At 59.9% G+C, this 57,235-nt stretch carries 52 protein-coding genes; 22 read left to right on the top strand and 30 right to left on the bottom strand.

Annotated elements, in window-relative coordinates; genetic code table 11:
- Positions 1 to 68: 68 nt before the first annotated feature.
- The 8 genes from PMI01S_RS11430 to PMI01S_RS11465 all read left to right on the top strand — a co-directional run bounded on the left by PMI01S_RS11430 (position 69) and on the right by PMI01S_RS11465 (position 6,273).
- Positions 69 to 1,133 carry an NAD(P)H-dependent flavin oxidoreductase gene (locus tag PMI01S_RS11430; protein ID WP_084319973.1) on the top strand — a complete coding sequence of 355 codons (1,065 nt, stop codon included), beginning with the start codon at positions 69 to 71 and terminating at the stop codon, positions 1,131 to 1,133.
- Between the two features lie 277 nt (positions 1,134 to 1,410).
- Positions 1,411 to 2,178, top strand: coding sequence for a molybdate ABC transporter substrate-binding protein (gene modA, locus PMI01S_RS11435; protein ID WP_084319975.1), 768 nt, complete (start codon positions 1,411 to 1,413; stop codon positions 2,176 to 2,178).
- A gap of 1 nt (position 2,179) precedes the next feature.
- On the top strand, positions 2,180 to 2,860 hold the full coding sequence (gene modB / locus PMI01S_RS11440; protein WP_084319977.1) for a molybdate ABC transporter permease subunit: 681 nt from the start codon (positions 2,180 to 2,182) through the stop codon (positions 2,858 to 2,860).
- 3 nt (positions 2,861 to 2,863) lie between these two features.
- Complete coding sequence (gene modC / locus PMI01S_RS11445; RefSeq protein WP_084319979.1) at positions 2,864 to 3,943, top strand: molybdenum ABC transporter ATP-binding protein; 1,080 nt, start codon at positions 2,864 to 2,866, stop codon at positions 3,941 to 3,943.
- A gap of 75 nt (positions 3,944 to 4,018) precedes the next feature.
- Positions 4,019 to 5,059: a DNA topoisomerase IB gene (locus PMI01S_RS11450; RefSeq protein WP_084319981.1), complete on the top strand. Its 1,041-nt coding sequence runs from the start codon at positions 4,019 to 4,021 to the stop codon at positions 5,057 to 5,059.
- Positions 5,060 to 5,130: 71 nt separating this feature from the next.
- On the top strand, positions 5,131 to 5,352 hold the full coding sequence (locus tag PMI01S_RS11455; RefSeq protein WP_084319983.1) for a hypothetical protein: 222 nt from the start codon (positions 5,131 to 5,133) through the stop codon (positions 5,350 to 5,352).
- Positions 5,353 to 5,466: 114 nt separating this feature from the next.
- Positions 5,467 to 5,697 (top strand): hypothetical protein, encoded by a 231-nt coding sequence (locus PMI01S_RS11460; RefSeq protein ID WP_084319985.1) that lies wholly within the window; start codon positions 5,467 to 5,469, stop codon positions 5,695 to 5,697.
- A gap of 291 nt (positions 5,698 to 5,988) precedes the next feature.
- A complete protein-coding gene (locus PMI01S_RS11465; protein WP_084319987.1) occupies positions 5,989 to 6,273 on the top strand; it encodes a hypothetical protein in 285 nt (94 codons plus the stop codon).
- Here the strand turns inward: PMI01S_RS11465 and PMI01S_RS11470 are convergent.
- Positions 6,270 to 6,953: a TetR/AcrR family transcriptional regulator gene (locus tag PMI01S_RS11470; RefSeq protein WP_235864428.1), complete on the bottom strand. Its 684-nt coding sequence runs from the start codon at positions 6,951 to 6,953 to the stop codon at positions 6,270 to 6,272. The two genes, PMI01S_RS11465 and PMI01S_RS11470, sit on opposite strands and share 4 nt — an antisense overlap.
- 156 nt (positions 6,954 to 7,109) lie before the next feature.
- Between PMI01S_RS11470 and PMI01S_RS11475 the strand changes: the two genes are divergently transcribed.
- Entirely contained in the window at positions 7,110 to 7,946 is an 837-nt protein-coding gene (locus tag PMI01S_RS11475) for an NAD(P)H-binding protein (protein WP_084319991.1), read from the top strand.
- 208 nt (positions 7,947 to 8,154) lie between these two features.
- Positions 8,155 to 8,337 (top strand): hypothetical protein, encoded by a 183-nt coding sequence (locus PMI01S_RS11480; RefSeq protein ID WP_084319992.1) that lies wholly within the window; start codon positions 8,155 to 8,157, stop codon positions 8,335 to 8,337.
- 56 nt (positions 8,338 to 8,393) lie between these two features.
- On the opposite strand, the gene PMI01S_RS11485 is transcribed toward PMI01S_RS11480, so the two are convergent.
- From PMI01S_RS11485 to PMI01S_RS11515, 7 genes are read right to left on the bottom strand one after another with little or no spacing between them, the layout of a single operon-like run.
- Positions 8,394 to 9,761: a sensor histidine kinase gene (locus PMI01S_RS11485; protein WP_084319993.1), complete on the bottom strand. Its 1,368-nt coding sequence runs from the start codon at positions 9,759 to 9,761 to the stop codon at positions 8,394 to 8,396.
- Positions 9,758 to 10,420, bottom strand: a complete 663-nt coding sequence (locus PMI01S_RS11490; RefSeq protein ID WP_084319995.1) for a response regulator — start codon at positions 10,418 to 10,420, stop codon at positions 9,758 to 9,760. The genes PMI01S_RS11485 and PMI01S_RS11490 overlap by 4 nt, the downstream gene beginning before the upstream one ends.
- Before the next feature lie 11 nt (positions 10,421 to 10,431).
- Positions 10,432 to 11,076: a tetratricopeptide repeat protein gene (locus PMI01S_RS11495; protein WP_084319997.1), complete on the bottom strand. Its 645-nt coding sequence runs from the start codon at positions 11,074 to 11,076 to the stop codon at positions 10,432 to 10,434.
- Complete coding sequence (locus PMI01S_RS11500) at positions 11,073 to 11,882, bottom strand: SDR family oxidoreductase (RefSeq protein WP_084319999.1); 810 nt, start codon at positions 11,880 to 11,882, stop codon at positions 11,073 to 11,075. The genes PMI01S_RS11495 and PMI01S_RS11500 overlap by 4 nt, the downstream gene beginning before the upstream one ends.
- Positions 11,869 to 12,543 carry an iron-containing redox enzyme family protein gene (locus tag PMI01S_RS11505; protein WP_084320001.1) on the bottom strand — a complete coding sequence of 225 codons (675 nt, stop codon included), beginning with the start codon at positions 12,541 to 12,543 and terminating at the stop codon, positions 11,869 to 11,871. Before PMI01S_RS11505 ends, PMI01S_RS11500 begins: the two co-directional genes overlap by 14 nt.
- Positions 12,540 to 14,021, bottom strand: coding sequence for an AMP-binding protein (locus PMI01S_RS11510; protein ID WP_084320003.1), 1,482 nt, complete (start codon positions 14,019 to 14,021; stop codon positions 12,540 to 12,542). Before PMI01S_RS11510 ends, PMI01S_RS11505 begins: the two co-directional genes overlap by 4 nt.
- Entirely contained in the window at positions 14,011 to 14,688 is a 678-nt protein-coding gene (locus PMI01S_RS11515) for a thermostable hemolysin (protein WP_084320005.1), read from the bottom strand. Before PMI01S_RS11515 ends, PMI01S_RS11510 begins: the two co-directional genes overlap by 11 nt.
- A gap of 173 nt (positions 14,689 to 14,861) precedes the next feature.
- On the opposite strand from PMI01S_RS11515, the gene PMI01S_RS11520 reads away from it, so the two are divergent.
- Positions 14,862 to 15,464, top strand: coding sequence for a cytochrome b (locus tag PMI01S_RS11520; RefSeq protein ID WP_084320007.1), 603 nt, complete (start codon positions 14,862 to 14,864; stop codon positions 15,462 to 15,464).
- A gap of 191 nt (positions 15,465 to 15,655) precedes the next feature.
- Entirely contained in the window at positions 15,656 to 16,198 is a 543-nt protein-coding gene (locus PMI01S_RS11525) for an Hsp20/alpha crystallin family protein (RefSeq protein ID WP_084320191.1), read from the top strand.
- A 76-nt stretch (positions 16,199 to 16,274) separates the two neighbouring features.
- Here PMI01S_RS11525 and PMI01S_RS11530 read toward each other — a convergent pair whose 3' ends face one another.
- The 3 genes from PMI01S_RS11530 to PMI01S_RS11540 form a co-directional block, all read right to left on the bottom strand.
- On the bottom strand, positions 16,275 to 17,636 hold the full coding sequence (locus PMI01S_RS11530; RefSeq protein ID WP_084320010.1) for an MBL fold metallo-hydrolase RNA specificity domain-containing protein: 1,362 nt from the start codon (positions 17,634 to 17,636) through the stop codon (positions 16,275 to 16,277).
- A gap of 97 nt (positions 17,637 to 17,733) precedes the next feature.
- Complete coding sequence (locus PMI01S_RS11535; protein ID WP_084320012.1) at positions 17,734 to 18,654, bottom strand: universal stress protein; 921 nt, start codon at positions 18,652 to 18,654, stop codon at positions 17,734 to 17,736.
- 77 nt (positions 18,655 to 18,731) lie between these two features.
- On the bottom strand, positions 18,732 to 18,986 hold the full coding sequence (locus PMI01S_RS11540) for an Lpp/OprI family alanine-zipper lipoprotein (protein WP_084320014.1): 255 nt from the start codon (positions 18,984 to 18,986) through the stop codon (positions 18,732 to 18,734).
- 354 nt (positions 18,987 to 19,340) lie between these two features.
- Between PMI01S_RS11540 and PMI01S_RS11545 the strand changes: the two genes are divergently transcribed.
- Complete coding sequence (locus PMI01S_RS11545) at positions 19,341 to 19,766, top strand: potassium channel family protein (protein WP_084320016.1); 426 nt, start codon at positions 19,341 to 19,343, stop codon at positions 19,764 to 19,766.
- Positions 19,767 to 19,796: 30 nt separating this feature from the next.
- Here PMI01S_RS11545 and PMI01S_RS11550 read toward each other — a convergent pair whose 3' ends face one another.
- Together PMI01S_RS11550 and PMI01S_RS11555 are read right to left on the bottom strand one after the other, a co-directional pair.
- On the bottom strand, positions 19,797 to 20,681 hold the full coding sequence (locus PMI01S_RS11550) for a universal stress protein (protein WP_084320018.1): 885 nt from the start codon (positions 20,679 to 20,681) through the stop codon (positions 19,797 to 19,799).
- A gap of 71 nt (positions 20,682 to 20,752) precedes the next feature.
- Entirely contained in the window at positions 20,753 to 23,119 is a 2,367-nt protein-coding gene (locus PMI01S_RS11555; protein WP_084320020.1) for a phosphoketolase family protein, read from the bottom strand.
- 239 nt (positions 23,120 to 23,358) lie between these two features.
- On the opposite strand from PMI01S_RS11555, the gene fnr reads away from it, so the two are divergent.
- Together fnr and PMI01S_RS11565 are read left to right on the top strand one after the other, a co-directional pair.
- Positions 23,359 to 24,105, top strand: a complete 747-nt coding sequence (fnr, locus tag PMI01S_RS11560; RefSeq protein WP_084320022.1) for a fumarate/nitrate reduction transcriptional regulator Fnr — start codon at positions 23,359 to 23,361, stop codon at positions 24,103 to 24,105.
- A gap of 25 nt (positions 24,106 to 24,130) precedes the next feature.
- Positions 24,131 to 25,114, top strand: a complete 984-nt coding sequence (locus PMI01S_RS11565) for a zinc-dependent alcohol dehydrogenase family protein (protein WP_084320024.1) — start codon at positions 24,131 to 24,133, stop codon at positions 25,112 to 25,114.
- Here the strand turns inward: PMI01S_RS11565 and PMI01S_RS11570 are convergent.
- Positions 25,104 to 26,012: a universal stress protein gene (locus tag PMI01S_RS11570; protein ID WP_084320026.1), complete on the bottom strand. Its 909-nt coding sequence runs from the start codon at positions 26,010 to 26,012 to the stop codon at positions 25,104 to 25,106. The genes PMI01S_RS11565 and PMI01S_RS11570 overlap by 11 nt on opposite strands.
- A gap of 228 nt (positions 26,013 to 26,240) precedes the next feature.
- Between PMI01S_RS11570 and PMI01S_RS11575 the strand changes: the two genes are divergently transcribed.
- Positions 26,241 to 26,804, top strand: a complete 564-nt coding sequence (locus PMI01S_RS11575; protein ID WP_084320028.1) for a GNAT family N-acetyltransferase — start codon at positions 26,241 to 26,243, stop codon at positions 26,802 to 26,804.
- 52 nt (positions 26,805 to 26,856) lie between these two features.
- Here PMI01S_RS11575 and PMI01S_RS11580 read toward each other — a convergent pair whose 3' ends face one another.
- From PMI01S_RS11580 to PMI01S_RS11590, 3 genes are all read right to left on the bottom strand, one after another.
- The gene (locus tag PMI01S_RS11580) at positions 26,857 to 27,780 is read right to left on the bottom strand and encodes a universal stress protein (protein ID WP_084320030.1); all 924 of its coding nucleotides are present in this window, start codon (positions 27,778 to 27,780) and stop codon (positions 26,857 to 26,859) included.
- A gap of 101 nt (positions 27,781 to 27,881) precedes the next feature.
- Positions 27,882 to 29,120, bottom strand: a complete 1,239-nt coding sequence (locus PMI01S_RS11585; RefSeq protein ID WP_084320032.1) for an MgtC/SapB family protein — start codon at positions 29,118 to 29,120, stop codon at positions 27,882 to 27,884.
- A gap of 54 nt (positions 29,121 to 29,174) precedes the next feature.
- Positions 29,175 to 30,248: an NAD(P)-dependent alcohol dehydrogenase gene (locus tag PMI01S_RS11590; RefSeq protein ID WP_084320034.1), complete on the bottom strand. Its 1,074-nt coding sequence runs from the start codon at positions 30,246 to 30,248 to the stop codon at positions 29,175 to 29,177.
- Between the two features lie 276 nt (positions 30,249 to 30,524).
- On the opposite strand from PMI01S_RS11590, the gene PMI01S_RS11595 reads away from it, so the two are divergent.
- A complete protein-coding gene (locus PMI01S_RS11595; RefSeq protein ID WP_084320036.1) occupies positions 30,525 to 31,454 on the top strand; it encodes a universal stress protein in 930 nt (309 codons plus the stop codon).
- A gap of 384 nt (positions 31,455 to 31,838) precedes the next feature.
- On the opposite strand, the gene PMI01S_RS11600 is transcribed toward PMI01S_RS11595, so the two are convergent.
- The 6 genes from PMI01S_RS11600 to PMI01S_RS11625 form a co-directional block, all read right to left on the bottom strand.
- A complete protein-coding gene (locus tag PMI01S_RS11600; RefSeq protein WP_084320038.1) occupies positions 31,839 to 34,262 on the bottom strand; it encodes an efflux RND transporter permease subunit in 2,424 nt (807 codons plus the stop codon).
- 52 nt (positions 34,263 to 34,314) lie between these two features.
- A complete protein-coding gene (locus tag PMI01S_RS11605) occupies positions 34,315 to 35,418 on the bottom strand; it encodes a WD40/YVTN/BNR-like repeat-containing protein (RefSeq protein WP_084320040.1) in 1,104 nt (367 codons plus the stop codon).
- Positions 35,419 to 35,487: 69 nt separating this feature from the next.
- Positions 35,488 to 36,849 carry a DUF1329 domain-containing protein gene (locus PMI01S_RS11610; RefSeq protein ID WP_084320042.1) on the bottom strand — a complete coding sequence of 454 codons (1,362 nt, stop codon included), beginning with the start codon at positions 36,847 to 36,849 and terminating at the stop codon, positions 35,488 to 35,490.
- A gap of 15 nt (positions 36,850 to 36,864) precedes the next feature.
- Positions 36,865 to 38,514: a DUF1302 domain-containing protein gene (locus PMI01S_RS11615; protein ID WP_084320044.1), complete on the bottom strand. Its 1,650-nt coding sequence runs from the start codon at positions 38,512 to 38,514 to the stop codon at positions 36,865 to 36,867.
- A gap of 101 nt (positions 38,515 to 38,615) precedes the next feature.
- Positions 38,616 to 39,383: a coniferyl-alcohol dehydrogenase gene (locus PMI01S_RS11620; RefSeq protein ID WP_084320045.1), complete on the bottom strand. Its 768-nt coding sequence runs from the start codon at positions 39,381 to 39,383 to the stop codon at positions 38,616 to 38,618.
- Between the two features lie 67 nt (positions 39,384 to 39,450).
- Positions 39,451 to 40,926: a benzaldehyde dehydrogenase gene (locus PMI01S_RS11625; RefSeq protein WP_084320047.1), complete on the bottom strand. Its 1,476-nt coding sequence runs from the start codon at positions 40,924 to 40,926 to the stop codon at positions 39,451 to 39,453.
- A gap of 292 nt (positions 40,927 to 41,218) precedes the next feature.
- Here PMI01S_RS11625 and PMI01S_RS11630 point away from each other — a divergent pair, with 292 nt between their 5' ends.
- The 3 genes from PMI01S_RS11630 (at position 41,219) to PMI01S_RS11640 (ending at position 45,353) form a co-directional block, all read left to right on the top strand.
- Positions 41,219 to 43,003, top strand: coding sequence for a sigma-54-dependent Fis family transcriptional regulator (locus tag PMI01S_RS11630; RefSeq protein ID WP_084320049.1), 1,785 nt, complete (start codon positions 41,219 to 41,221; stop codon positions 43,001 to 43,003).
- Positions 43,004 to 43,244: 241 nt separating this feature from the next.
- Positions 43,245 to 44,303 (top strand): Rieske 2Fe-2S domain-containing protein, encoded by a 1,059-nt coding sequence (locus PMI01S_RS11635; RefSeq protein WP_084320050.1) that lies wholly within the window; start codon positions 43,245 to 43,247, stop codon positions 44,301 to 44,303.
- Between the two features lie 99 nt (positions 44,304 to 44,402).
- Positions 44,403 to 45,353, top strand: a complete 951-nt coding sequence (locus tag PMI01S_RS11640) for a PDR/VanB family oxidoreductase (protein ID WP_084320052.1) — start codon at positions 44,403 to 44,405, stop codon at positions 45,351 to 45,353.
- Positions 45,354 to 45,365: 12 nt separating this feature from the next.
- Here the strand turns inward: PMI01S_RS11640 and PMI01S_RS11645 are convergent, their stop codons facing one another.
- From PMI01S_RS11645 to PMI01S_RS11665, 5 genes are all read right to left on the bottom strand, one after another.
- Positions 45,366 to 46,079, bottom strand: coding sequence for a GntR family transcriptional regulator (locus tag PMI01S_RS11645; RefSeq protein WP_084320054.1), 714 nt, complete (start codon positions 46,077 to 46,079; stop codon positions 45,366 to 45,368).
- A gap of 138 nt (positions 46,080 to 46,217) precedes the next feature.
- Positions 46,218 to 47,459 (bottom strand): thiolase family protein, encoded by a 1,242-nt coding sequence (locus tag PMI01S_RS11650; RefSeq protein ID WP_084320193.1) that lies wholly within the window; start codon positions 47,457 to 47,459, stop codon positions 46,218 to 46,220.
- On the bottom strand, positions 47,456 to 49,339 hold the full coding sequence (locus PMI01S_RS11655) for a feruloyl-CoA synthase (protein WP_084320195.1): 1,884 nt from the start codon (positions 49,337 to 49,339) through the stop codon (positions 47,456 to 47,458). Before PMI01S_RS11655 ends, PMI01S_RS11650 begins: the two co-directional genes overlap by 4 nt.
- 154 nt (positions 49,340 to 49,493) lie before the next feature.
- Positions 49,494 to 50,942, bottom strand: coding sequence for an aldehyde dehydrogenase (locus tag PMI01S_RS11660; RefSeq protein WP_084320056.1), 1,449 nt, complete (start codon positions 50,940 to 50,942; stop codon positions 49,494 to 49,496).
- Between the two features lie 129 nt (positions 50,943 to 51,071).
- Entirely contained in the window at positions 51,072 to 51,902 is an 831-nt protein-coding gene (locus PMI01S_RS11665) for a p-hydroxycinnamoyl CoA hydratase/lyase (RefSeq protein ID WP_007940331.1), read from the bottom strand.
- A 212-nt stretch (positions 51,903 to 52,114) separates the two neighbouring features.
- Between PMI01S_RS11665 and PMI01S_RS11670 the strand changes: the two genes are divergently transcribed.
- The gene (locus PMI01S_RS11670; protein ID WP_084320057.1) at positions 52,115 to 52,603 is read left to right on the top strand and encodes a MarR family winged helix-turn-helix transcriptional regulator; all 489 of its coding nucleotides are present in this window, start codon (positions 52,115 to 52,117) and stop codon (positions 52,601 to 52,603) included.
- A 57-nt stretch (positions 52,604 to 52,660) separates the two neighbouring features.
- Here the strand turns inward: PMI01S_RS11670 and PMI01S_RS11675 are convergent, their stop codons facing one another.
- Entirely contained in the window at positions 52,661 to 53,959 is a 1,299-nt protein-coding gene (locus PMI01S_RS11675; protein ID WP_084320058.1) for an OprD family porin, read from the bottom strand.
- Positions 53,960 to 54,293: 334 nt separating this feature from the next.
- On the opposite strand from PMI01S_RS11675, the gene mhpT reads away from it, so the two are divergent.
- Positions 54,294 to 55,529, top strand: a complete 1,236-nt coding sequence (gene mhpT, locus PMI01S_RS11680) for a 3-(3-hydroxy-phenyl)propionate transporter MhpT (RefSeq protein ID WP_084320060.1) — start codon at positions 54,294 to 54,296, stop codon at positions 55,527 to 55,529.
- A gap of 65 nt (positions 55,530 to 55,594) precedes the next feature.
- Here the strand turns inward: mhpT and PMI01S_RS11685 are convergent, their stop codons facing one another.
- Positions 55,595 to 57,205 (bottom strand): gamma-glutamyltransferase family protein, encoded by a 1,611-nt coding sequence (locus PMI01S_RS11685; protein ID WP_084320062.1) that lies wholly within the window; start codon positions 57,203 to 57,205, stop codon positions 55,595 to 55,597.
- Positions 57,206 to 57,235 lie beyond the last annotated feature (30 nt).

Below are 57,235 nucleotides of genomic sequence, written 5' to 3' on the forward strand. Positions count from 1 at the left end.
CGATTGGTCCTGCGCCCGCCATTACTGGTACAAAACCCGTTCCTGTTGTGACGCCGGAGAACCTTGCAATGAGCCAATGGCCAGACACCCGAATTCTTGATCTGCTGGGGATCGAACTGCCCATCATCCAGGCCCCGATGGCTGGCGCCACCGGTTCGGCCATGGTGATTGCGGCGAGCAATGCCGGTGGCCTGGGCTCGATGCCTGCGGCGCTGCTCAGCACCGAGCAGTTGCGCGAAGAATTGAAGACGATCCGCCAACACACTCAGCGCCCGTTCAACGTCAATTTCTTCTGTCACCAGCCGCCGGCAGCCGATGAGCAACGGGCTCGGGACTGGAAGAATCTGCTGGAGCCCTACTACCGGGAACTGGGCGTGGATTTCGACGCGCCGACACCGGTGTCCAATCGCGCGCCGTTCGATAACGCGACCTGCGAAGTGATCGAAGAATGTCGCCCCGAAGTGGTGAGCTTTCACTTTGGCCTGCCGGAAAAATCATTGCTGGATCGGGTCAAGGCCACCGGCGCAAAAGTGCTGTCTTCGGCAACGACCGTCGAAGAAGCGATCTGGCTTGAGCAACACGGGTGCGACGCGATCATCGCCATGGGTTACGAAGCCGGAGGCCATCGGGGCATGTTCCTCAGCGACGATCTGAGCAGCCAGGTGGGGCTCTTCGCGCTGGTGCCGCAAATCGTCGACGCAGTGAAAGTACCGGTGATCGCTGCCGGCGGCATTGCCGATGCACGCGGCGTCGCGGCGGCATTTCTGTTGGGCGCTTCAGCGGTGCAAGTGGGTACGGCGTATCTCTTCACGCCGCAGGCCAAGGTCAGCGCCTCCCATCACAAGGCATTGCGCACGGCCAAGGAAAGCGAGACCGCAGTCACTAATATTTTCACCGGCCGCCCGGCGCGGGGAATTCTGAATCGGGTCATGCGTGAACTCGGGCCGATGAGCGACAAGGCGCCGGCCTTTCCATTGGCGGGTGGAGCGTTGATGCCGTTGCGGGCGAAGGCGGAAGCGGATTTCAGCAACCTTTGGGCCGGCCAGGCATTTACGTTGGGGGTTGAGATGACGACGGCGGAGTTGACGCGACGTTTGGCGGAGGAAGGGTTGGCTAAACTGCTGCGCCGTTAGGCACACAACCTGTGGCGAGGGGATTTATCGGAAGGCCGCACCACCCCGCTCGGCTGCGCAGCAGCCGCCAAGCGGTTGGAGGCAGGGCGAAAGTGCGGGGCCGCTGCGCGACCCAACGGGGATAAATCCCCTCGCCACAACAAGCTTCATCTCCACACAAATCCCGGCATCAGATGCAATCCAGTTCCCACACATTCCGTTTGCAGGCAATACGCTATATATTTATCTATACAGCGATTACACCCCTCGCCGTACTTGCCTACCACGGAGCCGCTTCATGAACATTCGTGCCTCACGTTTTGCCCCAGCCTGCCTGGCGAGCCTGCTCGCGGTGTTCGCCTTTGGCGCGGCCCAGGCCGATGAAGTCCAGGTCGCTGTCGCGGCCAACTTCACCGCGCCGATCCAGGCCATCGCTGCCGATTTCGAGAAAGACACCGGGCATAAACTGGTCACCTCCTTTGGTGCAACCGGCCAGTTCTACACGCAAATCAAGAATGGCGCGCCGTTCGAGGTGCTCCTCTCGGCGGACGACACCACCCCGCAAAAACTCGAAACCGAAGGCGACACCGTCAAAGGCTCGCGCTTCACCTACGCCGTCGGCACCCTCGCGCTCTGGTCGGCCAAAGAAGGCTACGTCGATGCCAAAGGCAACGTGTTGAGCGACAACCAGTACCGGCATCTGTCGATCGCCAACCCGAAAGCCGCACCTTATGGCCTCGCCGCCACCCAGGTACTGGCCAAGCTGGGCCTGACCGACAAGGTCAAGGATAAAATCGTTGAAGGCCAGAACATCACTCAGGCTTACCAGTTCGTATCCACCGGCAACGCAGAACTGGGCTTCGTCGCCTTGTCGCAGATCTACAAAGACGGCAAAGTGACCAGCGGTTCGGCGTGGATCGTTCCAGCCGACCTGCACGACCCGATCAAACAAGATGCGGTGATCCTCAACAAAGGCAAGGACAACCCGGCCGCCAAGGCACTGGTTGACTTCCTCAAGGGGCCGAAAGCCGCTGCTGTCATCAAGTCCTACGGTTACCAACTCTAAAATGACTCTATCGAGTGCCGACTTTTCCGCGATCTGGCTGACCCTGAAACTCGCGTCCCTGACGACGGTTATCCTGCTGATCATCGGCACTCCGATTGCGTTATGGCTGTCGCGCACCCAGTCCTGGTTGCGCGGCCCGGTCGGGGCGATCGTCGCCCTGCCCTTGGTGTTGCCGCCTACGGTGATTGGCTTTTATCTGTTGCTGGCGCTCGGCCCTAATGGCTTTGTCGGCCACTTCACCCAGTCATTGGGGCTCGGCACCCTGACCTTCAGTTTTGCGGGGTTGGTGATCGGTTCGGTGCTCTATTCGATGCCGTTCGTGGTCCAGCCGCTGCAGAACGCTTTTTCTGCCATCGGCACCCGCCCGCTGGAAGTGGCCGCGACCTTGCGCGCCAATCCCTGGGACACTTTTTTCAGTGTGATCCTGCCGCTGGCCCGACCGGGTTTCATCACCGCTGCGATTCTCGGTTTCGCCCACACCGTCGGCGAGTTCGGTGTGGTGTTGATGATCGGCGGCAATATTCCCGACAAGACCCGCGTGGTCTCGGTACAAATCTACGATCACGTCGAAGCCATGGAATATGCCCAGGCCCATTGGCTGTCCGGGGCGATGCTGGTGTTCTCGTTTGCCGTGTTGCTGGCGCTCTACTCCAGCCGCAAAACCAAAGCGGGCTGGAGCTGATTGATGATTCATACCCGTCTGAAACTGAACTACCCGGGGTTCGTCCTGGATGTGGATTTGCAACTGCCGGGCCGTGGCGTCACCGCGCTTTACGGCCACTCAGGCTCGGGCAAGACCACCTGCCTGCGCTGCATCGCTGGCCTTGAACGAGCGGAAAACGGATTTATCCAGGTCAACGATGAAGTCTGGCAAGACAGCGACAGGAAGATTTTCGTCGCGCCGCACAAACGCGCGCTCGGTTATGTCTTTCAGGAAGCCAGTCTGTTTCCACATCTGTCGGTACTGGCGAATCTGCAATTCGGTCTCAGGCGAATCCCGAAACAACAACGCCGGGTCGACATGGCTCACGCGACTGAACTGCTGGGCATCGGCCATCTGCTGGATCGTCACCCACAAAACCTTTCCGGCGGCGAACGGCAGCGCATCGGCATCGCCCGAGCCCTGCTGACCAGCCCGAAGCTGTTACTGATGGACGAACCGCTGGCCGCACTGGATTCGCAACGCAAAAGCGAAATCCTGCCGTACCTGCAACGGTTGCACGACGACCTGGACATTCCGGTGTTGTACGTCAGTCACTCCCAGGATGAAGTGGCGCGACTGGCCGACCACATCGTCCTGCTCAGCCACGGCAAGGCACTGGCCAGCGGCTCTATCGGTGAAACCCTGGCCCGCCTCGACTTGCCATTGGCGCTGGGCGATGACGCTGGCGTCGTGATCGAGGGCCATGTCAGTACTTATGACGCGGACTATCAATTACTGACCCTGCAATTACCCGGCACCGCACTGAACATTCGCGTGGCACACACCCCGATGGACGCCGGCCAGGCGCTTCGCTGCAAGGTTCAGGCGCGTGATGTCAGCCTGAGCCTGCAAAGCGTCGAACACAGCAGCATCCTCAACCGTCTGCCGGTGACGGTGGTCAGCGAAATGGGCGCGGACAATGCCGCCCACGTGCTGATTCGACTGGACGCGGCCGGTACGCCGCTGCTGGCACGGATCACCCGCTACTCCCGGGATCAATTGAACGTGCACCCCGGCCAGCAACTCTGGGCGCAGATCAAAGCGGTGGCGGTGCTGGCGTAAATCCGCCGGCACGTCTGCAAAGGCGTGCGGTCAATGGCTGTAACGGCCCCTGATTCGTTGCCAAGGATTACCGCCATGCCCGATTCCGCATTGCCCGACGTGCTGCCGCCCGACCTGCACTACGTCGACGATACCCAGCCCGGCATCACTCGCAAGAAACTGCGCGGCAAGTTTTGCTACTTCGAACCCACGGGTCAGCGCATCACCGATCCGGATGAAATCAAGCGCATCAACGCCCTCGCCGTGCCCCCGGCCTACACCGACGTATGGATCTGCGCCGACCCGCGCGGGCATCTGCAAGCCACCGGCCGCGATGCCCGGGGGCGCAAACAATACCGTTATCACCCGCGCTGGCGCGAAGTGCGTGATGCCGATAAATACTCGCGCCTGCGGGACTTCGGGCAGGCCCTGCCGAAGCTGCGCAAACAGCTTGAGACGCTGTTGGAGGCGCCGGGTTTCAGCCGCGACAAAGTCATGGCCACAGTCATTACCCTGCTGGATGCGACGCTGATCCGGGTCGGCAATACGCAGTACGCGCGGGACAACCGTTCCTATGGGTTGACCACCCTGCGCAACCGTCACGTCGAGGTCAACGGCAGTGCGATCCGGTTCCAGTTCCGTGGCAAGAGCGGTGTCGAACACCAGATCACCGTGAAAGACCGGCGCCTGGCGCGGATCATCAAACGCTGCCAGGAAATTCCCGGGCAAAATCTGTTTCAGTACCTGGATGAGAACGGTGAACGGCACACCGTCAGCTCCTCCGACGTGAATGCCTACCTGCAAACCCTGACCGGCGCTGATTTCACCGCCAAGGATTACCGTACCTGGGCCGGCAGCGCACTGGCGTTGGCGGTGCTGCGCGAATTGCAGTGGGAACCGGAGTCGGATGCCAAGCGTCATGTGGTGGAGATGGTCAAGAACGTTGCCAGGCAACTGGGCAACACCCCGGCAGTCTGTCGCAAATGCTACATCCACCCGGCAGTGCTCGAAGGTTTTCTACTGGGGGCATTGGCCGAGTTGCCGCGCCCGAGACCCCGCAAAGGCCTCAGGGCCGAAGAAGTCGGGCTGGCGATGTACCTGGAACGGATGATCGAAGCGTCTCAACCGACGAACTGACCTGTCCATTTTTTGCACGATCGCGAATGGCTTCTATAGTTGATGTGACAGAAATTAGCTTCGGTGACGCCATGGAAGACATTTTCGTTGTGCAGCGCTGCAACAAGATCATCATTCATGGTCGCCGAGCCGGGGAAGCCGGTCATCCACCACCCGACGCTAAAGTCTGGTATCGCATCGCCGATACCCGCACCCGTGGTTTCATCGGCGACGGCTATGAAGCTGAAGAAGATGCCCAACGCGTCTGCCGTCAACTCAACGCCCGATCGCAGGTGACGGCCCGACAAGGCTGAAGTCCGGGTCTATACTGAAATGGCTGAGGGACCAGCGACCCCATCGGCAGAAAGCTCGCTCCCAGCGGGCTTTTTGTTACCAATTACCAGGTTTCTTGAACGGAGGTGTTTGCCATGTCCGAAAAAGAGTCCATCACCACCCTGCTCACCCTGCTTGATTCCCGCCAGGCTCGTTTGGCCGCGGCGTGCAAGGAAATCGCCGACTGGGTCGATCATCAAGGCGGCCACCCGACCGCCCTCAGAATTCGTGATCGCCTGAACGACATCGAGAAGGATGCACCACTGATTCGCAGCACGTTGTCCTCGCTCAAGCCTGTCGACCCGCCGCTGCCAAGGTTCAGATGAGATTCGATCTGGACCCCGGATACGCGAACACGGTCTGATGGGCGCATGAACGGCGACGTTTTCGTCACCGTGCGTGTACTTGCCTGATCATTACTGCTGAAACCCACCCGACCTGGCGTCGGGATTTTTTTGCCCGGCCATTTCACACAGCGTTCACAAATCAAGCCGTACAGTGAACCCACTCCTTTTGATGAACCCCTTGGCCCGCCCGCATGCGGGCCATTTTTTTGCCCGCCGAACGTCACTGCTTGCGGAGGGTCCAACGATTACACGTCACCAAGGAGGCGTCTGATGGTTACTCACTTCAAAGTTGGCGGGCATCTGGCCTGCGGTCACAAAGGAAGCAAGCTCACCTCAACCACTGAACTGACCCGGGTGAAATGCAGAAGCTGCCGTAACACCGATGCGTTCAAGGATGCGCGCAAAGACCAGCGAAACGCTGCACGCCGCGCCGCACGCAAAGCCAAAGTCACTCACACTGCCAATGACTGGCGCGCTGCGTGGGTCCAGCGGCTGACCGCGATGCACGGGCTGCAACGATTGCCCCGTGGCTTTACCGGTCAACCTTTCGTTTAACGCACAGGCCTGGCGGTTGCGACGCCCTTCGTCCCAGCCGCCAACCCCGCTATTTCGCGCAAAGACATTCGCTTGAACGCCTCGACCAGTGCGCGTCCTTCTTCGGGTGCACAAGAAATGGCCAGGCGCACGGTCGCTTCGCCCAGGTGCCAGATCAAAAATGCCGAGGCCTGAACCTGCCCCGCGTCACTGCCTGGATACACCCGCAGAATCACGTCAGCCAATAGCCCGCCGGCAATCCGGCTTTCCTGCAGCTCCAGCGCCATGAGTTGTTTGTCTGCCTGCATGCCCGACCAGATGTCGCGCATTGCCGGTGTCGCCCGCACGATCTCGTAATACTCGTCCAGCAACGCTGAAAAGGCCGCCTGCAGCCCTTGCGCGTCTTCAACCGCCACCAGCGCGGCTTCGATACAGCGACGGCTTTCGGCGTTGTAGCGCTCTGCCAAGGTCTGTATGACCGAACTTTTGTCGGGAAAGTACTGATAGAGCGAGCCGATCGAAATACCGCAGCACTCTGCGATTTCACTCATTTTTAGCTGATCGCTGCCTTTGCTCGCAGTCAATTGCGTCGCCGCCGTCAGGATTCGCTCCTGACGCTCGCGACTGCGCTGCTGTGTGGGATTGCGCCGGGCCGGCTCGGAGACCGGCAGTTCGACGACTTCGGTGGTTTTTTTGGGCACTTGACGCGCTCTCCCAATCAATAACATGACATAGGCTCACCTTAGCACTGCCCGTACGTCAGTTTCATCGATTCTACCGGTTGACGTTAAAACATGAGGATTTATCATGTTTAAAACATGAGCATTACTCACATCAAGTCAATGGAGATGAACACGATGAAAACCACCCAGGAAACGATCCTGATTCTCGGCGCAACGGGCAAAACCGGCAGGCGAATTGCTCAGCGATTGCAAGCGAACGGAGTGCCTGTGCGCCTGGGCTCTCGAGGAGCAAATCCGGCTTTCGACTGGGAGGATCGAAGCACGTGGGCAGCCGCGCTCGATGGCGTTCGCGCTGCCTACATCTCGTTTCAGCCAGACCTCGCAGTACCCGGCGCCGTTGAGACCGTGCAGGCATTCACCGATCAGGCGGTCAAGAGTGGCGTCCGCAAACTGGTGCTACTGTCGGGGCGCGGCGAAGTTGAAGCGGAACAAGCCGAACGCGTCGTTCAGAACAGCGGGGCCGACTGGACCATCCTGCGGGCCAGCTGGTTCTTCCAGAACTTCAGCGAGGCCCACTTTCTCGAACCGATTCTGCTGGGTGAACTCGCCCTCCCCGTCGGCAACATCGCCGAACCCTTTGTCGACGTGGAAGACATTGCCGAGATCGCGGTTGAAGCGCTGACCAAACCGGGACACGCAGGCCAACTGTATGAACTGACGGGGCCGCGAGCATTGACCTTCGCGGAGGCCGTCGCTGAAATTGCCCGTGAGACGCAAAGGGACATTGCGTTCGTTGCAGTACCGCCGGACGCCTATCGTCAGGCGCTGGAACAGGCACAGCTACCCGCCGAATTGACCGACTTGGTGCTTTATCTTTTCAGCACCTTACTCGACGGCCGCAATACGCCGGTGGCCGATGGCGTACAACGTGCTCTGGGTCGCCCGGCGCGGGACTTCAGCGACTATGTTCGACGCACTGCCGCCACGGGTGTATGGGCACGCGAAGATTAATATTGAAGCGCACTGAGCAGTCATGAAGCCATTCGGTGTGCATCAGCCTTCACTCAACTGATGCACACTGGATTCGTCAGTGACAAGCGGACGCCGAGCTTTAAGACGACATAGGTCTTTTTGGCGACAAACCGATTCCTCGACTAGGATTTCTAACGCACCGGAAACGCGCCAAACCTTAGTTTGGAGACTGATCAAGGAGAGATGAATGTCAGCGATTCGTATGGCGGAGAAAACCTACCGCACCTATTCCAGCCCGATCTTGCTGGAGCTTAAGGAGAGAGAGCATCAGCTGGAGCCGACAGATCGCCAGGCACTGCAAAATATTCTGGTGGAGAGACGGCTCGTTGACATCGGCAGCCCTACCGGCGTCGAACGGCGCGGGAAATAGAAAGCGATCAGCCTTGGAACAAGGGAGAGCTTGTAGGGCAACAATGATCGGCAGCGTCAAAAACCATGGAATTCCAACGTAGCGCACAATCCCTTCGAGGTGCGATTTTCTAACCGAATCTGTCCTCCCAGGCGAGCGGCGATCGCCTGGACGATGTTCAAACCCAAACCCGCCCCCTGATCATTGCCACGGCTGTAGAAACGCTCGAAAAGCCGATCACGGTCCCCCTCGTTAATCCCCGGTCCTTCGTCCTCGACAGACAGTTCGTAGTGATCGGCTTTTTTACTCAGCCTTACCGTGATCAAGCCGTTCTTCGGAGAAAAAGTTGCTGCGTTGGTCACCAGATTGTTCAAGGCGATATCGATGGCTGCGGAATCGACTCTGACAGGGCCGATATCGTCGCTGACATCGAAAGCCAGCTCGAGCCCCTTGTTCAACAACCAGGGTGTCAACTGAACCAGGCTAGCGCGCACGGAGGCAACCAGATCGATGGTGGGGGGCGTATGCATCGCTGATTGCGGTTCTAGTCGAGCCATGGTCAGCAATTGGTTGACCAATCGGCTGGCACGGTCGACGCCAGCGATCAAATGTTCGAGGGACTCGCGGCGATCGTCTTCACTTCCCGCCTCCATCAGATTCTGTGCATGGACCCTGAGCACCGCTAATGGCGTACGCATTTCATGGGCGGCGTCAGCGATAAAGCGCCGCTCACGTCCCATCACTTCCTGAATCTGCGCGAGCATGCGGTTGAGGGCCGCTTGCATGGGCTCAAGCTCAGTGGGCAACGGCGTCAGTTGCAAGGGTTCGAGTGAACCTGGATGCCGAGCCCGCAATGTCGCGGCCATATCGACCAACGGTTTCAAACCCCAGCCGATCGCCAGCCAGATCATGCACGCCAACAACAAACTGCCCAGGATATTGGGCCCCAGCGTATGGCGTACGATGCGGTCCACCAGGTCCGAACGCACGTCGTCTCGCTCGCCAACCCAGATGCGCAGGCCATTCTGTTTGTCTTCGAGCATGAACGCACGCCAATGACGGTTGTTCAGATCCACCACATCGCTGAATCCAGGCGTCCCCGGGGGCGTGCCGAAAGACGGCGCGCTGGCTGTATGCACCAGCACTTCACCCTTGGGACTCCAAACCTGGAAGGCAATCTTGGTTTCATAGGGGTGACCGTCGACTCTCGGCTCCGCTTCACTCAAGGCCTTGTTGAAGGCCTGATACAGATCGGCGTGTTCCTTGCTGGCCATGGGCATACGCATGACCCCCTGCAGCAATCGAGCGTTCTGAGCCAGCTGAGCATCATAGACTTCGGCGATTTCGTGATTGCTGTCGTGCAGGTTGAGCACGCTCATCATCGCAATACCGGCGAGCAACAGGCCGATGATCAGCGTCAGGGTGCGACGCCTGATCGAAGTCATCGGCGCTCCTCTACCAGATAGCCGACTCCACGGATGGTGCGAATCAAGTCGGTGGAGAATTTCTTGCGCAAGTGATGGATATGCACTTCCAGGGTATTGCTCTCGGCCTCCTCGCTCCAGCCATAGAGCAATTGCATCAAGTGATCGCGGGTCATGACTCGCCCCGGTGGCGAGAGCAATTCATGGAGCAACTGATACTCCTTGGGCGTCAGCGCCACCGGCTCCCCCCGATAGCTGACTTGCTGAGTACCGGGATTAAGGCTGATGCCGGCGTGTTCGATCAACACCTGGGCGCGCCCGGCGCTGCGCCGCAGCAACGCTCGCAGGCGAGCCTTGAGCTCAGCCAGATCGAAGGGTTTGATCAGGTAATCGTCAGCGCCGGCATCCAGTCCGGCGATACGGTCTTCGGTGGCATCCCGCGCGGTGAGGATCAGCACCGGCACGTTCGAGCCGCTGTCACGCAAACGCCGCAGCACCTCAAGGCCGTCCATGCGCGGCAAACCTAGGTCGAGCACCGCAAGATCGAAGTTTTCACTGAGCAGCGAGTGCAAGGCACTGCTGCCGTCTTCCACCCAGTCAACGGTATAACCTTCTCGACCCAGGGCCTGATGGATGCCTTCACCCAAAGCCACGTCATCCTCGATCAGTAATAAGCGCACACGAACTCCTGTCAGTCGAGTTTCTTGTTCACGTCCACCAGCAACGCTTCGATCTCTTTGCGGCGACCGGCATCGGCGGTTTCCCGGCCAGGTCTGGGGGCCGCTTGCAGGGCTTTTTGCAAGGCCACCTTCGCGTCACCATAGCGCTTTTGACGGTAAAGGTGATCACCCCAGAAGTACAGGCTATCGATGCCATTGGGGTTCATTTGCAAGGCGACCTTGAGCAGTTGCTCTGCCTTGTCCGAGTCACCGAAACCGATCGGCCAGCCCGGCACACGATCATACAATGCCCCCAGACTGGTGTAGGCCGAGCCTTGCAGGGCCTTGGGGTCCAGGGCCATGGCTTTCTCCAGATCGGCTTTTGCATCCTTGACCTTGCTCAGCGCACCGAGCCCGCCCTGCGCTCCGGCCCAACTGCTGGTGACGATACCGGACCAGATCCAGGCTTCAGCTACCGACTGACGTTCGTGCGTGAACGCCGAGGTCTGGGCAGCAAGCTTTTCAAACGCCGCGGTGCGTTGGTCCTCAGGCACTTCGTATTGTATGTGAGCCCAGCTTTGCTGGATGCCAGCGAGACGTTGTTGATCGGCGGCGTCCAGCGCCCAGACACTTTGGCTCAAGGCACCGAAGAACAAGCAGGCAAATAGTTTTTTCATGGTTTGAGGTTCTCGTTTTCAGGCTTCTGACTCAGGCGACGGATCAGTGGCAACTGCTTGCGCAGACCGCGATCCACCAGGTTTGGCAACAGGCTGTTCAAACGCACGAAAAAGCGTTCCGGCCAGCCCAGGTACAAGTCGCGGCGGTCACCGGCAATGGCGTGAATCACCGCCGAAGCGACTTGTTGCGGGTCGTCGACACGGGATTTGAGGACGTCATTCAAGGCCTGCGCTGCCGGGCTGTTCATGTTGGTGCGGGTGGCACGGGGCGCGACGTACAACACGCCGACCCGGGTGTCGGCCAGTTCCCGACGCAGGGCTTCGGAAAAACCCCGCAGGGCAAACTTGGTGGCGCAATAGCTGGCGTAACCGGGGTAGCCGATGGAGCCGTAGGTCGAACCGACGTTCACCACCATCGCGCTTTGAGCTTGCTTGAGCAGCGGCAGCAATAACTTGGTCAGGCAGATCGGCGCGTCGATATTCACCGCCAGCATCGCGTGGATATCGCTGTCCTCCAGTTGTTCGAGCATGGCGAAGTGATTGACCCCGGCGGCGTTGATCAGCAGATTGATGCCGCCAATGGCTTCCGCCGCGGTTAGCACCTTGCGCCGGTCGGACAGAACGGTCAGGTCTGCGCCAACCCAGCACAGGTGTTGCGGATAGCGTTCAAGCAACGGCATCAGGGGTTGCTGATGCCGAGCCACCGCGAGCACCCGGGCGCCACTGGCACACAGGGCGCTGGCGATCGCCAGACCGATGCCACCGCTGGCACCCGTCAATACCACGCGAGCCTCAGACAGGCGCATGCAGGTTCTCCCCGTCACGCGGCAAGCCGCGGAACATGTCGGTGTACAGCGCGTACACCACTTTGGAGGCGTGAATCACGGCAGCCTGATCGGCCGGATCGTCGAGGGTATTCATCAGTCGGCGATAGGTCTGCATGTGTTCGATGTCCAGAGAACCATGGGAACTGAGGTAGCTGAAGGCGCTTTCCGGCAAGTCCAGTCGCTGGCGAATGCTGCCGGCAGCGTGGGTGGCCAGGGCGATACTGGTGCCTTCCAGCACGTTGACCATGCCGAACAGGCCGACCGGGTTGTCGCGAGCAATCAGGTCGTAAAGAAAGCTGACCATCAGTTCGATAGGCAATGACGGACGACCATCGCGTACCGCGTTCCTGTCACCGCCGCAGGCTTCGATATCGTCCAAGACCCATTGTTCATGACCGTATTCGTCTTCGATGTACTCGCACACCGCTTTACGCAGCCACTCCAGGCGCGTCGGCAGACGGGCGCCGCAGGCCATCATCAACGGCACTGTGTGGCGCACGTGGTAATAGGCTTGCGCGAGGAACGCCCGGTAACTTTCCAGGCTGACCTTGCCCTCAAGGGCATCGCGGATGATCGGCAGATTGAACAACGTTTGGCGTTCTTGTTGCGTGGCTTCTTGCAGCGTGTCGAAAAAACTCATGATGCGGATACCTCGGGAAATGCTGATTCAGTAAGTTGCGCCCGGTAACGCTCGACAATGGCGTCACGGCGCGGTCGGCCGTTGGCGGTGAGAAGGCCATTGGCGGGCGTGAAGGGTTGATCCAGACGGCTCCAGTGATGGACCTGGGCGTAATCGGGCAAGGCCTCGTTAGCCTGTGCGACGGCGGCGGCCAGCTCTTCGTCGGTGCAATCCGGGCGATGGGGCCAGAGCAACGCATGGTTGCCTGGCATGGCTTCGCCGTAGACGAAGGCCTGGGCGATATGGCGGCGCTGGGTCAATTCGGCCTCGACCCATTCAGGGTTGACGTTGCGCCCGAAACTGGTGACGAACTGATGTTTCTTGCGCCCTTTCAAGTAGAGAAAACCCTCAGGGTCGAATTCGCCGAGATCGCCGGTCGGCCACCATTCATCGGTGTGTGGCGCCTCCCCCAGATAACCGAGCAGGGTCGTGCCCTTGACCAGTACTTCGCCGTCCTGGGCGAGGCGAACCTCCACGTGGGGAAGTGGCTGGCCGACACTGCCGGGGCGCCGGGCTTCGGGGCGATTGAGGCAGACCACCGAGGCGCACTCCGACAATCCGTAGCCTTCGTACACCGGCAGACCGATCCGTTGCGCACGGTGCAGCAAGTCTTCGCTGACTCGCGCGCCACCCACCGCGGCAAAACGCAGCGTATAGGGGGAGAAGGCTTTCTGTTCGGCGGCGCTGACCAGCATCAACAGCAGTTGCGGCACCAGGATCAGACTTTCGGGGGCACGGGTGGCCAGGCAACCGAGCAGGCGTGGTACATCAACACCGCTGGCGCCCTGAATGCCCAAGGTTTTCTGGCTCGGCACGCTCAAGGTGGCACCGGCATACAACGCGGCATAGCAACCGAGGTTTTCCAGGAGGATCGCCAAGGGCAACAGGGCCATGTGATGTTGCGGGTCAGTGGGTTTGCTGGCCTGATCCAGTTGGCGTGCGACCGTTAAAAGGCTCTCGGCGCTGAGGCACACGCCTTTGGGTGTGCCGGTGGTGCCGGAGGTGAACGTCAGTTTGGCGGTGCCTTCCGGCATCCGGTTCGGGCCGCTGAAAGTGCGGCGCCAGAACTCCCCGTTTTTTTCATACCCGGCGCTTTGCAGTTCGTCCTCAAGCTCAGGCTCGGCAATCACCAGCCCGGCCTGGCTCTGTTCCAGGCAATGGAGGCGTTGCGCCGGACTGAAAAAAGGCGGCAACGTCAGGCAGGTCAAGCCTTCGAACAGGGCGGCCAGATCCCAGAGCATGGCTTCGACGCCATTGTCCAGCGCCAGGGCCACTACCTTGATTTTTTCATCGCGCAAGCGCTGCTGGCGGTACACCACTTCGGCGTACAGCGTGGCGTAATCCACTTTCAGCTGGTCGCCCCACAAGGCGATGGCGCTGGTCTTGCGCTCGGCATGGCTGCGCAGGGTCTGTTTGAACCGCTGCAGTTCAAGCGACATGGCTGGATTCCTCGATGGACAACGGCAACCCCAGGCGATTGAACATGCCGATGTTGCGCAAATGGATGAAGCCCGCGCGAATGTTGCCGACGTGCACCCAGGGTTTGCTCTCGTAGTAACTGCCCCAGCTGTGGCGATCATCGCCCAGCCGCGAGGGATCGGCAGCGCAGAGGGTTACAGGCTTCAGGCCAAGGCGATGAAAGCTGTTCACCAGGCCGATATTGCCGGTGAACGCCACCCATTCCAGGCCCCCCATGGCCAGCAGGTAGGTGATGGCGATGATGCTCATTCGCGCACTGCCGGTGTCGCTGGCGGCCAGGTTGCCGACTTCGACGATGCCGCAGCGATCCACGGGACGGTCTGCAGCGGCACTGATCAGCGGCTCGATCGACTCGTCCAGATAACGTTCAAGAAACAACGACTCGTCGTTGGCCAGGCGCACACCGGCCACCGCACAGAGCGTGCCTTTTGCATCGCTCATGCCGAACAGCTCCGGCATGAAATGGCGTATATCGGCGCCGTGGGCCTTACGAAAGCGTTGCTGAATAAAGGCTTCGAAGATGGGGCGTTCGATGGTGTCCGGCAACGCTCTGGACAGGCTCATCGACGGCGTTTCGGCGTGGCCGAAGCGCAGGGGTAGAGGAATATTCCATTCAAAATCAGGCATTGGAAGACGCCTCCCGAGTAAGTGTGGGAGGAGTATCCAAGGGAATTCTTAACGGAGTCTGAAGGTGGGACTGAGTCAGAGTGCCGACGCTGTCTTCAGATTGCCTTAAGACTGGGAAGGCAGAGTTTGCGCCACTCGGCTCTACCGCCATGACACCCCGCAAGAGGCCCCCTATGACAAGTCACTCAGTACCACAGCGGTACGCAGCACTTTCGATCACTTTGCATTGGCTGATGCTCGCGCTGTTTGTGGGCGTCTATGGCTGTATCGAGCTCAAAGGCTGGCTCCCCCGCCAGCATCCATTGAAGGGCCCATTGCTGGGCACCCATGCACTGTTCGGACTGGCGATTTTCACCCTGGTGTGGGTCCGGTTACTCAGTCGCTTACAAAAACGTCCGCCCATCTCGCCCCGCCCTCCTGCCTGGCAGACCGCGTTGGCTCACCTGACTCATTTATCGCTTTATGCGCTGATGATCCTGACACCCCTGCTCGGCTGGCTGATGCTCAGTGCTGCCGGTAAACCGATACCGTATTTTGCTTTCACACTGCCCTCGCCAATCGCAATCGATCCCGATATGGCGAAGCAACTGAAATACTGGCATGAATGGCTGGGCACCGCCGGGTACTGGCTGATTGGCTTGCACGCCTGCGCGGGCGTTTTCCATCACTACTGGATGCGCGACAACACCCTTACGCGAATGCTGCCGGAACGCTTCCTGACCTGGCGTCAGGCCACAGAATCCCGCCAAGGACCTGCAAACCGTCACCAGCCTTAGACGAACGACATTCGCCCCCATCTTTCGCCTCTCTTCTGATTTAAATCAAACACGGACAGCCAGTTTCCACCGAAATTAGGAAACAGCGGACGCTACGGTCCACTGACATTTGTCAGGTTCTTGTTCCGTCGTGGCGGGCCTTCATGGATGACGCTCCGGTCCGGCACGACTAACCAAGAGGAGATATGAAAATGGCCAACTCTGTGAAAAAGATGCCCGCTCGCAATGACGACAAAGCCAGTCAACATCCTGCGACGACAGATCCCTGGAAGCCCCTGGAAAGACTGCGGCAACAGGTCGATCACCTGTTCGAAGATTTCAATCTGGGATCGGGACTCTCCCCCTTCGGTCGAGGGCTGTTTGATGTCGAGCCATTCTGGCGGCGGGAGTTGATAGGGCAAGGCATGCCTGCCGTGGACATTACCGAAAAGGATAAAAGCTACGAAATCACGGCTGAACTGCCCGGTATGGACCAGAAGAACATCGAGCTCAAACTGTCCAACGGCAGCCTGATCATCAGGGGAGAAAAGAAAGAGGACAAGGAAGAAAAAAGAAAGGGCTATTACCTTAGCGAGCGTCACTATGGTTCCTTCGAACGGGTGTTCAACCTGCCCAAAGGGGTCGATGCCGACAAGATTGAAGCGAACTTCAGCAAAGGCGTCCTGAGTATCTCGTTGCCGAAAAAACCCGAAGCCATGAAGGCCGACAAAACTGTGCCGATCAAGGCTGATTGACGCCCGGTCTTGCAATGCCCCGGCCGTGAAAGCGGCCGGGGGTTTTTATTTGTCGCACCCTTTCACCCGGACCGGTTTATGGCGTGAGTTCAACGCTGTCACGATACTCCGGCACCGAAACCGACCACCCCAATTCCAGACTGATACGCCGGCGCAGCACATCCGAGGCATTGGGTTCTCCATGCACGACATAGGTGTGCCTGGGCGGCCGTTTGAACCCGCGCAGCCACTGCATGATTTCATCGGCGTCAGCATGCGCGGACAGGGTTTGCATCGGCACTACCTCGGCCCTGATCGGCACGTCCTTGCCGTGAATGCGCACCGAAGGAGCGCCCGCGACAATTTGTGCGCCACGGGTACCGCCGGCCTGGAAACCCGGCATCAGCAGCGTGTTGATCGGATTGGAGGCCAGCGCCTTGAGGTGGTGGATCACCCGCCCCCCCGTGGCCATGCCGCTGGCAGCAATAATCACCGCCGGGGTGCGCTGGCGATCCAGCTCGATCGAGTCTTTGGTACTGCGCACGAACTTCGCGACGCGACACATACCTTCGCACTCCTCGAGCGATAACCGGTGTTCGCTGCGAAAACGCTGGTACAAACGCGTGACGTCCGTGGCCATCGGGCTGTTGAGATAGATCGGCACATCGGGAATAGCGTGTTGCTGTTTCAGACGATACAGGTGGTACATCAGCAGCTGGGCACGCCCTACTGCGAACGATGGCACCAAGGTGATGCCATGACGCAGCGTGGTGCGGGTGATGACGTCGGCCAATTGTGCCTGCGGCGACTCAGCCGGATGCTTGCGGTCACCGTAGGTCGATTCCACCAGCAGGTAATCCGCCTGCTCGACCGTTTCGGGAGCGAACATCAATGGGTCATCTGGCCGCCCCAGATCCCCTGAACAGACTAGCGTGATGCCATCGGCGATCACCTCCACCGTAGCCGCGCCCAATATATGCCCGGCGCAACGAAACTGGATGGTCATGCCCGGGGCAATGTAGACCCGATGATGCAACTCCACGGGGTGTAACAATTTCAGTGCCCGCTCGGCATCGTGCTCGGTATACAGCGGCAACGCCGGGTTATGCCGGGAGAAACCATGCCGATTGGCAAACTCGGCGGCCTCCTCCTGTAATCGGCCGCTGTCCAACAGCAGGATCCTCACCAGTTCACAGGTGGCGGGCGTGGCATACACCGGCCCGCGATAACCGCTGCGCACCAGTACTGGAAGGTAGCCGCTGTGATCCACGTGGGCATGGGTAAGAACGATGGCGCCGAGGTCACCAACCGGAAGCTGGAACGGGTCCCAATTGTGCAATCGCAGCTGTTTGTAACCCTGGAACAGGCCGCAATCGATCAGTACGCGTTGGTCGCGATGCTCCAGCAGGTATTTGCTACCGGTCACCGTGCCAGCCGCACCGAGAAATGTCATTCGCATGGCCGTCTCCATGAGCACTCAGGGGAGTTCGATTGATCGCTCTTTATGGCTCAGGTGCAGCTGATTTTTATCAACTGAGAGCGTTACCGGTCCTGATTCAATGGAGCCAGGGCAAGGGTTTGACGATGGTCAAACTGCAGGGCGCACGGTTCAGCACGCTCTCGGCGGTACTGCCGATGAACCTGTCGATGCCGTGTTGATAGACCGTGCCCAGCACCACCATGTCAAAAGCATTCTGCCGGGCGAACTGCGTAATGACTTTATGCGGGATACCCGTTAATAGATGTCGGCGTGCTTTTTGAATGCCATAACGCTCGGCAAGCGTCTCAAAAGCCTCTTGCTGGGCATCGCTGACCGCATCTCTCAAGCTGGCAGCCAGCGTCACGGTCGGCACGCTCATCGCAGAATCACCCACTACAGACCAACTGTTAACGCTCAACAGGGACAAAGTGGCCCCGCAGGAGGTCGCCAGCGTCGAGGCAAGATCGAGGACCCGGTCATTCAGCCCTTGAGTCATATCTTCCAAATGAGACAGATCGACAGCGCAAAGTATTTTGAGCGGCTTGGGGTTCCTGGCATCAGTCACCAGGTGCAAGTGGGCCGGGCAATCGCGCAGCAACCGCCAGTCAAGCGGCTGGTGAAAAGCCCGGTCAAGTGCAGGCACATACTGGGTGTCCTTGATCACCAGGTCCGCATGGAAATCATTTACGTACTCAAGCAGGTGCGCCAGGCTCGATCTCGCCCAGACCACTTCCGTTGTCACCTGCAACCCCGCGCACCGTTGAAACCTGGCTTGCTGCTCCAGCCAGTGTCGATGCACTTGCAAATACCCCTCACGCGCCTGCGCCATCGCATCGTGGTCAAACAGCCCGGCCACCGCGAGCGCTTGAACATAGTCGAATGCGACAATATGCAATAACGCACCAGTGGCACAGGCCAGTGCCCGCGCTCGCTCAAACGCCGGAGTGCGGGTCATTTCGGCTGGGGCAATCAACAGGATACGTTTGAGTTTCAACATGACCGACCTCACCCTGATAATTGCTTACAAGCCTCGATGCAGCCTGACGTCCTGTCAGCGCTTCGTGCAATTGCCACTCACTGGCCGGGCACCTTTGCGCCCATCCGACGGATACGCACATTCGCCTCATCAGCAGTGCGTTGCGCCTGGCTGGCTAGCTCAACAGCCATTTGTGCCTTCAAGTACGCCTCATCGGCCCTGAGCCGCGCCGACGCTGCATTGTTTTCGGCGGACTCCAATCGGGCATCGATTTCCTGCGTGTACTTATGACTGCAACCGACAGTCGTGACCAACAGGATGCTCAACAACGCCAAGGACAAACACTTGTTCATGATTTTCGCCCTCAATCTATCGCGGCTGGAAAAGCTTCAGATAGCTAGCCCAAGTATCTGACGCCGACAGCTGCACCCTCTGATTTTTATCAATTAATAGCCCGCCGGCGATTGGCAGAGCGCCTCATTGGAGACTTGTTGATTTAGCTCAATGTCCTGGCGCCTCTGCGGCGTAGAAAGAGCGAACCAGGCGCTCGCGGCCCGTCAACGGAGGCTCACTGTCATGAGCGACTTGAGTCTGTGTAATTCATTGTGGAAGTTGCCCAAGTGATCTTGACTTCACTCTAAGGAGCACGTCTTTTCGACACCTCTTTTTGCGGGTCGACAGGTATCCGCTATCGTCGCAGGTGCGCCATGCTTGGTGTCACGTTGATCAATACGCTGGTGGTCATCGTCGTCGTGGTAATCCACTACGAATGCCTGTTGCGCCTGAATGACTGGCTGCCACGGCTCAAGCTTTGGAGCCGCTTCAGGATTGTCGTCGGGGTATTCGGAGCGTTGATAGCCCATGCGCTGGAAGTCTGGTGCTTCGCTATCGTCTATTACCTGATGGTGCGCTCCGGTGACTGGGGCAACTTGACCGGCAATTTCGATGGCTCGCTGCTGGACTGTGTCTACTTTTCCTTTACCACCTACACGACCATCGGCTTTGGCGATATTTCACCCGTGGGAAATCTCAAGTACCTGACCGGCCTGCAGGCATTGACCGGCCTGGTCCTCATTACCTGGACAGCGTCCTTTCTGTTTCTGGAAATGCAGAAGTATTGGAAGCGCAAGTAAACCACCTCCTTTACCACCGCTCGCAGCCCGCTATACCGCCAGAATGCAGCAAGGTACCTGATACAGAATGTGTTCGGTCGTACTGCCCAACAGCTTGTCCAGTCGGCGTGACTGAACCTTTCCCATCACGATGACATCGACGTTTTGCTCCTTGGCGAACTCGCTAAGAACCGAAACGGGGTGGCCCATAATGAAATGTCGATGATCGGCGGACACCCCATACCGGCCCGCCAGCGTGAGGAAGTTTTTTTCCAGGTCTTTGCGCAACTCTTTGGTGAGGTCAGCCAGCGTCAGACCATCCATGGCCGCCAGGTAGCCGGCCGAAATATCGCAGGCAAACAGCAAATGCAAGTCGGCCCCACACTGCATGGCCAGACCGGTCGCTTGCTGAATAATCCGCTCGTTGAGTTCGTTGTCGGGAGACTCGGTCTCTGGCACTTCGACCGCTGCCACAATCTTGCGCGGCAAGACGAAGCCACTGCCGCCCACCAGATACACCGGTATCGGGCAGTGCCGCAGCAGATACCAGTCCAGTGGGGTGAAAAAGGCACGTTTAAGCACTGATTCATGCTGAATTTCTTTTATCAGCAGGTCGGGCTGCATTTCCATGACATGAGCGAGGATGTCTTGCTCCACATCGTCGGCCCATGCCACTTCGGTAGTCACCGCGAGTCCACGCCCCCGCAGATTGCTCGCCTGGGCCTTGAGCCAGTCGCGGTGATCCTGCAGATAGCTTTGCCGCGCCTGTTCCCGATCTCCCTGTTCAAGAAACGATAAAAGGTCCAGCGACTTTATCAGCGCCGCGATATGCAAACTTGCGCCGCTCGCCTTCGCCAGCGCGGCCGCATGATTGATTGCGGGGGAATCGCGCAAGGTCGGGTTGATGATCAGTAACAACCTTTGATACTGGCTCATGATCTACCTCTACTCGGGTGAGTGTTCGATTGCAGCGGCTGCCCAGGGCCGAGGGCGCCGTATTCAGTGAGCTACCACGGCGTCCATTGCCAGTTCAGCACTTCGGGCATGTCCTGCCCATGTTCGATGAGATAGAGCTTGTGTTTCTCCATGGTCGACCAGTAGCGCGATCGCGCGGTTTGCACTTGATCCTGCAGCCGGGGTACCCGCTCGATGACATCCAGCGCCAACTGATAACGATCCAGATTGTTGAGCACCGCCATGTCGAACGGTGTCGTGGTCGCGCCCTCCTCCTTGTAACCGCGCACGTGGAAATTCTGATGATTGGTGCGCTTGTACAGCAGACGGTGGATCAGCGCCGGGTAGCCGTGAAAGGCAAAAATCACCGGTTTGTCCACCGTAAACAACTCATTGAACGCGGTGTCCGGTAAACCGTGGGGGTGCTGATTCGATGGCTGCAATACCATCAAGTCCACGACGTTGACCACCCTGACCCGCACATCCGGTACGTATTCGCGTAACAAGGTCACCGCCGCCAGGGTTTCCAGGGTTGGCACGTCGCCGGCGCAGGCCATCACCACCTCCGGATCCCCCTCATCGCGACACGCCCAGTCCCATCGACCGATACCCGCCAGGCAATGCCGGATGGCCGCATCGATATCCAGCCACTGCCATTCCGGTTGCTTGCCGGCGACGATGACGTTGATGTAGTCGCGACTTCTCAGGCAATGGTCAGTCACCGACAGCAGGCAATTGGCATCGGGCGGGAGATAGATCCGCACTACGTCCGACTTTTTATTGGCCACCAAATCGATAAACCCCGGGTCCTGATGAGAGAAACCGTTATGGTCCTGGCGCCAGACGTGGGAAGTGAGCAGGTAATTGAGCGAAGCAACGGGCTTGCGCCACGGCACCTCGGCGGCGGTTTTCAGCCATTTGGCGTGTTGATTGACCATTGAGTCGACGATATGGATAAACGCCTCGTAACAGGACAGCAAACCATGACGCCCTGTCAGCAGATAACCTTCGAGCCAGCCTTCGCACACCTGCTCACTGAGGATTTCCATCACTCGACCGTCGGCCGCCAGGTTCACATCGTCTGGCTCCAGCGGGTCCAGCCACGTTTTTGCACTGACTTCATACACCGCATCCAGTCGGTTCGAGGCGGTTTCATCGGGGCCGAACAGGCGGAAGTTGTTGGCGGCCAGACTGTTTTTCATCACATCACGCAAAAACGTACCCAGCACCCGCGTCGCTTCGGCACGCAGGCTGCCGGGCCCTTCGAATTTCACCGCGTAATCGGCAAATCGTGGCAGGTCCAGCGCGCGCAACAACACCCCGCCGTTGGCGTGAAGATTGGCACTCATGCGTCGATGCCCGGTGGGTGCCAGCGCAGCAATCTCGGGCAACAAGGCGCCCGTTGCATCGAACAGTTCGTCCGGACGGTAGCTGTTGAGCCATTCCTCCAGTTGGCGCAGATGAACAGGCTGCCGAAAATCGGCCAGGGGTACCTGATGCGCGCGCCAGGTGCCTTCGACCCGATGACCATCGACGAATTTCGGGCCCGTCCAGCCTTTGGGCGTGCGTAATACCAGCATGGGCCACAGCTGACGTTCAGGGACGCCGGGGGGCGGCGAATGGCGTGCCACACGCTGAATTTCGCGAATGTTCAGCACTATCGTGTCCAGCGTCCGGGCCAGCGCCTGATGCACCTGCACCGGGTCATCGCCTTCCACGAAGTACGGATCGTAGCCGTAGCCATAGAACAGTGCTGACAGTTCATCCTCACTGATTCTGGACAGCACCGTGGGGTTGGCGATTTTGTAGCCGTTGAGGTGCAGGATCGGCAATACAGCCCCGTCACGTGCAGGATTGAGAAACTTGTTGGAGTGCCAACTGGCCGCCAGCGTACCGGTTTCGGCCTCGCCGTCACCGATGACGCAGGCGACGATCAGGTCTGGATTGTCAAACGCGGCGCCGTAGGCATGAGCCAGGCTGTAGCCCAGTTCGCCGCCTTCGTGGATCGATCCCGGAATCTGTGCCGACACATGGCTGGAGATGCCATACGGCCAGGAAAACTGCCGAAACAGGTGAACCAGACCGTTGCTATTGCGCTCCACTAATGGATAGCACTCGGTGTAAGTACCTTCCAGGTAGGTTTGAGCCACCACCGCAGGACCGCCATGGCCGGGACCGGCGACAAAAATCATGTTCAGGTCATACTGATTGATCAGTCGATTGAGATGCGTATAGATCAGGTTCAACCCCGGCGTCGTGCCCCAATGCCCCAACAGGCGCGGCTTGATGTGCGCCAGGGTCAGGGGCTGCCTGAGTAGCGGGTTGCCCTTGAGGTAAATCTGCCCGACGGCCAGATAATTGGATGCGCGCCAATAGGCATCCAGTCCCTCCAGTTGTTCAGCATTCAGGAAGTCGCTCATGAACCCTCCCGTCACAGGCTCAGCCTATCGATAGACTTTCGTCTATTGTGAGAGTCTGAACGGCTGATGATTTGATATACATCAAGTCCCGCAGATGGCACTCAAACCGGACGGCTCAGTTTTTGACGGCGGACCGAGCACGCACCGTTCGTCTATTGGATCCTCGGTGATTTGAATCAAGTGTTTGTCCGCCGATGTGGGAACTATGCTTACAAAACCCTTTGCGAGGCATTCGGATCATGTCTGAAAGCAAGCCGTTGGACAGTCACCACCTCAAGTCTGCCTGTTCCAACTGCAGCGTTTTGGAGTTGTGTCTGCCGCTCGGGCTGTCCGATCAGGAAATCGAGCGCCTGGACACTCTGATCGTGCAACGCGTCAAGGTTAAAAAAGGCGCGGCCCTCTATCGCACCGACGATCCGCTTCGTTCGCTGTACGCCGTGCGCATCGGTTCATTCAAGACCAGTGTGCTGTCGATCGATGGTCGCGAGCAGGTCACAGGGTTCCAGATGCCCGGTGAAATGCTCGGCCTGGACGCTATCAGCAGCGACCTGCATACGTGTAATGCATTTGCCCTGGAGGACAGCGAAGTCTGCCCCATTCATTACGCGCACCTGGAAAAACTCTCCCGGGAGCTGCCCTCGCTGCAACATAACCTGAACAAAATCCTCAGCCGGGAAATCGTGCGCGATCACGACATGCTGATGCTGCTGGGCAATATGAATTCGGATGAGCGCCTGGCAGCCTTTTTGCTCAACCTGTCGCAGCGTTTGAGTATGCGCGGGTATTCGTCCAAAAATTTCGTTCTGAAAATGCGCCGCGAGGAAATCGGCTCCTACCTGGGGTTGCGGCTGGAAACCGTTTGCCGAGGTATTGCGCACCTGCGGGATCAGGAACTGGTCGAAATAACAGGGCGTGACGTGAGAATCCGCAACATGGAAGGACTCAAGCAGTTGATTTCAGGCTGTCATCGTCCTCCTCTGTGCTAATCCGCCGGTTGACTGGAATTGCATCATGCGTGCCATGGTCCTGCACACGCCCAACCAGCCACTGCAAAGGGAAGAGCGTCCAATCCCGACGCCCGGACGCCACCAACTCTTGCTTAAAGTCCTGGCCTGCGGTGTGTGCCGCACCGACCTGCATCTGGTGGACGGCGAGTTGCCACAAGCGGTGCTGCCGCGAGTACCGGGGCATGAAATCGTCGGCGAAGTCATAGCGGCAGGCGCCGATGTCGGCCCCGACTGGATTGGCCGGCGAGTGGGCGTCCCATGGTTGGGCTGGACATGCGGTCAATGCGGGTTTTGCCGCTCGGGCCGGGAGAATCTTTGCGATCAGGCGCAGTTCACCGGTTGTCATCTGGACGGTGGTTACGCGGAATACACCGTGGCCGACCCGCGCTTCTGTTTTCACATTCCGCAGGCACTGTCGGACCTGCAAGCGGCACCGCTGCTGTGTGCCGGGCTGATCGGCTTCCGGGCCTTGCAAATGGTCAAGGATGCACGCCACCTCGGACTCTATGGCTTCGGCGCTGCCGCCCATTTGGCCATTCAGGTGGCGCAGGGCCGAGGTCAGCAGGTGTACGCCTTCACCCGACCGGATGATCAGGCAAGCCAAACCTATGCACGATCCCTGGGCGCCAGATGGGCCGGTCCTTCGGACCAGGCACCGCCGCATCTGCTCGATGCCAGTTTGATCTTCGCTCCCGTCGGTGCGCTGGTTCCGGCGGCGCTGGCGGTTACCGTCAAAGGTGGCTGTGTGGTGTGCGCCGGTATTCACATGAGTGACATTCCGGCGTTTCCCTATCGGCTGCTGTGGGGCGAGCGCAGCGTCCGCTCGGTGGCCAACCTGACACGGGAAGACGGCATCGCGTTTTTCGCAGAATTGCAACACACGCCGATGCAGTGCGACGTCACCCGATTCGCCCTCGACGACGCCAATGAAGCCCTGGCGTGTTTAAGGGCGGGCCAGTTCAACGGAGCAATCGTCCTCACGCCCTGACGCCCTGCCCCACGGCCAGAATGCTCCCTGGCACCGAGTACAGTGCCCGCTCGGTGTTGCTGCCGATCATCCGGTCAATGCCCACCCGGTGCACCGTCCCCATCACCACCACGTCTACCAGGTATTGCTCGACGAATTCACTGATCACCGGCACCGGCAGCCCCATGATGAAATGCCGACGCTCGGGCGGCACGCCGTAGCGATCCGCCAGGGTGACAAAGGCCAGGTGCAACGATTCACGCAGATCTTCGAGGTAGTCCACGCCCCAGCCGCCGGCCAGCGGCGCGTCGCCATTGAAGGCTGGCGACAAGTCATAGGCATAAAGCAGGTGCAGCGGCGCGTCGCATTGCAAGGCTAATGCGTTGGCGGTCTGGATGATGGTGTCGTTGAGGCCGTTGATCTGGGTTGAGGGATCGGACGGGTCTACCGCCGCCACGATACGGTGCGGCAAGCTGTATCGTGCCTGGTTGACCAAATGCACCGGGACCGGGCATTCGCGCAACAAGTGGCAATCGAGCGGGGTTATAAACACGCGCTTGAGCAGCGGTTCAAGGGTGACGTCCTTGATCAGCAGGTCGGGTTTGAGATCTTCGACCGTCTTCAGAATGTCCAGCAGCGAATGGGTGGTGAACACCACTTCGACAGTCGCCTCAACCCCTGCCTCATTGAGCCGGTCCGTCTCGTCGGCAGCCCAGCGACGATAGCGGCGCAAATAGCCCTGGTACCTCGCGTCATCGACTTTCTCCTCCCACAAATGCACCACCGGTGCCGGTTCGACAAAGGCCCGCACATCCAGGACCGCCCCGCTTTCCTTGGCCAGCGCGACGGCACGCAACATCGCCGGGGATGGATGCAGGGTTTGGTCGGCGATCAGCAACAAACGTTGATAGTGGCCCATCACACACCTCGATTCGACACCAGCCCGCACGGGCCGGCAGGTATCACAGACTGCACCCGTTGCTCCCTGCCCCGGGTTGATTTACGTCAAACAGCTACAAATGAATGCGCTTCGTCACGACTCTCTGATCCAGATCAGATTCAAACGCCGACAGTGGCGTAGAAAGGAACGAACGGCGCGGTTCATCACTGCGCGCTTCTTTTTTCAAACCCGCTGGAGGATTACCCCATGCTCACCGTCAAAGACCACAATGACCGGGCGGCGGCGGCCTATGCCGCGGTCTCCGGAAAGTACTGGATCGAAGCGCTCAAGGATGGTCGCCACGTATTGATCCGGCCGTTGGCGGAGAAAGACCGCGAGCGTGAATACGCCTTCATCAAACGGCTCTCTCCCGAGTCTCGCCACATGCGTTTTCTGGCGCAGATCAACGAACCCAGCGGCGCTTTGCTCGATCAGTTGATGGACACCGACAACAACAAGCGCCTGGCCTTCATTGCCCTGGTCCACGACAACGGCCAACTGGTCGAGATCGGTGTGAGCCGGTATGCCGCCACGGGCGAATTCGAATGTGAATGCGCCGTTACGGTCGCTGATGAATGGAAACACCTGGGTCTGGGCACACTTCTGATGGAACATTTGATCAAAGCCGCGCGCAAGAACGGTTTTCGCCAGATGTATTCGGTGGACGCCTCCAGCAATACGCCGATGCGCGACCTGGCCAAAGCACTGGGCTTCGAAACACACAATGACCCCGAAGACAGCCATCAGGTCATTCATCGTCTTTACCTGTAAACCCTCGCCCCGCGATGTCACGGCCAACGTTTCATCGCGGGGCGATCCACCTTCAGGACTGCAGCATCCGGCCCGGCTTGATCGCCAGCACACTGCACGGCGCCTGCTGTAACAGCTGCTCGGCCGTGGTTCCCAGTAGTTTGTTAAGTCCCTTGTGTTGCACCGTCCCCATCACGATGACATCGGTGTGATGCTCGGCGGCGAACTCACAAATACTGTTCAGCGGTATGCCCTCGATGAAGTGCCGGCATTCCGGTGGCACACCGTGGCGTTCGGCCAATGCCGCAAACGCCTCGTGCTGCGCCGAGCCCAGGCTTTCATAAATACCAACGGCCATCGGCAGCGCGCCAAAGCCAATGTCCTTGGCATACACGGCCGTCCAGTCATAGGCATGCAACAGCTCAAGCCGGGCGTCACATACCTCGGCCAGTTTGGTCGCGGCATCGATGATCTGGTCGTTGAACACCAGGTCCTGGTCTTCGTTGCGCAGCACATCGACGATGGCCAGCACGTTGCGCGGGCGTGGGTTGAGGGCGTTGGTCACCAGATGCACCGGCACCGGACAATCGCGCAGCAATTGCCAATCCAGCGGCGTGAAAAACACTCGCTTGAGCGCCGACTCTTCCTGCGCATCCTTGATGATCAGCGCCAGCGGCATCTCGTTGACGAAGTGCAGGATTTCCTCATAAGGGTGCTGCACCCACACCACTTCGCTGGTGACCTCCACGCCGTGCTTGCTCATCAACCCGGCCTGTTCCGTGAGCCAGTGCCGGTGGGTTTGCAGATAGCCGTCACGTGCAAGGCTCATTTGTTCGGGAGCGAACAAGCCGGCCACCGCCAGTGCCTGCGAATAATCGAATGCCACGATGTGCAATGGCATTTGCATCGCCCGAGCCAATGCGGCGGCCCGGTCGAACGCCGGTGTACGGGTCATGGCTGAAGGAGCTATTAACAATAAGCGCTGAGTCTGTGACATGGGACACCTCGGCATAAGGCCTTCTGGATAGCGTAGGCATACAGATTGCGCGGTCCCGATTCAGTCGACTTGATCTTTATCAGCCCAACGCGAGATGTACCTCAGAGCAGCAAGATGCCGGCCCACATCGCCGCCGTCAGCAACACCTGCCCCGGGATGAGATAAGCGGCGAACCGTCGCCCGCCACTGACCCAGGCCACCAGGCATTTGCTCAGCGAGTTACTGCTGACGGCGATCAGCGTAGGGACGGCAATGGCGTCGAACGGCAACTGGCCCGACTTGGCTAATGTGGCAATCGACGCTGTCGAGGAATGGGCATCGGCGAAACCGGTAAAGATCGCCGTCAGCATCACCCCCACTTCGCCGTAGTGGCTAAGCATCACCGACGACAGGAAAGTGATCCCCGTCATGGTCAAGGTGACGAGCAGGGCCAGCTTGAGATTGAACGCGCCACCCACCTTGATCGGTTGGCTCGCGCCAATTGATGGCCTTGGAAACATCAGGCACAGGCCATACAGCACCGTGGCGGCGGCACCAAACAACAGCGGGCCCCAGATGTGACGCAACAGATCGGTATCGACCGTTCCCAGGATCAGGCCGACCTGGGTGACGGTAGCGAGGTTGGACAATAACGCCGCTGCGCTAATGACCTTGATATTCTCCGGATCCTTGGCGGCAATATGGCCCATAACGGCAATGGTCACGGTGCTCGACGCAAATCCGGAGGCGATGGCGCTGATCGCGTAGCCATACCGGGTGCCCAACGTACGAACAGCAATATGTCCCACCGCCCCCACCACCATGAGCAATACCGTAAGGGTGCAAATGGTGCGCAGATTGATGGCGGCATAGGGACCGATAAAGCGATCAGGCACCAGCGGCAACACCACCAGTGCGGCAGTCAGCAGGACCAGACCGTCGCGCATCTCTGCATCAGTCAATTGGCTGCGGGCAAAGTGGTGCAGCTTCTGTCGATACGTCAACAATCCCGTCATCACCACGGCAATGGCAATGGCCAGTTCGGGCGCAGTGCTACACAGTGCCCCCAGGACCAACACCGTGAGCAATGCGACTTCGCTGGTCACGCCCGGGTCATCACTCAGGTTGCGCCAGTACGCCACGGTGACCAGCAACCCCAGCGTGATCGCCACGATGCCTACCAGCAGACCGCCACCGACCTGCATTGCTACGTAGCCCAACAGCGCGGTAATGGCAAACGTGCGCAACCCGGCACAGGCACGGCTTTCTCCTTTCCCTTTGTGCCGCTCGCGCTCAAGTCCAATGAGCATGCCGATTCCCAACGCCGCCGCTGCTCCCGTCATGCCGAGGGTTTCATTCATGGGTTTGTCATCTGCGCAGGCCTCGCCTTCCCGGACAAAAATCCCCACACACCCTCACGGCGTAATCGCCACCTTCATCACACCGTCCCGTTGGTGAGCAAATAACTCATAGGCCGCTTCGATGTCGTCGAGTTTGAAACGGTGAGTCACCAGGGGAGACAGGTCCACACCGCCGCTGTTCACCACCGCCATCAAGCGGCGCATGCGTTCCTTGCCACCGGGGCACAGGGTGGTGACAATGCTGTAGTCACCCAATCCTGCGGCGAAGGCATCGAGAGGAATGCGCAGATCACTTGAATAAACGCCAAGGCTGGACAACCGGCCGCCCGGGCGCAATACCCGCAGTGCGGACTCGAAAGTCCCTTGAGTGCCCAGCGCCTCGATAGACACATCGACACCACGGCCTTCGGTCAGGGCCATGATTTGCTCGACGACGTTGCCGTCCTTGAAATTGACCACGTGGGTCGCGCCCAACTGCCGCGCAACGCTCATCCGCTCCGCCACGGCATCAACGCCAATAATGGTGGTCGCGCCCTTGAGACGTGCACCGGCCACTGCGCAGAGGCCGATTGGCCCGAGGGCAAACACGGCAACGGTATCGCCGATGCTCACCTCGCCACGCTCCGCTCCGGAAAAACCGGTGGACATGATGTCCGGGCACATCAGCACCTGCTCATCGCTGAGGCCATCCGGGATGGGGCACAAATTGGCAATCGCGTCCGGCACCAGCACGTACTCGGCCTGGCAGCCATCAATGATGTTGCCGAATTTCCAGCCGCCCGTGGCGCGAAAGCCATGGCGGGTGTCCGGGCCATCCTGCGAGCCGCAGCCGCACAGGCACGCGTAACTTTGCCCGCTGGGCGTGATGGCGCCGGCAATGACTCGCTGCCCCTCGACAAAGCCACGCACCTGCGAGCCCAGCCGTTCGATGACACCTACCGGCTCATGACCCACGGTCAGCCCTTTGGCCACCGGATACTCACCGCGCAAGATGTGCACGTCGGTACCGCAAATGGTCGTGGTGCTGATGCGGATCAGTGCATCCAGCGGCCCGACTTCGGGGACGGGTTTGTCCTCCAGCACGATCCGGTTTTTTTCAACGAAAACTGCCGCTTTCATGGTCGCCATGGTGATCCCTTATTTTGTTCGATGTGCGCAAGAGTTCAGCACGAAGCCAAGACTGCGCCGGGGTGACGGACGAAAGGTTGATAATGGTCAACAATGTCGTCACTGAACGCAGCGCGGATAACCGTACGTCGGGCGGAATTGTCGCTGCCCCTTGCGTTTGACAAAGATCAAGCCCGCCTCCCCGGCCAGCCGCATGATTGTTGCAAAGCTTCACTTCCCCATTGCACCGGCGTCATTGGAGCAAGCATTTGCACGATTACCTGCGGGAGAATTGTCATGTCTGATCAAACGCGTTTCATGTTGGTCGCCTCGCCCTTGATGGAAAACAGCCCCGCTTTCGACCGGGCCGCCGCGCTGGCAAAAGCGTCAGATGCGGCGCTGCACATCGTGGCGTTCGACTATCTCGAAGGGCTGGCGACCGCTGGGATGGTCAATGGACAGGCGCTGGAACAGATGCGGCTCGGGTACGTTGAACGCCATCGCCAATGGCTGGAAGACCAGGCCCGTCCGTTGCGCAAAATCGGGGTACACGTCACCACTGAAGTGGTCTGGGTGGAGCGTCCCTTGCAGGAAATCCTCATCCATCTCAAAGAACAACCCATGGCTGCACTGATCAAGGCACTGGAACACGAATCGCTCCTGTCGCGCCTGATGTTTACTCCGCTGGATATTCATCTGCTGCGTGAATGCCCGGTGCCTTTGCATTTTGTCAGCCATATGAGCCATGTCCTACCGCGCAAGATTGTCGCTGCCGTCGACCCTTTCCATCGCGATGGGCAGTACGAGGGCTTCAATGACAGAATTCTGCAAGACGCCGCAAAACTGGCGAGCACCTGTCATGCAGAACTCGACGTTATCTATGCCCATGACCTTTCATCCATCAGCTCTGACGAATTCGGTTTCCGCGATGGCTCGACGTTTTTCTCTTCCAGCAAAGCCAAAACCCTGTTCGATGCACAGGCTGATGCCTTCCGCGAACTGTCGGAGCGCAACGGTATCCCGCCGGAGCGCCAACACATGATCATGGGCAACCCGGCCAAGGTACTTTCCAGCTACGCCGCCGCTTATGACATCGACATGATTGTCATGGGCCGGGTCGGGCATCGTGTTTTGGACAGGTTGGTCGGCAGTACGGTGGAACACTTGCTGTACAAGATGCCGTGCAGCGTCTGGGTGGTTGCACCGCAGGAATTGATTGAGGAGTAAAGCGAGTTGGTCCGGGAGGCCAAGTGAATGGCGACCCAATCCCTATTGCGAGTCAGAAACGAACAAGGGTTTGCATCAGCTTTCGCCCGCAAACCCTTGATTTTTAGATGGTGCCGAAGCCGGAATCGAACCTTTCTCTTTGTCGCTGAAAATAAAGGAAATTTCTATATTCGAAAATTTTTGTACCTCTATGTGTACCCTCACTGGGCTTTTCCAATGGTACGACAGGAACGCAGTGGGTCGGATTTGCTGTCATGAGGTCTTTCATGGGGCTCGTTCATTCAACGATTCATACCTTTTACCCTTAAAGCCTGGCGCCACCCAAGCGTTCACGGCCCGGATGTTCCCGGGCCGTTGTGCTGGTGTACTTCCTTGCCGAGCCCTTCAGTGCTCCTTGACTAACTGCGTAAGCAGCCTCGTTTCAGGCTTTTTTTCGAAGACCTTCTGCGGCAACAGCAGCCAGGCCAATGCCGGCAGCAAGATCAAGGCGCCGAGCATGTTCACCAGGAACATGAAGGCCAGCAGGATGCCCATGTCGGCCTGGAACTTGATCGGCGAGAAGGCCCAGGTCGACACTGCGACCGCCAGCGTCATGCCGGTCAGCAACACCACCTTGCCGGTGAACAGCAGCGCCTGGTAATACGCCTGAGCCAGGGTGTCGCCGGCACGCATTCGAGCCAGGATCACGCTCAACACATAGAGCGCATAGTCGATACCAATGCCCACGCCGAGCGCAATCACCGGCAGTGTCGCGACTTTCACGCCCATGCCCAGACTCACCATCAGCGCCTCGCAAAGAATCGAGGTGAGCATCAGCGGCAGCATTGCACAGAGGGTGGCGCGCCAACTGCGGAAGGTCAGCAGGCATAACAGGCTGACCGCACCGTAGACCCAGAACAGCATTTCGCGCATGGATTTTTTCACCACGATATTGGTCGCGGCTTCGATCCCAGCACTGCCCGCGGCCAGCATGAATTTGACCTCTGGCACCTGATGCTCGGTGATGAATTTTTCGCTGGCCTCCACCACTCGGTTCAGGGTATCGGCCTTGTGATCGGCCAGGTAAACGTACAGCGACAGCATCGAACAGCCCTGATTGAACAGCTCTCGCGGCGCGCGGGTCTGCACCGCACCCAACGCGCCGTCATTGGGGATCAGCTCATACCATTTGAAGTTACCTTCGTTGTAACCGACCGTGGCGATCTTGCTCAGCGCCGCCATGGAGGTGGTCGACTCCACTCCCGGTAATTGCTCCAGCCGCCAGGCCAGCGCATCTACCGCAGACAGGCTGGCGTAGCGCGTGCACTGATCTTCCGGGGTCTTGATCATGACCACGAAAATATCCGAGCTGGCCGCATAGTTGCGGGTCATGAACAGCGCATCGCGGTTGTAGCGCGAGTCGGCGCGCAGCTCCGGTGCGCCGGGATCAAGATCACCAATTTTCAGGTGCAGGCTCACGGCAAAACCGAACGCGGCCAGAAGCAGGCCGCCCAGCATGGCGCCAATGGCCCAGCGCCGCTGGGTGAACAGATCGAGAAAACGCCACAACGGATGCTTGATCTGCGCCTGCAGCTCGGCGGTTTCCGAACTCAGGCTGCGTTGTGCCGCTGCCGGGCTGACACCGATATAGCTGAGCAGGATCGGCAGCAGAATCAGGTTGGTGAAGATCAGCACCGCCACGCCGAGGCTGGCGGTGATCGCCAGGTCCTGAATCACCCGAATATTGATCAGCAGCAACACCGCGAAGCCCACCGCATCGCAGAGCAACGCGGTCATGCCGGCGGCAAACAATCGGCGAAAGGTATAACGCGCTGCCACCACCCGATGGGTGCCGCGACCGACGTCCTGCATGATGCCGTTCATCTTTTGCGCGCCATGACTCATGCCGATGGCGAACACCAGAAACGGCACCAGCGCCGAATAAGGGTCCAGCTCATAACCGAGGATGGCGAGCAGACCGAGCTGCCAGAGCACCGCCACCAGCGAACACGTCACCACCACCAAGGTGCTGCGTGCGCAACGGGTGTAGCCATAGAGCACCACCACAGTCACCAGTACCGCCACCACGAAAAACAGCAGTACCTGGGTCAACCCCTCGATCAGATCACCGACAATTTTGGTGAAACCGGTGATGTGAATTCGCAGATCATCGGTCTGGTACTTGTCCCGCAGGGCTTCCAGTTGCCGGGAAAACTCGCCGTAGTCCAGGGCTTTGCCCGTCTGCGGACTGATTTCGAGCAAGGGCACGAAGATCACACTGGACTTGAAGTTGCCGGCCACCAACTGGCCGACCTCGCCAGAACGGGCGACGTTGGTCCGCACTTGTTCGATGCTGGCGGCAGAGCCATCGTAGTCGTCGGGGATCACCGTACCGCCATCGAGGCCCTCCTCTGTCACTGCGGTCCAGCGCGTGGTCGGGGTCCATAACGACTTCATATAAGGCCGATCGACGCCCGGCAGCAGGTAGAGCTCATCGTTGAGCCTGGCCAGGGTGTCGAGGTAGTCCTTGCTGAATATATTGCCCTGCTTGACCTCCACGGCGATCCGCAACGAGTTGCCCAGGCCACTCAACTCGCTGCGATTTGCCAGGAAGTTGGCGACATAAGGGTGTCCAGTCGGGATGGTCTTCTCATAACTGGCGTTGATGCCGATGCGCGTTGCTTGCCAACCGAGCAGCAGAGTCACCAACAGACACAGCAGGATCATCAGCGGTCGATGGTTGAAAATCGCTCGCTCGGCGAAGTTGCCCGAAGCCTGGTCAAAGTCTTCCAGGCGGCCGATCACGGTTTGGGTTTTGTCGTCTTTCAAGTCTGACTCCTGTTGCACGGGCCTCGGCCCGATAGCGCTACACCGTGAAGTTTCAAGGTTTGCCGGACGCCCGCGGATCCTGGTCAGCGGCCACGCCACTCAAACCGACGCTGGCCAGACTGCCGTCGGCCGCCTGCTGCAGGGCCGCGACCGTCGCGCCGCTGCGGCTCTGACGTTTGTCGAAGCTGCGGCCCTGGTCATGGCTGAACAAAAATTCACCGCTCTGGCTGACCATTAGCAGGCTGCCGTCACGCAGTTCGATGGCGGTCGCAAGCGTTGAGTCGACGCCGGTGTCGAGGCGCCGCCAACGGTTGCCACGGTCATCGGACCACCAGGCGTTGCCGCGCAATCCATAGGCAATCAAGGCGCCGCTGCGGGTGCCAAGCAAACCGAAAAAGCTGCCTTCATAAGGTGATTTCAAGGCCTGGAACGAATGCCCGGCATCGCTCGAACGCAACAGCAAACCGCGCTCCCCCACCAGCAGCAGGTCATTGCCCGAGGCACGGATGCCATACAGGTTGAGGCCCTGCGGATTGGCCACATGCTGCATCCAGGGTTGCCAGTTTTGCCCGCCGTCGTCAGTGCGGTAGATCTGGTTGTAGGCACCCACGATGTAGCCATGCAGCCGGTCACTGAAGTACAGGTCGAGAAACGGCTTGTCCGGTCCGTCGCTCAGCAGATGCCGTGCCTGTTCCAGGTTGCTGGCGCCATCCGACTGATCGGCATCACGCTGCGCTGCCTGCACTGCCAACTTGGCAGCACCTTCGCCGTCGAGTTGCTTGTGCCAGGTTTCACCGCCGTCCTCGCTGTGCAACACCACACCCAGATGACCGACCGCCCAACCCTGCTCGGCATCGACGAATTGCACCGCCGTCAAGCTGACGCTGACCGGCACACTGGCCTGGCGCCAACTTTTCCCCGAGTCGTCCGAGAGCAGCACGATGCCCCGCTCTCCGACCGCCACCAAACGCTCCCCGGCCCGGGCCAACCCGAGCAATACCGCGCGCGGGGCCTTGGCGGTCAGCAACGCCGGCTGCTGCAGCACCGCGAACGTCGCGGCTTGCGCAGCCATGGACGTGCTCGCCAACAGACACAACGCCAGGGCGCAGACACCCCATCGCAGGCGAAAACTCGCAAAGATTTTTTCAACGTTCATGTCTTTATCCCGCTTGGAAAATCGCTCGCGACCGCGACGAGCTTCTCGCCCGTCGCAGCCCCCCAGGGTTCAACGCATGTTTTCATTGGCCATCGCATCCGGCGTGAAGTAAGAGGCCGAAGGCTTCGCGACTTTCTGGTACTGAACCGCCAGGTCATTGCTCGAGGAGTTGAGGAAGTAGGCGCCGGTGTCGAGGTTGTAGCTGCCCCACATGATCTGTGCGGTGAGCGCCGGCAGGTCCGGTGCCAGCAGCGTCAGCGAATACATCTGGCGTCCCAGTTTGCCCTGGGCGTCATACCCGTCGGCCATCAGGATCTGCCAGGAGTCCTCGTCGATGTAGTAGGTCCGACGCGGCACCACATGGCGCTTGCCGGATTTAAGCGTGGCCTCGACCACCCAGACCCGATGTTTCTCCCAGCGCACCAGATCGGGATTGAGGAAGTTCTGTTTGACCAAATCGTCGCTCTTGGCAAGACCGGCGCGGTTGTTGTTGTAGGCGACGATCAGTTCTTTCTTGCCCATCAGCTTGAGGTCGTAGCGATCGGTCGGTCCGAACAGCATGAACGCCTCGTCGAACAGACCGACCCCGGAGGTGACGAAGTCCGGGGTGTCGTAGGCGATGTTCGGCGCCCGGCGCACACGACGCTGGCCAACCAGGTACTGCCAGGCCGCACGGTTGGCCGGGTCCAGGTCCCAATGGGTCATCAGGCCTTCGCCGGCCTTCGACGACGGCAGTTCGGTCAACAGTTTGCCGATCAGGTATTTGCCGGAAAAATTTTCCGGGCTGCCGTTTTCGACGTAGTAGGGAAACTGGTAGGTGTACTGGGCACGGGTCGCCTGGACTTTCTTGCCGCCCGCCGTCATCAGCCAGGTGTCGAAAGGCGAGCTGATGGTATCGCCGCCCTGCCAGGACAGCCGGTAGTTCCACAGGACTTGCGCGCCGTTGTCCGGAATCGGAAACGGGATGCCGCCGTAGGCGCTGGCGACTTTCTCGGTCTCAACGTCCAGCGTGGCGCGGAGGGCATTCTTGGCGGTGTTGTCATAGACCCATTGCGGGGCCGCTGCCGAGCGATGGGTCGGGTAAACGTCCAGCCGGTAGTCCGGGTATTTCTTCAACAGAACCTTGGTTCCTTCGGCCAGCTCGCTGGCGTACTGCTCCATGTTCGAGGCCTTGATCGAGTACAGCGGTTTCTCGCCGGCGAATGGATCGGGACGTTTGTCACCCGCCTTGTAACCCGGCGCAACCTTGGTGTAGCCGCCATCCCAGGCCGGGATGCTGCCATCGGCGTTGCCGGCGCGCTCGCCGCCAAGGGGTGTCAATTCGGACTTCAAACGGGCCGACTGTTCGGGCGACACCGCTGCCTGTGTCAGGCTCATGCCGGCAAGGGCCAGGGTGAGGACGCACGTGTTGAGAAATGCTTTGTTCTGCATGGCGAATCCACCTTATTAGAATGAGGTTTTCACGTAGAGCGAGACGAAGTCGCGGTCGGCCAGCGACTGCCCGTAGCTGAAATTCCCGTCCTCGCGCAGCCCGGCTTTCGGCGCACCGAAGAAGTTCACGTAGTTGAGGCCAACATCCCAGCGCTGCAGATAGGTGGCCTTGAGCCCGACACTCCAGTCGCCGGAATGGGTATTGCCGAAGCCCGATTTGTTAACGGCCGAAGAGCGCCCATCGAGCACCACGCCCATGCCGATCGGCACGGTCAGGTCGATCCCGTCGATAATCTGGAAGTACGCCGGCTCCACCAACACGCGTAATGCCGTCGCATCGCGGGTCGTGTTGGAATCCAGCGCCGCGGCGTTCTCGGTGACGCTCAGGGTTCGGTTCCAGGCCAGTTCGGCCAGTGCCGAGCCGCCGTCCCAGAAGGCCGTCGGTGATAACAGGTAAATCGCCGACAGGTTGGCGTGCGCGGTTTTGCCCCGAGCAAACAGCGAGTTGTCGCCACCATCGGCATCCATGCCCGGTGTCACCACTTGCAGATTGCTCACCAGCGGCGCATTCCAGCGCACAGAGGTTTCACCGGCGAAGTTGAACGGGCCATAGGCAGTGGAAAAGCTGACGCCAGCCGTCTTGATATCTTCGGCGTAGACCTGACGATAAGAACTCAGGATCGGCAACCCGGTGGCCGCCGCCGCGGCGCCGTCGAGGTAGGCGTACAGCCCAATCGGGGTTTTGTCGTGATACTGCGCGGCGTAAAAACCCAGTTCCAGTTCGGTCCCGGTCGGTTTGAAACGAATCTGCATACCGCCCTGCCCCGAGTTCTTCGGTTTCAGATCGCCGCCATTCACGGTGTCGTTGCCAAACACCTCGCGCAGCGAACCGCTGCCGTAGCCGATGGCATCGGCATCGCTCAGGTAGCTGCCGGCACCGGGCAGATTGGAACGCTCCCACTCGAACTGGTAGTAGGCGCCCACCGACAACTGCGGATTGATCTGCAACTGCCCGGAGATCTGATTGACCGGACGCAGGATCTCCTTGAACTGGGTCCCCGGCACGCTAAGCAACTTGACCACGTCGGTCGGGCCCTGGGCATTGGCAATCCCGTTGCCGCCGTAGAACAGGCTTTCACCGTAGATCAGGCTGTGCCGCCCCAGACGCACCACGCCCTGGGAGTCTTCACCGAGGTCACCGCGCAGGAACACAAAGGCGTCGAGGATTTCGCCGTCGCGGCCATGGAGCTTACGGGTCTCACTGAGGAAATGCGTTTGCTCGCTGCTGTCGGTGTCCTTGTTGTAGATATCGTCGTACCAGGCCGCGCCACTCACACGCAGCCCGTAGTTTTGCCGACTGAGGTCCATTTCGGAAAACAGGTCCAGACGGTTGGAGACCAGACCGCTACTGAAATTTTTATCGCCCTGGCTCTGGATCGAGGGATACAGGCCGTTGGCGGTCGGCGCGTTGACCAAACGGCTGTCCTGACCCTGTAGACGCCAGGCCTGGCTGTATTTGATGGTGTTGTCCCAACGCAGTTTCCAGTCGGAATCACCGAGGTCCATTTGCATGGCCTCGACCCTTCCGACCATCACACCTGTGCCGCATAACGCCAGAAACAGGGCGCAATGCTTGAAACGAAAGCAACGTTTAACGTTGTCCATGGACGCTCCTCATTATTTTTATTTTTGGCATGGCTTTGCACGCATGGCGCCAGCCAACACGCTCGGGTAGCGGCTTGCGCCGCTGTCTACGGGTGTCCGTTTCAGATGTAGGTGGAGGCCAGGCCGCCATCGACTGCCAGGTTGACGCCGTTGATCCAGCGCGACTCGTCGGCACACAGGAAAGCGATCACCGCCGCCACCTCGTCGGCATAACCGGGGCGTTTCATGCGATGGGCATCAGCCTGGGTCCGGGCCTCACCGAGCATGCTTACGAAGTCGCCGAGGATCGGCGTGAAAACCGGGCCTGGCGCCACGCTGTTCATGCGCACCGAATGCTCGAGAAACCAGGGCTGGGCCTGCACGTAGTTCCAGACGATCAAGGCTTCCTTGAAATACTGGTAGCAGGTCTCGTCCGGTACCGGGTGTTCGGCCAGCCAGGCTTGCGCGGCGGCAAAATCTTCGATGCTCGCCAGCGCCTTGTGCAGGTCCAGGCGCTGCGGCCATTCGGCACCGAGGATCGAGGCGATATTGACGATGCTGCCGCCAGCCGTGATGCGCGGCAGTAGCGCGCTGCTCAGGTGGCGCAACCCCAGGTAATTGACCTGCGCCAGCAGTTGCGGATTCGCGGTGCCCGGGACCCCGGCGATATTGCACAGGCTATCGATCCGTGCCGGTAACTGCGGCAACAGCCGGTCGATGCTCTCGGCACTGCTCAGATCGCCCTGGACAAAGCCGTCCAGGGTCATGTGCGGGGCCTTCAGATCCACGCCAATCACTTGGGCACCGTGGCCGCGCAGCAGGCTTGCAGTGGCGGCGCCGATACCCGAGGAGACCCCGGTCACCAGTACAATCTTGTTGTCGAGTTTCATGTTGTGTCCTCTTATTGTTTTTGTGTATTCACCCGGTTGGCCAACCACTCGCTTAGGCCGGCTCCCGTCAGAATGGGTAGCGCGGCGCGGTGTCCTTGACCGTCACCCATTGCCATTGGGTGTATTCGTCCCAGTCGGCCGGGCCACCAACGCTGCCGGCATTTCCCGAACTGCCACGCCCACCGAATGGATTGACGCATTCGTCGGCCACCGTCTGATCGTTGATGTGCAGAAGACCGCAATTGAGTTGCTCACCCATCGCCATGGCACGCCCGACCGAAGGCGAGATGATCGCCGCGGACAAGCCATACTCGGTGCGATTGGCCAACTCGATGGCCTCCTCGTCACTAGCAAAACTCACCACCGTGGCCACCGGACCGAAGATCTCCTCGTCGAACGCACGCATGCCCGGGCGCACGCCTGAAAGAACCGTAGGTTGATAGAAGAGCTGTTCAAACTCGCCGCCGGCTTCCAGTGTTGCCCCGGCACTTAAACTGTCCGTGACGATTTCATGCACACGTTGCAACTGTCGTTTGTTGATCAAAGGCCCCAGTACCGCCTCGCCGCGAGCGGCATTGCCGACCGTGATCGTCCGTGCTTTCTCTGCCAGTCTGCGGACCAGCTCTTCAGCGATCGACTCATGGGCCAGGATACGTCCGGTGGCCATGCAGATTTGCCCCTGGTGCAGCCAGGCACCCCAAGCGGCATTGCTGGCCGCCAGGTCGAGATCGGCGTCTTCGAGCACGATCAGCGAGTTCTTGCCGCCCAACTCCAGGGCCACTTTCTTCAGATGACGCCCAGCCACCTCCGCGACCTTGCGTCCCGCCGCGGTAGAGCCGGTGAACGCGATCATCCGTACATGCGGGTCGCGGCACAGCGCCTCACCGGCCACCGCTGCACCCGGCAAAACCTGCAGCAAACCTTTGGGCAGACCGGCTGCCTCGAACAACCGGGCAATGATGAAGCCACCACTGACCGGGGTCTGCGGATCAGGCTTGAGCACCACAGCGTTGCCGGCCGCTAGTGCGGGCGCCACCGAGCGCAGGGACAGCACCAGAGGAAAGTTGAACGGAGAAATCACCCCGACCACGCCATGGGGCAACCGGCGTGCATAGGACAAGCGCCCCGCCTCGCTCGGAAGAACCAGGCCATGGGGTTGCGACAGCAGACCGGCCGCCTGATGCAGCAAGACGATCGCCTCACGGACCTCATGTTCACCCTTGAACAGACTGCCGCCGCTTTCCCGAGCGATGTACAGCGCCAGCTCGGCAAAGTGTTGCTGGGCCAGTGCTGCGGCTTTGCGAAAGATCTCCGCCCGCTCGCGCGGCCCCAATGCCGCCCAGGCCGGCTGGACACGGGCAGCGTTGAGACTGGCAAACGCGATGTCCGCCGCATCGGCCAGGCCGGTGACAGTCAGCATCTCGCCGGTGGCTGGCTCGCGTACGCTATTGGTTCCGCCTAACGGGCGTATCCAGTCGCCATTGAAAACGCGTTCACACCACACCTCGTCCCGCAGAAAATCAGAGGGTTCACTTACCGACATTTCGGCCTCCCGGCTCTTGTGTTTGTCATCGCCCGACGACGCCTTGCTGAAGCGGTGAAGTCGACTGCGTCGTGAAAGCACTAGAGCAAGGGCTGTGCCGATTTCCCGCGTGCCACCATTATTTAGATGGCGAAGGCTCTGGCCTGTGGGCTCAAGATGAGCACTCAAAGATCAGGCGAGGGTCTCGACGCTCCGCCAGCACCGGGCCACTTGTTCAAATGATAAAGTTATGTTTAATAACTATTTTTGAAGTTACTGATTTCGATCAGTCATTGCGCTCAGGGGCATAACAATGAATAACCCCCACTTGCTGTTTCCCGGTCTCGCGATGCGGGAGGAGCATTTCTCGCCCCGCGGGGACAGTACCCAGCTAGCCGAGGGCAACTCACCGACCGTGGCCGAGTTGACCGAATGCCTGTTCTTTTCCCCTGTCGACGGACGCATCTGGCTCAACGATCAGCGAATGCTGCTGTTGCACAGTTCATCCTTCGGCGCACTTCGGCGCGAGATCATCGACCGCCAGGGTCTGGAACAGACCCGGGGTCTGTTTACCCGCACCGGCTACCTGTCAGGCGCACGCGATGCACGGCTGATCCGCGAGCGTTGGCCGGACGCCGATGCCGCGGCGATTTTCTCCGCCGGCACTCGCCTGCACACCCTCGAGGGCATGACCAAGGTCGAACCCCTGCACTTCAAGTTCGACGCCGACTCCGGCTTCTACGAAGGTGAGTTCCTCTGGCATCACTCCTGCGAGGCCGACGAACATATCGCCGCTTACGGGATCGGCCAGGACCCGGTGTGCTGGACCGAACTGGGTTATGCCATCGGTTATGTCAGCGGGCTGTTCGGCCGCCTGGTGATCTTCCGTGAATCCGAATGCCGGGGCATGGGCCACGAGACCTGCCGAGTGGTCGGCAAGACCGCCGAACAATGGGGTGATGTCGAACAGGACCTCAGTTATCTCACCTCCTCGCCATCAAGCGTCGCTCCCAGGCAGCGTCCAGCACCAGTACCCGCCCCCAATGACGACAGTGAAATGCCTGGCGGGCCAAAACCTATCGGAGCCAGCGCTGCCTTCAATGCCGCCACCCTCGCGTTGCAGCGCGTGGCGCCGACCCCCGCTACGGTACTGTTCAGCGGTGAGTCCGGGGTCGGCAAGGAGCTATTTGCCCGCCAGCTGCATCAGTACAGCCCGCGCCATCAAGCACCCTTCGTGGCCCTCAACTGTGCCGCGATCCCGGACAATCTGATCGAGGCGGAGCTGTTCGGTGTCGAACGCGGTGCCTATACCGGTGCCACCCATTCGCGCCCCGGGCGCTTCGAACGGGCCCACGGCGGCACCCTGTTTCTCGATGAGATCGCCAGCCTCAGCCTGCCCGGACAAGGCAAGCTACTGCGGGCCTTACAGGAACGTGAGATAGAGCGAGTCGGTGGTGGTCAGCCAATCAAGGTCGATGTACGGGTGGTGGCGGCAACCAACGTCGACTTGCGCAAAGCGGTAGCGGCTGGAGACTTTCGTGAGGACCTATTCTACCGCTTGAACGTCTTCCCCATCACCCTGCCGCCACTGCGTGAACGACGCGACGACATCCCGTTACTGGTCAATGCGTTCCTGCGGCGCTTCTGCCAGGACTACGCGCGCAAACCCGCCGGGCTGACCATGCGCGCACTCAAAGCATTGCTACGCTACGACTTCCCCGGCAACGTGCGGGAACTGCAGAACCTGGTAGAGCGCGGTCTGATCGCCAGCGAGGATGGTCAAGCCATCGACCTGGTCCACCTGTTTCGCAACGAGCCAATACCCCAGGAGTTGTACTCTCTGGACGACAAGGGCAGCCTCGCGGCCATCGACCAGAGCCCCGCCAGCGCACAGCCTCGCCCGGCCTTGCTGGAAACCTTGACCCGGCTGGAGCAAGGATTCTCCATTGAAGGACTGGAGTCGCGCTTGATCGACGAAGCGTTGCAACAGAGCGAAGGCAATCTGGCTGCGGCCGCACGACTGCTGGGATTGAGTCGTGCGCAGTTCGCCTATCGGCTGAAGAAGTACCAACAGGCGTCGGCAGAGCGGGCATCCTGAAGCGCAAAGCCATTCACGTTTATCACCCCCAAAAAAACCGCCATTGGCGGTTTTTTTGTACATAAATATTTTTTAATGGATCCATTGCGCATGCCTAAAACATACTCGACTTGAGTAAGTCATACCTTCTTATGCCTTATTACAAGCATTAACGGCAGCATGACACGGTTGACTTGCGACATCCGCTTATCGCCTAATGGATCCATCAAAACAAAAACAAGCGCTGACCTGGAGAATGTTCATGTACCCAAAAAACACGTGGTACGTCGCCTGCACCCCCGATGAAATTGCACAAGGCCCCCTCGGGCGGCAGATCTGCGGCGAAAAAATCGTTTTCTATCGCAGCCAGGAAAACCAGGTTGCAGCGGTCGAGGACTTTTGCCCGCACCGCGGCGCGCCGCTCTCATTGGGCTATGTCGAAAACGGCAACCTTGTGTGCGGCTATCACGGTCTGGTCATGGGTTGCGACGGCAAAACGGTCGAAATGCCAGGGCAACGGGTACGCGGCTTCCCTTGCAACAAGACTTTCGCGGTGGTCGAACGTTACGGTTTTATCTGGGTCTGGCCTGGTGAACAGGACAAGGCCGACCCGACACTGATCCACCACCTGGAGTGGGCCGTGAGCGATCAATGGGCGTACGGCGGCGGTCTGTTCCACATCGGCTGCGACTATCGCCTGATGATCGACAACCTCATGGATCTGACGCACGAAACCTACGTACATGCGTCCAGCATCGGCCAGAAAGAAATCGATGAGGCCGCCCCGACCACGACGGTCGAGGGCGACGAAGTGGTCACCGCACGCCACATGGAAAACATCATGGCGCCGCCGTTCTGGCGCATGGCCTTGCGCGGCAATAATCTGGCCGATGATGTGCCGGTGGACCGCTGGCAAATCTGCCGCTTCTCGCCACCCAGTCACGTACTGATCGAAGTGGGTGTCGCCCATGCCGGCAAAGGCGGCTACCACGCCGACGCCGAGTTCAAAGCTTCAAGCATCGTGGTCGACTTCATCACCCCGGAAACCGACACATCCATCTGGTACTTCTGGGGCATGGCGCGCAACTTCAATCCTCAGGATGAAGCACTCACCGCGACCATTCGCGAGGGTCAGGGGAAGATTTTCAGTGAAGACCTGGAGATGCTCGAACGCCAGCAGCAAAACCTGCTGGACCACCCCCAGCGCAATGTGCTCAAGCTCAATATCGATGCGGGCGGCGTGCAGTCACGCCGTGTCCTGGAACGCATCATCGCCAGCGAGCGAGCCCCCGAACCGCAATTGATCGCCACCGTTCAATAGGCTGGCCAGGGCACGCCATGTCGTGCCCGCCCCTTGCGCAGCACACGTTCAAAATAACCAGAAGTGACCACTGCGGTGGCAACGCTCCGAGGATGAAGCATGATCGATGTAGTGGTGGTATCGCGCAAAAACGAAGCTCAGGACATCTGCAGCTATGAATTGGCCTGCGTCAATGACAGCGCACTGCCCGGTTTCAGTGCCGGCGCGCACATTGACGTGCACCTGCCCGGCGGACTCATCCGTCAATACTCCCTGTGCAATCACCCCGAAGAGCGCCACCGTTACCTGATCGGTGTGCTCAAGGATCCAGACTCGCGCGGCGGCTCGCAATGCCTGCACGAACAGATCAACACTGGAGATCGCCTGCGCATCAGCGAGCCACGCAATCTGTTCCCGCTGGCACACCAGGCCAGGCGCAGCCTGTTGTTTGCCGGCGGCATCGGTATCACACCGATTCTGTGCATGGCTGAACGTCTTGCACACAGCGACGCGGACTTCGAGATGCATTACTGCGCACGCTCAAGCGAGCGTGCAGCCTTTGTCGAACGAATCAGGAACTCGTCTTTCGCCGACCGGGTATTTCTGCATTTCGATGAACAACCCGAAACAGCGCTGAACGCCGCCAGGGTATTGGCCCAGCCAGGAGAAAACGTTCATCTGTATGTTTGCGGGCCGGGGGGTTTTATGCAGCACGTGCTGGACAGCGCCAAGGCTCAAGGCTGGCAGGAAGACTCGCTGCACCGCGAATACTTTGCCGCCACGCCAGCCGATACCAGCAACGACGGAAGCTTTTCGGTCAAGGTCGGCAGCACCGGCCAGGTCTTCGAAGTCCCGGCCGACAAGACCGTGGTTCAAGTACTGGAAAGCCATGGCATCGATATCGCCATGTCCTGCGAACAGGGCATTTGCGGCACGTGCCTGACCAGGGTACTGGAGGGCGTGCCGGATCACCGCGACCTGTTCCTCACCGAAAATGAGCAGGCACTCAATGATCAGTTCACTCCGTGCTGCTCGCGCTCGAAATCACCGCTGCTGGTGCTGGACCTCTGAAAAGGCCGAGCCTCACTCAGAGCGGTGAATGACCTTCATCCGCTCATTGGCTGTCGCAGAACCAAATATCTCGGCATAGCGCAGGGTAGCGTTGGCGTGTTCGCGCATGATCGCTTCGGCGCGGGCCCCCTGGCGATTGATCAGGGCATCGAAGACGGAATGATGTTGCATGTGGGCGAAGTTGAAACGCCGATACTCGCGGACCATGTCGTTACGATCCACCGCCAGCGCGGTCACCGAAGCAAACGGCAGGTGGTCATTGCGCGCCAGCGCATCGGCGATGGCCGGGTTGTGGCTGCCGTCGACGATCACCTGATGGAAACGCATGTTGAGGTCATGGTAGACCTCCAGATCGTCTTCTGTGACATAGCCCTTGTCGAACAACTCGTCACCTTGCAGCAGGCATAGTTCCAGGATCGCGCGCCCCTCTGCCGAAAGCCCGCGCTCGGCGGTCTGACGCGCCGCCAGGCCTTCGAGCACTCCGCGTACCTCGACGGCACCGGCGATGTCATCGGCACTGACCGAGCGCACCTGAAACCCTCGACCGCCGAACCGCACCAACAACCCTTCCTGTTCGAGGGTTCGAAAAGCCATACGTACCGGCATCCGGGACACCCCGAACAGCTGCGCCGTGGGAATTTCCATCAGTCGTTCGCCAGCAGCCAGCTCTCCCGAGGCGATCATCTTGCGCAGCGCTACCAGCACCAACTGACCGGGCTTACTCATCCAGGCAACTTCCAGAAAACGTGGGCGGCCATAGTAACGCAAGCCTTGCACAAGCTGGAGATCAACTCGCACAGCAGCAAATACGCAAAAAAGAAGCTCGCGGTTTCCAGTTTGCCAGCGCGCAGGAGGCTATAGGGCTCAGTCGCGGTACTGCGGGTTCTCGATCAGCACGGCCATGCCCTGCCCGCCACCGACACAGGCAGCGGCGATCCCATAGCGCAGATTCTGCTCGCGCAACTGCCGGGCCAGCGTCATCACCAGACGCAGGCCGGTGGCGGCCAATGGATGGCCGAGGGCAATTGAGCCGCCACGGCGGTTGAGCTTGTTGGTGTCCAGCTCCAGCGCCTTGGCCACTGCCAGCACCTGCGCCCCCTGCGCCTCGTTGATTTCAAACAGGGCGATATCATCCTGCGCCAACCCGCTGCGTTGCAGCAGCAGCTGGATCGCCGGAGCCGGGCCGATCCCCATGAACTCCGGGGCCACACCGACCACCGCCGCCGCCAGCAGGTTTGCCAGTGCCGGTCGCGTACCCGCCGTTGCGCGGCCGACCAGAGCCGCCGCTGCACCGTCCACCACCGCACAGCTGTTACCAGCGGTTTGCACACCCCCCGCATGAATCGCCCGCAACGTCGCCAACGCGAGGAAATCAGTGGGCCGAATGTGGCTGTCGAGGGTGACTGCGTCTACCCGACGTGGCAGCGTAATGCCCCGAGGCTGATAGCCGTCCAGATCGAATGACTCGTTGCGCACTGCGACGATTTCATCGGCGAACCAGTCAGAAGTCTGCGCTTGCAACGCTTGCTCGTGGCTGTTGAGGGCATAGGTATCCACCGCTTCGCGACTCAGGCCATGACGCCGGGCAAGGTTTTCCGCCGTGGCGATCATGTCCAGTCCCGGTGCCGGGTCGTACAGCGCCTCCCAGAGGAAATCCTTGAAATCCACCGACGCACCGAGACGAAATCCGTCCCGATGGGTGTAGGCAGCAATCGGGTTGCGCGACATGGATTCGGCGCCCACGCACAGCGCCAGTTCCACGCCGTCGCGAAGTTGCTCACCGGCCTGGCGCAACAGCTCAAAACCGGTCGCGCAAATGCGCTGCACCGCCAGCGCCGGCACCTGTTGCGGCACACCGCTGTAAAGACCGATGTGGCGTGGCAGCAAGTAGGCGTCGAAGCTGGCCTGGGCCATGGAGCCCGCCAGCACACTGTCGACCGCTCGCGGATCGAACCCGGCACGGGCCAGCACTTCACGACCGACCTTGATGCCCAGATCGATGGGCGACACCTGAGCCAGCGCACCACCGACGTCAATCCAGGGCGTGCGCACGGCCTCAAGAATCGCCACATCGGTGAAGGCCGAATACTGCCCTGCGTAACTCAAGACCATGGACCGGCGTGCAGGATCGAGAGGTCTTCGCCTCGATACAGCGCCTCAACCTTGTCGGCACGCCATTGCAAGACCGCCCGCTGGTTGATCGAGCCTTTGTCGGTGATTTCACCGCGATCGATGGAGGCGGGTTCATCGAGCAGCGCGATCCATTCCAGGCGGCTGGCATTGCCGGTGGCGTCGCGGTTGAGCCGTTGCAGCCAATCACCAAACCACTGACGCACCGGCGCGCTGGCCAGGACCTCGGCATCACTAGCGTCCGGACTCAAACCGGCCAGACGTCGGCATTCGTACAGCCGAGGAAAGACCAGCGCACCCAGACATTCGCGGTCCGGCGCGGCCACCACCATATCCTGAACATAGGGCGAACCTTCGAGCACTGCGCGATTGCGTAACGGGCCAACGCTGACAAACACGCCGGAGCTCAGTTTGAAGTCCTCGGCAATGCGCCCGTCGAACATCAGCCCCAGTTGTGGATCACGGGCATCGGCCAGTTTCAGCGCATCGCCGGAACAGTAGAAACCTTGTTCGTCGAACACTTCGGCGGTCTGCTGTGGTGCACGCCAATAACCGGGCATGATGTGCGGCCCGCGAAAACGCCCCTCCAGCTTGCCGTCCACCGGCACCAGCCGCACTTCACAACCGGGAGCCGGCAGGCCGATATAACCGGCCATGGACAGTGGCCCGGTGGTGAAGGTGCAAGACGGTGCCGCCTCGGTCATTCCGAGCCCTGCCATCATGCGAATGCGTTCGCCACAATGCTGTTCGGCGACCCGGTCCAGGCGATCCCAAATCCTCTGGGACAAGCCGGCAGCGGCGAAAAAGAACAGCTTCATGCGCGAGAAAAAACGTTCACGCAACTCGCCATCCTGCTCCAGGGCGTTGACCAGTTCTTCCCAGCCCTTGGGCACAGTCAGGTAGGCGGTGGGCGATACCTCTTTGAGGTTGCGCAGTGTTTCGGCAAAACCCTGGGCGGTCGGCTTGCCATCGTCCAGGTAAAAGGTGCCGCCGTTGTACAGTACGATGCCAACGTTGTGGCTGCCGCCGAAGGTGTGATTCCACGGCAACCAATCCACCAGCACCGGTGGTTCTTCGCCGAATACCGGGAAGGTCTGCAACAGCATCTGTTGGTTGGCGCAGAGCATGCGCTGGGTGGTGACCACCGCCTTGGGCAGCCTGGTGGAGCCGGAGGTAAACAGAAACTTGGCGATGCTGTCCGGCCCGGTCGCCGTGAAGGCGCAATCGGCCTCGGCACCGCCGGGCTGCTCCAGCAGGCCGGCAAAGCTCATCTGACTCCGGCCCGGTATTTGGCCATGCACGGTGATCAGCGGCGTGTCAGCCGGCACCACCGCATCGATTGCCCGCTGATAGGTCGAGGCGTCGCTGACAAACACCAGGCCCGGTTGTAGCAGGTCGCAGACATGCCGCAACTTGGCGAAATCCTGAGACAACAACGAATAGGCCGGTGAGACCGGGCTATAGGGAATGCCCGCGTACATGGCGCCCAGAGCAATTTGCAAATGCTCGATGTCGTTGCCCGAGAGGATCGCCAGCGGTCGTTCGGCCGAAAGCCCATAACTGAGCAGGCTTTGGGCAATGGCGCGGACGCTGGTCAGCATCTCGGCGTAACTCACCCGGCGCCAGTCGCCGCCGTCCTGGCGAGCAGCGATAAAGGTCTGTTGCGGGCGCACCTGTGCCCAGTGCACCAGGCGATCGAGCAGGCGTGCGGGCAACTCAGCCAAAGGCTCCAGGGAGCGCATGTGCAAAATGCCCTGCTCTTCGCTGACCTCGACCGCTGGACGGCCGATGGATACGTGGCGATAGCGCGGCGCACTGGCTTCGTTCTGGGGTGGCGATCTGAATTCGGAACTCACGTGCTTGTTCTCCATCAAGGCACACCACGGCTCGCACAAATGCGTTCACCGGGGCATGGCAGCCTGCGACTGCAGCCTCGTTATTGTTATGTCTGGCCTGCACGCGGGCGACGATCGCTCTCAAGCGTTCGTCGCCCAAAGGTGCGACGTCTGCTCAGATCGGGTAGTGCCGCGGTCCGTTCTGCAAGGTCACCCAACGTAACTGAGTGAAGTGCTCGATGGACGCCTTGCCGCCAAAACTGCCATAGCCGCTGGACTTGACTCCGCCGAAGGGCATCTGCGCCTCGTCGTGCACGGTCGGGCCGTTGATATGGCAGATACCCGATTCGACCCGCTGAGCCAAGGCCAGAGCGCGGCTAGTGTCGCGACTGAAGATCGCCGCCGACAAGCCGAATTCGGAATCGTTGGCCAAGTGCAACAGCTCTTCGTCGCCCTCGCCTCGTAGCACCACCGCCACCGGGCCAAAGGATTCTTCGCGGTACAGACGCATGGCATCGGTGACGCCGTCGAGCAAGGTCGGCTGCAGAATGCTGCCCTCCAGCTGACCACCCGCAACCAGGGCTGCGCCCTTATCGAGGGCATCGTCGATCAACAGTTTGATGCGTTCACCGGCATTGCTGTCCACCAGAGAACCGAGGACCGAACCTTCGGCATTGGGATTGCCCGCGGGCAAGGTGGCGATCTTCGCCGCCAGCCTGGCGACAAAGTCATCGGCCACTTTGGCATCGACAATCAGGCGCTCGGTGGACATGCAAATCTGGCCCTGATTAAAGAAGGCGCCAAAGGCCGCCGCCTCCACCGCTGCATCCAGGTCGGCATCCTCCAGCACCAGGAACGGCGCCTTGCCTCCCAGCTCCAGTAACGCCGGTTTGAGATGACGCGCCGACAGTTCGCCGACGATGCGCCCAACATGGGTCGAACCGGTGAAGTTGACCCGACGCACCGCCGGGTTGGCGATCAGCCGTTCAACAATCGCCGCGGCATCCTGGGGCGCGTTGCTGATGACGTTGACCACGCCATCACCGAGGCCGGCGTCTTGCAACACTTGACCGATCAGCCGGTGCACCGCCGGGCTCAGTTCCGACGCCTTGAGCACCACGGTGTTGCCGCAGGCCAACGGCATGGCGATAGCGCGAGTGGCGAGGATCACCGGCGCGTTCCAGGGCGCGATGCCCAGCACCACGCCGCAGGGTTGACGCAAGGCCATGGCGAAGCTGCCGGGCACATCGGAGGGAATAATTTCGCCGGTGATCTGGGTGGTCATGCACGCGGCTTCGCGCAGCATGTTGGACGCCAGGTGCACATTGAAACCGTACCAGTTGGCCATGGCACCAGTCTCGCCGGCCGCCGCGATGAACTCCGCGCAGCGAGCCTGCAACTGCTCAGCCGCGCGCAGCAACCGGGTACGTCGCTCGTTGGGGGCCAGGGCCGCCCAGGCGGGGAATGCCGCTTTGGCCGCGGCGACCGCAGCATCGGCATCTTCCAGGGTGGCGGCGGCAACACGCGACACAACCTCACCGGTCACCGGATTACGCCGTTCGAAGGTTCGACCGTCTCGGGCGGGGCACGACTGGCCGCCAATCAGCAGGGGCACGTCCAGCATGGTGATTCCTCTTTATTGTCTTTATCGGGAATACGTTCGAGGGGTTCAAAGTAGCGCCGAGGCGCCGGAGCGAACAGCTGGCGGACGCTCGATCGCCCGGCCAGCTCGCCTTGAGTTCAACGCCGGTATTCAGCGCTTGTAAGCCTGCAAACCGGGCTTGATGCTCTTGTCGTCGAGGAACTGCTTCATGCCCTGCTCGCGGCCACCTTCGGTGTCCAGCAGGCGCGACTGATCGAGCTTGGCGTACAGGTAATCTTCGTTCTGCTCCCAGGTGAGTTCGCGGCAACGCTTGAAGCCATGCTTGGCCGCGCGCAGCACCACCGGGTTTTTCTCCAACAGATTGCGCGCCAACTCGATTGTCACGTCACGTAGTTGTGCCAGGGGCACGCTCTCGTTAACCAGGCCCATTTCGGCGGCTTTCTGCCCACCGAAGGTCTTGCCGGTCATGATGTAGTACAGCGACTGGCGATGGCCCACGGTGTCGGCCATCGCCTTGCTCACCAAATTGCCCGGCGGAATGCCCCAGTTGATTTCTGACAGGCCGAAGGTCGCTTCATCGGCGCAAATCGCCAGGTCACAGGCCACCAGCGGGCTGAAACCACCACCGAAGCACCAGCCGTTGACCATGGCGATGGTCGGCTTGGCGTACATGCGCAGCAGTTTCCATTGCCATTGAGAGGCTTCGCGACGGATTTTTTCCTGAAGGATTTCCGGGCCGGCGTCCACTTCACGGAAGTATTCCTTGAGGTCCATGCCTGCGGTCCAGGCTTCGCCCGCACCGGTCAGCACCAGTACACCGGCGTCTGGATCCTGCTCCAGGGTTTCCAGAACGTCGATCATCTCGCGGTTCAGGGTCGGGCTCATGGCGTTGCGTTTTTCCGGGCGGTTGAGGATGACCCACGCGATGCCTTCCTCGATTTCCACTTTGACGGTTGTCCAGCGACCTTCGTAATTGCTCATGGTGATGCTCTCTTGTTCTTGGCTTGACGATGGGTAAAAACTAAACCGACAAATTAGTTATGTCAATTAACTATTAATTGAATTAACCAAATGTTTTTCGCCATCGAGCTCCATGGAAGGGCGACGTGTTAGGCTCCTGACATAGCTATTCCTGTCCAACCTCGTCAAACTAGATACCTTTATTAACCTGAAACCCGAGGGATTTTCCCGCAATGGCCAAGTCGTCCAAAAATGTCGCTGCCCCAGAAGCCCTGGCCGTCAACGCTGAAATTCAGGCGCCGATGGACTCCGCATTGGACGAGCTGATCGGTTACGCCATGCGCCGGGCCCAGTTGAAACTGTTCCAGAATCTGATCAGCCGACTTGCGGCCCACGACTTGCGGCCCGCCCAGTTCTCGGCCCTGGCGATCATCGAGCAGCACCCCGGACTGATGCAGTCCGACCTGGCCAAAGCCCTGGCTATCGAACCGCCCCAAGTGGTGCCGCTGCTTAACAAACTCGAAGAGCGCGCGCTCGCGGTACGGGTACGTTGCAAACCGGACAAACGCTCCTATGGGATATTCCTGAGCAAGACCGGCGAGACGCTACTCAAGGAGTTGAAGCTGATTGCGGCCGAGAGCGACATGGATGCCACGTCCGCTCTCGACAGTCAGGAACGCGAAGAACTGCTCAGGTTGCTGAAAAAGGTCTATCAAGCCTGAAACGCGAACGCCGGCGCGCTCTTGGGGAGCGGCCGGATTCATTACAAGTGAAACGGCTTACCAGATCGGCACGGTGTAGAGCACCAGAAAGCGCGTCTGGTTTTCATCGCGAAACGCCGCGCCGGCGGGGAAGTCGTTGCGATAGATCGACTTGCGCGCCATCAGCCCGACATTCTTCAGCGGACCACTCTGGATCACATACCCCAGCTCCATCTGGAACTCCCGTTCCTTGCGGTCGTCGGCATTCAACGCCGCCAGTTCGATATGGTCACCGCGCACATAACGCAGCCGGCTCTTCAGGCCAGGCACCCCGGCGGCGGCGAAGTCATAATCGTACATCGCTTGCCAGGTCCGCTCCTTGGCATTGAGAAAGTCCGAGCTCATGGTCAGCTCGCTCATGCCCATCAACTCGGTGCCCGACACATAGGGCGTCGCTGTGTCGCCACTGGCGTGCATATAGCCGAGGCTCAGACGATGGCCGCCAAAGCGATAGCCGAACAGCGCCGAGAGGTTGCGGTTGTCCACTTTGCCGGCCTTGGCGCTGCCGTCTTCATCGCTGAAAAAACTGCGCAGGTCGCTGGTCAGCGTGCCCTCGCCCACCTGCAGATTGTGCAGCAAGGCCAGGGTGTTCTGCTGATACAGGTCCGCCACTTCGGCGTGATAAGCGCGCAGGCTGAGGTTCTTGTTCACCTGGTAATCGCCGCCGACATAGGCCATGTGCGATGAGGTGGCCGCGCCATTGAAACGCCGGTTCGGCGAAGCGATGCTCATTGGCTGGTAGTCGGTGGAATCACGCTTGTTGATGCGATCGATGTAGCCGGTGTTGAAGATCAGTCCGTCGATGTCCTTTGAGCTGAGCGTGGTGCCGCGAAAAGTCTGCGGCAGCAGCCGCGACGGGCTGGCGAAAGCGAATGGCAGGAAGATCGACACGTCGCCGGTTTTCACCGTGGTCTGGGCAACACGCATCTTGGCAGTCATGGCCAGGCGCGAATACTCGTCCGCCGCGCGCTTGTCGCTGCTAGACACCGGCAGCAACTCGGTGCCGCTGCGGTCCGGCGCCGAATCCAGCTTGACCCCCATCAACCCACGAGCGTCCAGGCCGAAGCCGACACTCCCCGGGGTAAAGCCCGACTCCACGTTCATGATGAAACCCTGAGCCCATTCCCGTGCCGCGGTTTTCGCCCCGTCATCCTTGTAGTCCCGATCCAGGTAGTAATTGCGCAAGGTCAAGGTGCCGTGACTGTCATCGATAAAACCGTCAGCCAGCGCCGATGGCGCAATCAAACTCAGGCCCAGCAAGGCCAGGTGGCGTGCGGTTGAATCCGCCACAAGGGCGTCCCAAGGAAGGTTTGGCATGTTCGATGTCCACTTATTGTTGTTGTTTTTTGAACGGGACTGTTGGGACTATCCCGGAGATCTGCAGCCAGAGAATGGAAACAGCCTGGCGTGGCGTCAATCGCGAGCGACCGATAAACGAACATTAATGTAATTATCTATTTTTCGAGCAACTCTCTATCACCACGCCATATACCTGATTTAATTGACTTAAATGGTGTTTTTCAGCGAAAAATCTTTGGTATTCATTTTTTAGTTATATTTGTTAATCTTATTTCAGCCCTGTCATCGCCTCGTGAGAACAGGCTCGCGCTCATCCGTCAGCACACCAACAAAAACAATAATGAGGTTCGCCATGGACACCCCATCACGTCGTACGACGCTGACCATTGCCCTGTGTTTTATCGTTGCACTGATCGAAGGTTTCGACCTGCAAGCTGCCGGTACTGCCGCCGCGGGCCTGCGCCAGACCTTTGCCCTGGACCCGAAATCGATGGGCTGGGTATTCAGCGCCGGAATTATCGGTTTGCTGCCGGGCGCCTTTTTCGGTGGCTGGATTGCCGATCGAATCGGCCGCAAGAAAATCCTCATCGCAGCGGTGCTGCTGTTCGGTGTGTTCTCCCTTAGCACCGCTTACGTCAGCAGTTTCTCTGGCCTGCTACTGGCTCGCTTCATGACTGGCCTGGGCCTGGGCGCCGCCTTGCCCAACCTGATCGCCCTGTGTGCCGAGGCCGTGGGTGAGCAGCGTCGCGGTACCGCGATCAGCATCATGTATGCCGGCGTGCCGTTGGGCGGCGCATTGGCTGCGGTGGTCGCCATGCTCTTTACCGAGCATTGGCAGACAACCTTCATCATCGGCGGGCTCGCGCCCTTGCTGGTGGTGCCGCTGATGATCCTGTTGTTGCCCGAGTCCAGCGCCTTTCGCCAGCAACAAGGCACCGTCACCATGGCCCGCACTTCAACCGGCCAAGCGTTATTCGGCGAAGACCGGGCCCGCGTCACCTTGGCGTTGTGGCTTAGCTACTTCTTCACCCTGACCGTGATGTACATGTTGCTCAACTGGCTGCCATCACTGCTGCTGGAACAAGGTTTCAGCAAAGCCGAGGCTGGCCTGGTGCAGATGCTGTTCAACATCGGCGGCGCCCTCGGCTCGCTACTGGGCGGAGTGCTGCTGGATCGCTGCAACGGCGTCAAGGTGGTGCTGTTCGTATACGCCGCATTGTTGGCAGCGCTGGCCGGGGTCGGCACGTCGGTGGGCATCGTCCCCATGGCCATCGCCGGGTTTTGCGCAGGGTTGTTTGTGATGGCCGCGCAGCTGGTGCTTTACGCCTTGGCACCACCGTCGTACCCGACCTCGGTACGTGCCACCGGCGTCGGCGCCGCCGTAGCCATCGGTCGTCTGGGGTCGGTGGCCGGGCCTTTGGCCGCGGGACAGATTCTGGCGGCCGGGGCCGGCACCACTGGGGTGTTACTAGCGACTTCACCGGGGTTGGTGATTGCGGCATTGACCATCATCAGCGTGATTGTCCGCTCGGCCCCGAAGACTGTGCCCGAGTTGAGGACAGCGAAGCCAGTCGCGGACAAACCCTGACCGCGCCGTCCGCCACAGAAACAAGAAAAGAGACCGAAGTCTCTTTTCTTGTTTTCAGCGGCCGGCTAACACACTGCAATATGGGAATCGGCTCGCGGCTCGGTGCCGCCGCACAGCACACCCGTGTCCGGGTCGCGGATGATAATCTGCCCTCGGCCATAGTTGATCAGGTCGCAATCAACCTGAATCTGGTGTCCGCGCCGTGCCAGCGAAGCGGCCAAGTCACGAGACGCCCCGTGTTCGATGCCGACCTTCATTTCCCCCAGCCATTGCCACCGCGGAGCGTCCAGCGCGGCTTGGGGGTTGAGACCAAAATCAACCAGATTCATGACCATCTGCACATGGCCTTGGGGTTGCATATACCCCCCCATAACGCCGAACGGTCCCACCGGTACGTCGCCTTTGCTGATGAAACCGGGAATGATCGTATGAAAGGTTTTTTTGCCCGGAACCAGGCAGTTGGCGTGCTCGGGATCGAGACTGAATTCCTGCCCGCGGTTCTGCAAGGCGATGCCGCTGTCGGGCAGCACCACACCGGAACCGAAGCCGTGGTAGTTGCTCTGGATAAAGGAGACCATATTGCCCTCCGCATCCGCCGCGGCCAGATACACCGTACCACTGGAGTGGGGGGTGCCGGGCTTGGGAGTCTGAGCTTGATCAACGATCTGTTCACGGCGCTGGCTACTGTAGGCATCGCTGAGAAGGTCAGCCACCGCCACACGCATGTGCAGCGGATCGGTGATGTAATGCAGGCCGTCGCTGTAGGCCAGCTTCATGGCTTCCAACTGACGATGCCAGGTCTGCTGGCTGTCTCGGTGGTCGAAGTCGAAGCCCTGAAGGATTTTCAGGGTCATCAGGGCCACCAGCCCTTGCCCGCTTGGGGGGATTTCCCACACATCGTAGCCGCGGTAGTTGATGCTGATCGGATCCACCCATTGAGCGCGATAGTCCCGCAGGTCGCTGGCTCGCAGGTAGCCGCCGGTGGCGCGGGAATGGGCATCCAGACGCTGAGCCAGGTCGCCGCGATAGAGACTTTCGCAAGCGCTGTCCGCCAGTTCTTCAAGCGTTCGGGCTTGCGCCGGGTTGCGGAATAATTCACCGGCCTTTGGCGCACGACCTTCAATCAGGAACGTGTCGAACCAGACGTCGAGCACTGGGTCTCGATGGGGGCCGAATTCATCCAGAGCGGTCTGCCATTGTCGGGCGACCACCGGTGACAGTGGAAAGCCATCCCGGGCCAGACTGATGGCGGGCTGCAGCAACTCGGCAAAGGGCAGCTTGCCGAAACGTTTGGACAGCTCCGCCCAGGCCGAAGGGCAACCGGGCACCGTGACCGGCGTCCAGCCATAAAGCGGCATCTGCTCGTGACCACTCGCTTTGACGGCATCAATAGTCAGTGCCGCCGGCGCGTGGCCGTTGCCGTTGAGTCCGTGTAATCGGCCTTTGCTCCAGACCAGGGCGAAGGCGTCGCCGCCCAAGCCGCAGCCAGTGGGTTCAACCACAGTAAGCGCTGCTGCCGTGGCAATCGCGGCATCAATCGCATTGCCCCCTTTGCGCATGATCTCGATGCCGGCCTCGGCAGCCAGTGGCTGTGAAGCCGCGACCATGCCACGGCGGGCAAACACGCTCTGACGTTGCGACGGATAGGGATATTCGTGGGCAGAAAATTTCAACATGGCAAAAGTTCTTCCAAACAAGGATTCATT

Origin of the sequence: Pseudomonas migulae NBRC 103157, from assembly GCF_002091715.1 — a bacterium.
GTDB classification, from domain to species: domain Bacteria; phylum Pseudomonadota; class Gammaproteobacteria; order Pseudomonadales; family Pseudomonadaceae; genus Aquipseudomonas; species Aquipseudomonas migulae_A.

Bases quoted from the DNA above. Each gene is read 5' to 3' on its own strand.
- mhpT (WP_084320060.1), top strand. From the start codon at position 54,294: ATGGACACCCCATCACGTCGTACGACGCTGACCATTGCCCTGTGTTTT.
- PMI01S_RS11605 (WP_084320040.1), bottom strand. From the start codon at position 35,418: ATGAACGTTGAAAAAATCTTTGCGAGTTTTCGCCTGCGATGGGGTGTC.
- PMI01S_RS11645 (WP_084320054.1), bottom strand. From the start codon at position 46,079: ATGAGTAAGCCCGGTCAGTTGGTGCTGGTAGCGCTGCGCAAGATGATC.
- PMI01S_RS11665 (WP_007940331.1), bottom strand. From the start codon at position 51,902: ATGAGCAATTACGAAGGTCGCTGGACAACCGTCAAAGTGGAAATCGAG.
- PMI01S_RS11455 (WP_084319983.1), top strand. From the start codon at position 5,131: ATGGAAGACATTTTCGTTGTGCAGCGCTGCAACAAGATCATCATTCAT.
- PMI01S_RS11565 (WP_084320024.1), top strand. From the start codon at position 24,131: ATGCGTGCCATGGTCCTGCACACGCCCAACCAGCCACTGCAAAGGGAA.
- PMI01S_RS11515 (WP_084320005.1), bottom strand. From the start codon at position 14,688: ATGCCTGATTTTGAATGGAATATTCCTCTACCCCTGCGCTTCGGCCAC.
- PMI01S_RS11520 (WP_084320007.1), top strand. From the start codon at position 14,862: ATGACAAGTCACTCAGTACCACAGCGGTACGCAGCACTTTCGATCACT.
- PMI01S_RS11570 (WP_084320026.1), bottom strand. From the start codon at position 26,012: ATGGGCCACTATCAACGTTTGTTGCTGATCGCCGACCAAACCCTGCAT.
- PMI01S_RS11620 (WP_084320045.1), bottom strand. From the start codon at position 39,383: ATGAAACTCGACAACAAGATTGTACTGGTGACCGGGGTCTCCTCGGGT.
- PMI01S_RS11595 (WP_084320036.1), top strand. From the start codon at position 30,525: ATGTCTGATCAAACGCGTTTCATGTTGGTCGCCTCGCCCTTGATGGAA.
- PMI01S_RS11505 (WP_084320001.1), bottom strand. From the start codon at position 12,543: ATGAGTTTTTTCGACACGCTGCAAGAAGCCACGCAACAAGAACGCCAA.
- modA (WP_084319975.1), top strand. From the start codon at position 1,411: ATGAACATTCGTGCCTCACGTTTTGCCCCAGCCTGCCTGGCGAGCCTG.
- PMI01S_RS11530 (WP_084320010.1), bottom strand. From the start codon at position 17,636: ATGCGAATGACATTTCTCGGTGCGGCTGGCACGGTGACCGGTAGCAAA.
- PMI01S_RS11575 (WP_084320028.1), top strand. From the start codon at position 26,241: ATGCTCACCGTCAAAGACCACAATGACCGGGCGGCGGCGGCCTATGCC.
- PMI01S_RS11580 (WP_084320030.1), bottom strand. From the start codon at position 27,780: ATGTCACAGACTCAGCGCTTATTGTTAATAGCTCCTTCAGCCATGACC.
- PMI01S_RS11500 (WP_084319999.1), bottom strand. From the start codon at position 11,882: ATGCGCCTGTCTGAGGCTCGCGTGGTATTGACGGGTGCCAGCGGTGGC.
- PMI01S_RS11480 (WP_084319992.1), top strand. From the start codon at position 8,155: ATGTCAGCGATTCGTATGGCGGAGAAAACCTACCGCACCTATTCCAGC.
- PMI01S_RS11460 (WP_084319985.1), top strand. From the start codon at position 5,467: ATGTCCGAAAAAGAGTCCATCACCACCCTGCTCACCCTGCTTGATTCC.
- PMI01S_RS11540 (WP_084320014.1), bottom strand. From the start codon at position 18,986: ATGAACAAGTGTTTGTCCTTGGCGTTGTTGAGCATCCTGTTGGTCACG.
- PMI01S_RS11610 (WP_084320042.1), bottom strand. From the start codon at position 36,849: ATGCAGAACAAAGCATTTCTCAACACGTGCGTCCTCACCCTGGCCCTT.
- PMI01S_RS11430 (WP_084319973.1), top strand. From the start codon at position 69: ATGAGCCAATGGCCAGACACCCGAATTCTTGATCTGCTGGGGATCGAA.
- PMI01S_RS11590 (WP_084320034.1), bottom strand. From the start codon at position 30,248: ATGGCGACCATGAAAGCGGCAGTTTTCGTTGAAAAAAACCGGATCGTG.
- PMI01S_RS11670 (WP_084320057.1), top strand. From the start codon at position 52,115: ATGGCCAAGTCGTCCAAAAATGTCGCTGCCCCAGAAGCCCTGGCCGTC.
- PMI01S_RS11635 (WP_084320050.1), top strand. From the start codon at position 43,245: ATGTACCCAAAAAACACGTGGTACGTCGCCTGCACCCCCGATGAAATT.
- PMI01S_RS11640 (WP_084320052.1), top strand. From the start codon at position 44,403: ATGATCGATGTAGTGGTGGTATCGCGCAAAAACGAAGCTCAGGACATC.
- PMI01S_RS11615 (WP_084320044.1), bottom strand. From the start codon at position 38,514: ATGGACAACGTTAAACGTTGCTTTCGTTTCAAGCATTGCGCCCTGTTT.
- PMI01S_RS11485 (WP_084319993.1), bottom strand. From the start codon at position 9,761: ATGACTTCGATCAGGCGTCGCACCCTGACGCTGATCATCGGCCTGTTG.
- PMI01S_RS11675 (WP_084320058.1), bottom strand. From the start codon at position 53,959: ATGCCAAACCTTCCTTGGGACGCCCTTGTGGCGGATTCAACCGCACGC.
- PMI01S_RS11525 (WP_084320191.1), top strand. From the start codon at position 15,656: ATGGCCAACTCTGTGAAAAAGATGCCCGCTCGCAATGACGACAAAGCC.
- PMI01S_RS11510 (WP_084320003.1), bottom strand. From the start codon at position 14,021: ATGTCGCTTGAACTGCAGCGGTTCAAACAGACCCTGCGCAGCCATGCC.
- PMI01S_RS11475 (WP_084319991.1), top strand. From the start codon at position 7,110: ATGAAAACCACCCAGGAAACGATCCTGATTCTCGGCGCAACGGGCAAA.
- PMI01S_RS11450 (WP_084319981.1), top strand. From the start codon at position 4,019: ATGCCCGATTCCGCATTGCCCGACGTGCTGCCGCCCGACCTGCACTAC.
- PMI01S_RS11465 (WP_084319987.1), top strand. From the start codon at position 5,989: ATGGTTACTCACTTCAAAGTTGGCGGGCATCTGGCCTGCGGTCACAAA.
- modB (WP_084319977.1), top strand. From the start codon at position 2,180: ATGACTCTATCGAGTGCCGACTTTTCCGCGATCTGGCTGACCCTGAAA.
- PMI01S_RS11535 (WP_084320012.1), bottom strand. From the start codon at position 18,654: ATGTTGAAACTCAAACGTATCCTGTTGATTGCCCCAGCCGAAATGACC.
- PMI01S_RS11625 (WP_084320047.1), bottom strand. From the start codon at position 40,926: ATGTCGGTAAGTGAACCCTCTGATTTTCTGCGGGACGAGGTGTGGTGT.
- PMI01S_RS11555 (WP_084320020.1), bottom strand. From the start codon at position 23,119: ATGAGCGACTTCCTGAATGCTGAACAACTGGAGGGACTGGATGCCTAT.
- PMI01S_RS11585 (WP_084320032.1), bottom strand. From the start codon at position 29,120: ATGAATGAAACCCTCGGCATGACGGGAGCAGCGGCGGCGTTGGGAATC.
- PMI01S_RS11685 (WP_084320062.1), bottom strand. From the start codon at position 57,205: ATGTTGAAATTTTCTGCCCACGAATATCCCTATCCGTCGCAACGTCAG.
- PMI01S_RS11660 (WP_084320056.1), bottom strand. From the start codon at position 50,942: ATGCTGGACGTGCCCCTGCTGATTGGCGGCCAGTCGTGCCCCGCCCGA.
- PMI01S_RS11545 (WP_084320016.1), top strand. From the start codon at position 19,341: ATGCTTGGTGTCACGTTGATCAATACGCTGGTGGTCATCGTCGTCGTG.
- PMI01S_RS11630 (WP_084320049.1), top strand. From the start codon at position 41,219: ATGAATAACCCCCACTTGCTGTTTCCCGGTCTCGCGATGCGGGAGGAG.
- PMI01S_RS11495 (WP_084319997.1), bottom strand. From the start codon at position 11,076: ATGAAAAAACTATTTGCCTGCTTGTTCTTCGGTGCCTTGAGCCAAAGT.
- fnr (WP_084320022.1), top strand. From the start codon at position 23,359: ATGTCTGAAAGCAAGCCGTTGGACAGTCACCACCTCAAGTCTGCCTGT.
- modC (WP_084319979.1), top strand. From the start codon at position 2,864: ATGATTCATACCCGTCTGAAACTGAACTACCCGGGGTTCGTCCTGGAT.
- PMI01S_RS11550 (WP_084320018.1), bottom strand. From the start codon at position 20,681: ATGAGCCAGTATCAAAGGTTGTTACTGATCATCAACCCGACCTTGCGC.